Source organism: Kitasatospora sp. NPDC056184, assembly GCF_042268405.1.
Taxonomy (GTDB): domain Bacteria; phylum Actinomycetota; class Actinomycetes; order Streptomycetales; family Streptomycetaceae; genus Kitasatospora.
The window spans coordinates 583,572-639,902 of record NZ_JBHJUI010000001.1; the positions used below are offsets into that span (position 1 = coordinate 583,572).

Consider the following 56,331-nt stretch of genomic DNA (forward strand, 5'->3'; position numbering starts at 1 on the left):
GGAGCTCGGCGTCCGGGTCCGGAACCACCACTGGCTCTCCGAGCGCAAGCTCCGCGTGCACCTCGCCCACCTGCGCGCGAAGCTGGGCCCGGCGTGGGTCGAGAGCACCGCCCGGGGCCACCGCCTGGGCCGCCCCCGGCCTCCGCTCCCGGGGGCAGCGGAGGCAGCGGAGGCAGCGGGAACGGCGGAACGGCGGAAACATCCTGGTCGTACGAGGCCATGACGCCTGGAGATCACGGGCGGCGGTGACCGGCGGCTGCTGACCATGCCGGCCGACCCCTCACCCGGACTGCCCGCCGTCACCGGCCGGCGGTGCTGGCGCAAGGACACCGACAAGCCCTGACCCGCGCCGCCCTACAGCGTGCCGAAGCTCGCCGAGCCCGTCGGGTGGTAGGTGTGGGCGGTGACGCCGGACGGGGTGGTGCGGGTGCCCGCGAGGCGGAAGGCGGTGGGCGGGCCCGCCTCCGGGAAGAGGCGGTGGCCGGTGCCCAGCCGGACGGGGGCGGTGACCAGGTGGTACTCGTCGATGACGCCGTGCGGCATCAGGGCACGGGCGAGGGCGCCGCTGCCGTGGATCTGGATCTCGGTGTCGCCCAGCCGGTCCTTGAGCGCGGCCACCTCGGCGGGCAGGCCGCCGGGAGCGGCGCCGGTGAGCACGGCGGTGTTGTACCAGGCCGGGTCGCGCAGGGTGGTGGAGGCGACGTACTTGGGCAGCGCGTTGAGCGGGGCGGCGATCGGGTGCGCGGGGTCGGTCACCTTCGGCCAGTAGCCCGCGAAGATGTCGTAGGTGCGGCGGCCGAGCAGGAAGGCGCCGGCGCGGCCGAGCACGCCGTTCATCAGCGCGCCGAGCTCCTCGTCGGCGAACGGGTACAGCCAGCCGCCGTGGGCGAAGCCGTCCTCGCGGTCCTCGTCCGGCCCGCCGGGGGCCTGCATCACGCCGTCGAGGGTCAGGAAGGTGGTCAGGACGAGCGTGGCCATCAGGGGTCTCCCCGGTCGGACGGTCGGATGTCGCCCCCCGGGACCCAGGATCCCGGACGGGGCCCGCGCCGGCGCAGCGCCACGCCGGTGGGGCGGCGCGCGGGCGGGTCTGGAAGAGTGCGGGGCATGAGACTTCGCTGCGCCGTACTCGACGACTTCCAGGGTGTCGCCACCACGATGGCGGACTGGTCGCCGGTGGCCGACCGGGTGGAGGTCGTGGCGTTCCGCGAGCATCTCGGCTCGGAGGACGAACTCGTCGCGGCGATCGCGGACTTCGACATCGTCGTCACCCTGCGCGAGCGGATTCCCTTCCCGGCCGCCGTCCTCGCCCGGCTGCCCAGGCTGCGGCTGCTGGTCGCCTCGGGGATGCGGAACTCGGTGATCGACCACGCGGCGGCCCGCGCGCACGGGGTGACGGTCTGCGGGACGGCCAGTTCCTCGACGCCGCCCGTGGAGCTGACCTGGGCGCTGCTGCTCGGGCTGGCCCGGGGAGTGGTGGAGGAGAGCACGGCGCTGCGCACCGGCGGGCCGTGGCAGAGCACGGTGGGCGCCGACCTGGCGGGGCGCCGGCTGGGGCTGCTGGGCCTCGGGAAGATCGGTGCCCGGGTGGCCCGGGTGGGGCTCGCGTTCGAGATGGACGTGGTCGCGTGGAGCCCGAACCTCACCGACGAGCGGGCGGCCGGGGCGGGGGTACGGCGGGCCGGGTCGCTGGCGGAACTGCTGGGCGGGAGCGACTTCGTCTCCGTGCACCTGGCGCTCGGCGAGCGCAGCCGAGGCCTGCTGGGCGCGCCGGAGCTGGCGCTGATGAAGCCGGACGCGTACCTGGTCAACACCTCCCGGGCGGCGATCGTCGACCAGGAGGCGCTGCTGGCCGCGCTCGCGGAGGGCCGGATCGCGGGGGCGGCGGTGGACGTGTTCGACCAGGAGCCGCTGCCGTCCGGCCACCCGATGCGCAGCGCGCCCCGGCTGCTGGCCACACCGCACCTGGGGTACGTGTCGCGGGACAACTACCGCCGGTACTACGGCGAGGCGGTGGAGGACATCGCGGCGTTCCTGGCCGGGGCACCCGTCCGCGTCCTCGGCTGACGGCCGGCGGCCCGCCACCCCCCATGGCCGGGGGTGGCGGGCCGCCCGGGTCGTCAGGCGACCGACACCGCGCTCCAGGCGGCGGCGACGGCCTTGTACTCGGTGCTGTTGAGGCCGTACAGGTCCTTGGCGGCGTTCAGGGACGCGGCGCGCGCGCCCTTGTAGTCCGTGGTGGACGTCATGTAGACGGTCAGCGCGCGGTACCAGATCTTCGCGACCTTCTGGTTGCCGATGCCGGTGACCGTCGAGCCGTTGCAGGTCGGGCTGTTGTAGGCGACGCCGTTGACGGTCCTGGCCCCGCTGCCCTCGCTGGCCAGGTAGAACCAGTGGTTGCCGACGCCCGAGGAGTTGTGCACGTCGAGCTGGCCGACCTTGCGGCTCCAGCAGTCGGCGGAGCTGCCGTCCAGCGAGGGCTTGTCGAAGCGGCGCAGCCACGGCGGGGTGGACTGGTCGCTGAACAGGTAGTCGCCCTTGTCCACCGCGTTGTTGGCGTACCACTCGACCATGGTGCCGAAGATGTCGGAGGTGGCCTCGTTGAGGCCGCCGGACTCGCCGCTGTAGCGGAGGTTGGCGGTGGCGCTGGTGACGCCGTGGGTCATCTCGTGGCCCATGGTGTCGAGGTCGACCTGCTCGGGGTCGGTGACGCCGTCGCCGTCGCCGGTCATCATGCAGAAGCAGCTGTCGGACCACTGGGCGTTGTCCCACTTGGTGCCGACGTGCACGAAGACGGTGGCGCCCTTGCCGTCGTTCTTGATGCCGCTGCGGTTGAAGGTGTTCTTGTAGTAGTCGTACGTCCAGGCGGTGTTGGCGTGGGCGTCGACGGCCGCGGTGGCGCGGTCGGTGGAGAACTTCTTCCCGTCGCCCCAGACGTTGTCGGCGTCGGTGTAGAGGGTGCCGGAGTTCGCGTTGATCGCGCCGGCGGAGACGTTGTGCGCGTCCTTGGTGGTGTGGCCGCGCAGCGGGTCGATCAGCGCGTAGCCGCCGCCGCTCTGGGCGGTGGTGTCGATGGTGATGTCACCGGTGTACTCGGAGTGGCCGGTGCCGCTCGCCCGGTGCTCGGAGTCGTAGGCCTCGATCTGCTCGCCGGTGGTGGCGTCGGTGACGATGACGCGGCCGGCGGGCTGGCCGTGGTCTCCGTTGCCCTGGACGGTGGTGCGCCAGGCGAGGCGCGGGGTGCCGTCGGCGGCCCAGACGACGAGTTCGGGGGTGCTGCTGGCGTCGCCGATCCCGGGGGCGGCCGCCAGTGCGCGGCCGGCGGTGAGCTGGGCGGGGACCTTGGGGACGATCGTGCGGACGGCGGCGTCGTGGGCGGCCGCGCGGGAGGAGTCCTTGAGCCGGCCGCGGGCGTCCTGGTGGACCACCAGGTCGCCGCCGACCACGGGCAGGCCGAGGTAGGTGCGGTCGAAGCGGACGTGCTGGGTGCCGTCGGCGTCGAGCACGACGTCCTTGACGACCAGGTCCTGGCCGTCGGCGAAGCCGAAGACCGCGGCGTTGCGGGCGACGTTGGCCCGGGCCTGGGCGATCGCGGCGTCCCGGCCGGTGGGGGCGGCCGAGGCGGTGCCGGCGGTGACGGTGGCGGCGACCAGCGCGGCGGTGGCGGCTATGGCTCCGGCCGTGAGGCGGCGGCGAGAAGAGGAGGAGGGGCTCACTCTGACTCCAGTCGGGGATGCTGCGTGGCGCAGTGATGAGGGATGCGAAGAGATTGACGGTGATCAGTCATGAAGAGCTAGAGTCAGCGTCAGTTCTTTGCCAAATCTTGTCCCGTACTGATCAAAAGTGATCGATCGTGAGCAGTCCGTTTACGCTCCTGCCATGACGACCCCCCAGCTCCCGGCCCTCGACCTCCTCTGGCGCGGCGAGTTCACCGACCACGAAGTCGACGCCCTGCACCGCACCGCCTTCGGTGGTGCGGACGCTCCCGACGGCGCCCCCACGCCCTGGCGCGCCCGGCTGGAGCGCCACAGTCTCGGCTGGGTCTGCGCCCGCCCGGCTCCGGACGGCCCGCTGCTCGGCTTCGTCAACGTCCTCTGGGACGGCGGCGTCCACGCCTTCCTCCTCGACACCGCCGTCGCCCCGGCCGCCGGGCGCTGCGGCCTCGGCACCCGGCTGGTTGCCGCGGCCGCCGACAACGCCCGCGCGGCCGGCTGCGACTGGCTGCACGCCGACTTCGAACCCCATCTGCGCGCCTTCTACCTCGACGCCTGCGGCCTCCGCCCCACCGACGCCGGCCTGCTCCGGCTCTGACCTCCGTTCCGGCCCCGGCTCAGGCCTCCACGCCGGCCTCCACGCCGGCCTCCACGCCGGCCTCCACGCCGGCCTCCACGCCGGCCTCCACGCCGGCCTCCACGCCGGCCTCCGCTCCGGCCTCCGTTCCGACCCCGACCCCGACCCCGGCTCCGACCCCGCCCAGGCCCCAAGTGGTCGGCTTCGTAAGTCCTTCGGGGGCTGACGCTGTGGGAGCTCCCGTGCCAGGTGGTGGCGTAGAACCCGGGCGAAGGGGCGAGTTGACCTTCAAGTTGGATGAACGTCGACAATCGGTGCCATGGACGGCACCACGGAACTACTCAGCATCAGCGCATTCGCGCGGCGGGTCGGTCTCGCTCCGAGCGCCCTGCGTTTCTACGACGACTGCCGCGTTCTGCGGCCGGCGTGGGTTGATGGGGCGACGGGATACCGCTTCTACAGTCCTGCGCAGGAGGCCCGTGCCGCTCTCCTGCGCGGTCTGCGGGTAGCGGGACTTCCGCTGGCTGAAGTTACCGTGGTGCTCGACGGGCCCGAGCGCGAGGGTCGAGAGGTGCTGGAGCGGCACTTGGAGAGGATGCGGGACCAGACGCAGACGGCCGAGGCCGCCATCGCCGCGGTTCTGCGTTCCCTCTCGACTGCCGCCAGCATGACGGAAGCGCGAATCGGCGGCGTGGAGTTGGCCAGTGCGGTACGCCAGGTGGTGCCGGCCGCGACTTCCGACGTGGAATTCCCTGCGCTGGGTTGCGTCCTCATCGAGATCGATGACGGCGAGGTGCGTCTGGTGGCTACCGATCGCTATCGCCTGTCGATGCGCGTCCTGAGGCCGGCGGCACTCGACGGAGGGCCTTGCCGTCTGCTGGTGCGCGCGGCTGACCTGATCGAGTTCGGGCAATGGGCGGCGCGAGTCCACGAGGTCACCATCCAGGTCGGACCTGACGGCGCCCGCGTACGCAGTACGGCAGAGTCCCGTGCCCTGGTGACGGTCGATGACCTGTTCCCCGCCTACCGCGAGATGCTCTCGGCTCTGGCCCCGCCCGAGTACCGCGTGATCGTGGATCGCCTGGCCCTGCGTGAGGCGGTCAACAGCCGCGCAGACGCTGCTCGTATCGCTCTGCGCTTCGCCGACGACGAGCTGGTCGTCTCGCTTGCCGATCACTCCAACGCCGCCACCCTGCCTGCGGTCTGCCATGAAGACCTGTCCCAGCGGATCGGGTTCGACCCCGCCGTCCTGGGCCCCGCGCTGGAGGCCAGTGTCGGGCCCGACGTTCTGTTGGAGATCTCCGCCGTAGATCGGCCTGTCGTGGTGCGTTCCGCAGACCAGGGCAGCTTCACCACGCTGATCATGCCCGTCGCCCTCGACGCCTCCAGCTGATTCTTCCTCAACACCGCATCCCCATCACCTCAGGAGAACCGTGATCGACCCCGAGAACCCCGTCGTGCAGTTGTGCGCGCAGGGTATGCAAGCCGAGACCGAAGGACGAGACGTCCGAGCACGGGACCTGTTCCTTCGAGCCTGGGAAGCGGCCGAGGACGACTACGACGCCTGCATCGCCGCGCACTACCTCGCCCGGCACCAGCCGACCCCGCAGGAGACTCTGCGCTGGAACCAGGAGTGCCTGACCCGGGCCGACAAAGTCGGCGACGACCGTGTCCGCGGCTTCTACGCCTCAGTTCACGGCAACATGGCCCGGGCCCACCGGGACCTGGGCCAGATCGAGCAGGCCCGCGAACACTTCGAGTCCGCCGCCGAGCACATCGACGACGTCCCCGCCGGCCCTCACCAGCAATGGCTCCGCTACCGCATCGCCGCAGGACTGCGTGCCACCGCCCGGCCCGCACCACAGCAGCACGAAGACCCGGTCGGCGAACTCCTCACCACGCTCTGCGCACGCACGGACCTCGAAGCCCTGAGTCTGCTGCTGCCCCCGTACATGGGCAGCCTCGGCACACCCGAGGACGAGGAACGCGTCACCACCGCCCTGCGCATGCTCCATGCCGAGCGTCGCCTTCCCGACGAAGAACAGGCCGCCCTCGGCCACGCGATCAAGGTCCGGTCCGCCGCGTGAGCACCCGCGATCCCCGGTGACAAGCGCGTAGACCACCGGCCGCCGTCCTGGGCGCCGACAAACCTTCAACAATCACGATGGCCCGCCGACCTGACGGTCGGCGGGCCATCAACATGCCGGTCACTACCGCTATTCCGCCTCCTTGAAGGCCGTCAACCGTCTGACCAAGGCGTTTCCGAACGCGGTCATGGTCCACACCTCCGTGCACGCCTCCTGGACCCATCAGATCGAGATCTTCTTCTCGATCGTCCAGCGCAAGGTCGTCCACCCCAACGACTTCACGGACCTGACCCAGGTCTGGGACCGGCTCCGAGCATTCGAAGACCGCTACAACGCCCACAACGCCACGGCACAGCCGTTCCAGTGGAGGTTCACCACCTCCGACCTGGACGATCTGCTGGCCGGACTCGACCGGCACACCGCCGATCACCAGGAAGAATCCTCGTTCCGCCCCGCCGCATGATCAACCCCCGAAGGACTTCCGGAGCTGACCACTAAGCTCGCGGGATGGACGGATGGGTGGGGGCCTGGACCGGCGGGCGGCGCGCCGTGCACATCGGCAACGTCGCCGACTTCAACGAGCAGTTCATCGACCAGGACGGGCGCCGGCCGCAGGACGCCGACCGGCGCGCACGCCGCCTGCGCCAGGCGCACCACTACGCGGGTCTGGCCGTCGCCTACGGACCCGACCCCGCCGCCCTGGTGCTGCCCGCCGAGGTCGACCGGGCCTGGATCGACCTGCTCGCCCGCGAACTCGACTGGGGCCCGGTCGAGTCGTACACCGGCATCGCCCCCGGCGGTACGGTGGCCCGCGCGCTCGCCGACCGCCCCGCGCTGGCCGAACGGCTCGCCGGCGCCCCCGGCCCCGTGCTGCACTGGGGCCGCACCGCCGACCTCGGCGACGGGCCGGAACTGGCCGCCGTGCGCCGCTACGAGTCCAAGGCCGCCGCGCACGAGCTGTTCACCGCGCTCGCCCCCGGCCACCCCGAGGTCCGGGTGCCCCGGCAGGAGCACGCCGACACCCCGCGCCGCGCCGCCCGGCGGCTGGCCGCCAGAGCCGCCCGGGGACTCACCACCGTGCTCAAGTCCCCGTACGGCGTGGGCGGTTACGGCACCGCCGTGATCACCCCGCAGCACCTCCTCGCGGCCGGCGGCGCCCGGGCCCTGCTGCGCCGCCTGGTCCGCGAGGACGTGCTGCCGCCCGGCGGCGACCTGCTGCTGGAGGAGTACGTGGACGGCGGCCCGGCCGGCTCGGACCGGCTGCGCGACCTCACCTTCGACGCGGTGATCGGCGCCGACGGGCGGGTGCACCCGGTCGGGGTCGGCGAGATGGCCGTCGACGGCACCCGCTACCAGGGGGTGACGATCGGCCCGGGCGTGGTGCCGCCCGGCGCCGCGGCCGCCGCGGAACGGTTCGGGCTCGCGGTGGGGGAGCGGCTGGCCGCCGCCGGCCACCGCGGCTGGTACGACGTCGACTTCGTCACCGACCGGGACCGCAGGCTCGCCCCGACCGAGGCCAATCTGCGGCTCACCGGCCCGGCGGTCGCCTTCGTGCTGCGCCACCGCCTGGACGAGGTGCGCGGCCCCGGCCACCTGGTCCGCACCCTGGACGCCATGCCGCTGGGCGCCCGCCTCTCCCAGGAGGCGCTGTTCGGGCACCTGGAGGGGCTGCGCCCGCGGTGCGCGCGGCTCGGCGTGACCGTCCTGCCGCTGATCGTGACGGCCTGCTACGAGCCGGAGCCCGCCGTGGGCCTGGCGCTGGCGGCGCGCGGCGAGCGCGCCGCCGAGGCGCTGGACGCGGCGCAGTCCCTGCTCGGGGCGGCCCACCACGCGCTGGGGCGGATGTTCGAGGCCTTGCGCTGACGGACCGGAGCGCCGTCGGCGGGCCCGAACGGCGGCCCCGGAGGGCGGCCCGAACGGCGGCCCCGGGTCAGCGGAGCTGCTTCGGCTGCCAGGTGAGGAAGCGCACCACGACCGCCGCCGCGACCATCAGCGCGATGTTGAACACGTAGACCAGCCACACCTCGGTGGACAGGACCGAGCGGTCGGCGGTCCGGTACAGGTTGTCCTGCGGCCACCACGAGGCCAGCAGCCAGAACACCGAGACGTGCGCGGCGACCGAGAGCCCGGTCGGCCGCCCGAACCGGGCGGTCACCGCGGCCCCGAAGAGCAGCCAGGTCACGCCGAGCCCGAACGAGGCCCACTCGAAGAGGTAGAGCACGCGGAAGAAGTCGTCGTACGGACCCGGCACCGCCGAGACGTCCGTCGACCCCGGCCAGAGCTTCCGGGTGAGCAGCCAGGCGGCGAACGTGACGGACACCCCGACGAAGAGCGCGCCGCAGCCGAGGAAGGGCTCCGCCCCCGCGGCGTCCCCGGACCGGCCGCCGCCGCCCTTCCCGCGGTACCCCTTGCCGCCGCCCGCCCGGCGCGGCGCCGTGTGGTCGGCCGGGGCGGGCAGCGGCAGCGCGTCCCGGTCGAGCTTGCCCGCCCGGGTGCGCGGCAGGTCGGGCACGGGCACCACGGCGGCGGGCGCCCCGCCCTTCGGCAGCCGGGCGCCCAGGTAGGCCGAGAGCGACCAGCCGTCGGTGTCCGGCGCCCCGGGCTCGGTCACCGCGTACCCGACCAGCTCGCGCCGGCCGCGGGCCACCTCCAGCTCGGCGACGGCCGCCTCCCGCACCCCGGGGTGCCCGCGCAGCTCGGCCTCGGCGCGGGCCGCGAGGCGCACCCGGGCGACCACGGCGGTGGACGCCGCCGGGTCGGCCGGCCCGACCACGCCCGCCGCCCGGGCGACGAAGTGCAGGGTGCCGTCCTCGGCGAGGCGGCCGAGGTCGCCGGTGCGCAGCACCCGCCCGTCCGGGTCGAAGTCCGCCCGGACGAACCGCCGCGCGGTCTCCTCGGGCCGGCCGAGGTAGCCCCGACCGAGGCCGGGCCCGGCGAGGGCGATCTCACCGACCGCCCCGGCCCCGACCGGGCGGCCGTCCGGGCCGAGCACATGGACCCGGGCGCCGGGGAACGGCACGCCCACCACCGACAGCGCACCGCTGCCCGGCACCTCGTCGACGCCCCGTACCTCGAAGTACGTGCTGTCCACCGCGGCCTCGGCCAGCCCGTAGACGTTCACCACCCGGGTGCGGTGGCCGAGCAGCCGCCGCATGGCCAGGTGCTCGTCCAGCCACCACTTCTCGGCGCCGACGGTGAGCAGCCGCAGCCCGGGCAGCCCTCCCTCGCCGCCGGCCGGGCCCGCCCCGGCGAGGTGCTCGGCGAGGCGGCGCGCGGTGCGCACGTTCAGTTCCAGCAGGGTGATCCGCTCGGCGGCCACCAGCGCGGGCAGGTCGGCGATGTCGGCGCCGCGGTCCAGGGTGAGGTTGCGCGGGGCGACCACCAGGGTGGCGCCCGAGCACAGCGCGCGCACCCAGTCGGCCGTGAAGACGTCGAACTCCAGGCTCGCGGCGCTCAGGATCCGGTCGGCGGGCGTGAGGCCGTAGACCCGGCGCCAGCCGTGGTGCACGGCCAGCAGGTTGCGGTGCTCGACCACCGCGCAGCGGGGCGCGCCGGTGGTGCCGGAGGTGGTGAACACCACCGCCGCGTTCTCCGGCCCGATCGCCACCGGCGGCGGCCCGGAGGGCGGTCCACCGGGTCCACCGGATCCACCGGGTCCGTCGAGGCCGGCGGCCGAGTCCACGCAGACCAGCGCCCTGGCACCCGCGTCGGCCAGCCGGATCCGGTGGCTCTCCTCGGTGACCACCAGGACCGGGGAGGCCTCGTCGAGCACGTGCCGCAGCAGCGCGTCCGGCGCGCCCGGCTCCACCGGCACGTACGCGGCACCCGCCTTCAGCACGGCGAGCAGGGCGACGTACACCTCGGTGCCCCGGCCGAGCGCCACGGCGGCCCGGTCGCCCGGGCCGAGGCCGAGGGCGGTCAGGTGGCGGGCCAGCCGGTCGGCCCGCTCGTCCAGCTCACCGTAGGTCAGCTCCCGCCCGGCCCACCGGACGGCGACCGCGCCGGGGGCTCGCCGCGCGTGCTCCTCGAACCGACCGGGAAGCGTCCCGGCCCGTCCGGTGCCCACCTCGACCGGCTCGTACGGTCCCGCCATGCCCACCGCCCCCTCCGACCCGTCCGCGGCCCGCCCGCGACCCGACCCGGCCCTGCGCGCGCACCCGCACCCGCGCCGAGCCCGTTCCGCACCGCTTCCACGCCGCCGCGCCCCGCCCCGGTTCCGCGACCGGTCCTCCCGATCCTTCCGCCAACTCCCGCTCGGGGAAAGGGGCGTGCACCGGCGGTCCGGAGCGGCGGCGGTGTCCACCGCTCGGACACCCGGACCGCCGTCCGGGCGAACGGTTGTACTCTGCACGCGGACGGTCGGCGCCGGGCCCGTCCGGTGCGGCGCCGTGTCCGTGACGCTGCCCGTGACCCCGCCCGGCACCGGACCTGTAGGAGGCCCGCCCGCATGAGCACGCCCGACCCGCGCGCCACCGAGCCCCCCGCCGGCGGGCCCGCCGGGGAACCGCTGCCGCTGCTGCGCGCCCGGGCCGTCGACGTCGTCCGCGACGGGCGCCACCTGCTGCGCGGGATCGATCTCGCCATCCACCCCGGCGAGCACTGGGCGCTGCTCGGTCCCAACGGCGCCGGCAAGTCCACCCTGCTCGCCCTGCTCGGCGCCGTCTCCCACCCCACCCGCGGCGAGGTGGACGTGCTCGGCCGCCGGCTCGGCCGGGTCGACATCCGCGAGCTGCGCGCCCACCTCGGCCACGTCAACCCGCGCCACCCGCTGCGCTCGCCGCTGACCGTGCGCGAGGTGGTGCTCACCGGGATGACCGGCACGATCGAGCCGGACCTGCACCGCAAGCCCTCCCCGGAGGAGCTGGACCGGGCCGAGCAGCTGATCGACACCCTCGGCATGGCGGCTTCCGCGGAGTCCGCGTGGACCACCCTCTCGCAGGGGGAGCGGGGCCGGGCGCTGATCGCCCGCGCGCTGATGCCCAGTCCGCGGCTGCTGCTTCTCGACGAGCCCGCCACCGGGCTCGACCTGACCGCCCGGGAGCTGCTGCTGGACAGCCTGGACCTGCTGCGCCACCAGCACCCGGAGCTGGCCAGCGTGCTGGTCACGCACCATCTGGAGGAGCTGCCGGAGTCCACCACGCACGCGCTGCTGCTGCGCGGCGGGGAGACGGTCGCGGCCGGGCCGGTGGACGCGGTGATGACCACCGAGCTGGTGAGCGCCACCTTCGGGCACCCCATCCGGATCACCCGGCACGAGGGCCGCTGGACCGCCCGGGCCGCCGCCCGGCGCACCCCGGAGGCCTGACCGGGGATCGGCTCTCGAAAGGGGCGCGCACCGCCGGTGCGCGCCCCTTTACCACTTCTTTGCCTTCTTTGCCACGCCCTCCCGCGCCCCCGGTGGCCGGAAATCGTCGGTGGACCGACCGTTGGGACGCCCGGGGCCCGCTCCCACCTGCACCGTTTCGTGACCGACCCCGGTGTAGACGGCAAAATACGATATCCCTAAGGTATGCCTTAGCTAAGTGGGTGGCGGGTCGCCGACGGTGTCATCGCCCCCACCCGCGCTGAGCCCTGCCCTGATTCGCCCTGCCCACCGCTGGAGCCCGCATGTCCGCCCGTCGTTCCACCGCAGCCACGCTGCTCACCCTCGCCGTGGCGACCGCCGCACTGGCCGGCTGCTCGAAGAAGGACGACAAGGCCGCGGCCGACGCCGTCAAGGTGAACGCCACCGACACCGCCTGCGAGATCTCGAAGACCAGCTTCCCGGCCGGTCACGTCGCGTTCGACATCTCCAACAAGGGCTCGAAGGTCACCGAGGTCTACGTCTACGCCGCCGGCGACAAGATCGTCACCGAGCGCGAGAACATCGGCCCGGGCACCAAGACGACCATCAACGCCGAGATCAAGGCCGGCTCCTACGAGATCGCCTGCAAGCCGGGCATGGTCGGCGACGGCATCCGCCAGAAGATCACCGTCACCGGTGACGGCGGCTCGGCCGCCCCGGCCGACCCGCGGCTGACCGCCGCCGTCGACGCCTACCGGAAGTACGCCCAGGAGCAGGCCGACGCCACCATCCCGGCCGTCGAGGCCTTCGCCGCCGCGATCAAGTCCGGCGACCTGGAGAAGGCCAAGGCCCTCTACGCGCCGTCGCGCACCGGCTGGGAGCGCACCGAGCCGGTCGCCGAGAGCTTCGGTGACGTCGACCCGAAGACCGACACCCGCGAGGACGGTCTGGAGCCGGGCCAGGAGTGGACCGGCTGGCACAAGCTGGAGAAGTCGCTCTGGGCCGACGCCACCATCGGTGACGCCGAGAAGAAGCTCGCCGACCAGCTGGTCGCCGACCTGAAGGACTGGCAGAAGAAGATCCCCGAGGCGGAGATCACTGCGACCAGCATGGCCAACGGCGCCAAGGAGCTGCTGGACGAGGTCGCCACCGGCAAGGTCACCGGCGAGGAGGAGCGCTACAGCCACACCGACCTGGCCGACTTCGTCGCCAACGTCGAGGGCGCCAAGAAGGCCTACGAGCTGCTGAAGCCGGTCGCCGCCGAGAAGGACGCCGAGCTGGCCAAGACGCTGGACGCCGAGTTCGCGGGCATCGAGACCCTGCTCGCCAAGTACAAGCAGGCCGACGGCACCTACACCACCTACGACAAGGTCGCCGAGACCGAGCGCAAGAGCCTGTCCGACGCCGTCAACTCGCTGGCCGAGCCGCTGTCGAAGCTGGCCGCCGCGGTGGTCGTGAAGTAACGACCACCGCCCGGTGCGCCCGCCCTCGGCGCGCGCACCGGGCACCGCGCCACCGCGCACCGCACCCGACCTCCGCCGTGGCGGCCCCCGTGGCCGCCACGGCATCCGCGAGTCCAGCACAGAGAAGGGTCCACCCGCCCATGGACGCCGAGAACCAGCAGCAGAGCGGGACGCCGGCCGACACCGCCGCCACCGCGGACACCGCCGCCGCCCGCACGTCGGTCAGCCGCCGCGCCGTGATCGGCTGGGCCGGTGCCGGGGTCGCCCTGGGCGCGGCCGGCGTCGGCTCGGTCGCCGCCGCCACCCGCCAGGACGACGACGCCCCGGCCGCCCCGGCCGCGGCCACCGCCGACATCGCCTTCTACGGTGACCACCAGTCCGGCATCGCCACCCCCGTCCAGGACCGGCTGCACTTCGCCGCCTTCGACGTCTCCGCGAGCGCCACCCGCGAGTCGCTGGTCAAGATGCTGAAGGAGTGGACCAAGGCCGCCGCCGCGATGACCGGCGGCCGCGAGGTCGGCAGCGGCGCCGCCAGCGGCCTGCCGGAGGCACCGCCGGACGACACCGGCGAGGCCCTGGGCCTGCCGGCCTCCCGGCTCACCCTCACCATCGGCTTCGGCCCGAGCCTGTTCGAGAAGGACGGCGTGGACCGCTTCGGCCTCGGGGCCAAGCGGCCCGAGGCCCTGATCGACCTGCCCAGGTTCAAGGGCGACAACCTCGACCCGCAGCGCAGCGGCGGCGACCTGTGCGTCCAGGCCTGCGCCGACGACCCGCAGGTCGCCGTGCACGCGATCCGCAACCTGGCCCGGATCGGCATGGGCACCGTCAACATCCGGTGGTCGCAGCTGGGGTTCGGCAAGACCTCCTCCACCACCCCGGACGCCCAGACCCCGCGCAACATGATGGGGTTCAAGGACGGCACCCACAACATCGCCGGGACCGACACCGCCAAGCTGGCCGACCACGTCTGGGTCGCCCCCGGCGAGGGCCCGGAGTGGATGACCGGCGGCTCCTACCTGGTCGCCCGCCGGATCCGGATGCACATCGAGACCTGGGACCGCGCCCCGCTCAAGGAGCAGGAGGACGTCTTCGGCCGCACCAAGGGCGAGGGCGCGCCGTACGGGCGGACCAAGGAGCACGACGACCCGGACCTCAAGGCGATGCCCGTGGACGCGCACGTGCGCCTGGCCCACCCGGACTCCAACGGCGGCCAGATGATCCTGCGCCGCGGCTTCTCCTTCACCGACGGCACGGACGGCCTCGGCCGGCTCGACGCGGGCCTGTTCTTCCTCGCCTACCAGCGCGACAGCCGCAAGGCCTTCGTCCCGCTCCAGCAGCGGCTCGCGGCCTCCGACGCGCTGAACGAGTACATCCAGCACGTGGGTTCGGCCCACTTCGCCTGCCCCGCGGGCGTCCGCAAGCCCGGCGAGTGGTGGGGCCAGGCCCTGTTCGGCTGAGTCCGACCCCGCACCCGTCTCGCCCGTACCACCTCTTCACCCCCCAGGAGCCAGCGTGTTCGCCAACTACCTGATCGGCCTGCGCGAAGGACTCGAAGCCAGCCTGGTCGTCTGCATCCTCATCGCCTATCTGGTCAAGACCGGCCGCAAGGACCGGCTGCCCCCGGTCTGGGCCGGCGTCGGCGTGGCCGTGGCGCTCAGCCTGGCCTTCGGCGCCGTGCTGCAGTTCGGCTCGACCCAGCTCAGCTTCGAGGCCCAGGAGGCGCTCGGCGGCACGCTGTCGGTCATCGCGGTCGGCCTGGTCACCTGGATGGTGTTCTGGATGCGCCGCACGGCCCGGCACCTGAAGACCGAGCTGCACGGCAAGCTGGACGCCGCCCTCGCCATGGGCACCGGTGCCCTGGTGGTCACCGCCTTCCTGGCGGTGGGCCGGGAGGGCCTGGAGACCGCGCTGTTCATCTGGACCGCGGTGCAGGCCACCTCGGACGGCTACAACCCGATCATCGGCGCGGCGCTCGGCCTGCTGACCTCGATGGTGCTGGGCTGGCTGTTCTACCGCGGCGCGCTCAAGATCAACCTGGCCAAGTTCTTCACCTGGACCGGCGCGATGCTGGTCGTGGTCGCCGCCGGCGTGCTCGCCTACGGCGTGCACGACCTCCAGGAGGCCGGCTGGCTGGGCGGCCTGCACGACCTCGCCTTCGACATCTCCTCCACCATTCCCAAGGACAGCTGGTACGGCACCCTGCTCAAGGGCGTGTTCAACTTCCAGCCGGACCCGACGGTCCTCCAGCTGGTGGTCTGGCTGGTCTACCTGGTGCCGACCCTGGCCTTCTTCTTCGGGGTGTTCGGCGGCGGCACCGCCAAGCCGGTCGCCCCGAAGCCGGACGCCGCCGAGTCGGCCGCCTGAGCGAACACTTCGCGCCGTCCGCGCACCCGCGCGACACCCCGCAACGCCCCGTTCGGCCACCCGCCGAGCGGGGCGTTCGGCGTTCCCGGCGCGCCGGCCGACGCTGAACCTGACGGCCGGTCAAAAAGTTCACCTCCTGGATCTACCCGCGTAAACCCCCGGGCCCCCATCCTGGTTGGCAGCCCGGGCCGGTTCCCGCCCGGGGGCTTTCCCCTGCCCTCCTCGACCCAGGAGTCCCCCGCATGTCCGCGATGTCCGCCATATCCGCGCCCCGCCGCGCCGTGGCCGCCGCCCTCGGCGCCCTGCTGCTCGCCCTCGCCACCCTGCTGACCGGCGCCGGCACGGCGCAGGCCGCCCTGCCGACCCCGGTCTCCGCCGCCACCGCCCGGGGCTACCTCGCCTCGATCGCGGTGGCCGCCGAGTCGCACACCACCACCTACGACCGCGCGCTCTTCCCGCACTGGATCACCGTCTCCGGCACCTGCAACACCCGCGAGACGGTCCTCAAGCGGGACGGCAGCAACGTCGTCACCGACGCCAACTGCGCGTCCGTCGGCGGCAGCTGGTTCTCGGTCTACGACAACGTGACCACCACCAGCGCCTCGACCTTCGACATCGACCACCTGGTGCCGCTCGCCGAGGCCTGGCGCTCCGGCGCCTGGGCCTGGACCACCGCCCAGCGCCAGGCCTTCGCCAACGACCTGACCCGTCCGCAGCTGGTCGCCGTCTCCGCGAGCTCCAACCGCTCCAAGGGCGACCAGGACCCGGCCAACTGGCTGCCGCAGGCCTCCTACCGCTGCACCTACGCCCGCGCCTGGGTCCAGGTGAAGTACTACTACGGCCTCTCCGTCGACAGCACCGAGAAGAGCGCCCTCTCCTCGATCCTCAACGGCTGCTGAGGAAACGTTCGCTCTCGGTGATGCACCGGCGCCCCACCGTCACCACCGGGGCGCCGGTGCCCCGTTGACCCTCCGCACTCCCTGCGTGCCCGAACGAATCGGCGGCGGATTTCCCTGTCTGCGCGGCGCGAATGGACCTACCGTGGAGGAAGAGAACGTCTCGACGTGGGAGTGTGGTCGAGATGGGGACCCCGGCGGACGAGCGGTCCGAGCGGTTACCGGCGGAGCAGCGGCGACAGAGGTCCGCGTGGCGCGAGCGCGTCCTCGCCCGGGTCGCCTATCTCTCGGCGCAGCTCGACCGGCAGGAGTGCGAAGCCGACGGGGACGAATGCCGGCGGCTGGAGCTGATCGAGGGCGCCCGCCGGTGTCTGGAGAAGGCCGCCGGGGCGGCGACCGAGAAGCACGGCTGGCGCAAGCTCTGGTCCGGGGCCACCGCGCTGGAGGGCGGCTGGTCGAACGTCCGCTCCGCCGACGTGCTGCTCCTGGAACTCGTCCGGGCCGAGTCGCTGTCGGCCCGTGCCGTCGACATCCTGGCCATGGCGCGGCTGCACCTGGGCATGAACGACCTGCGCACCGTCGAGCTGGCGAAGCGGGTCGGAAGCAAGGACGAGCCCGTCGGCGAGGCGGACCGCAGCCTTCTGGTGCACACCCTCGACGCGGCGTACGCGGCGCTCGACGCGGAGTACGCGCGGGTGCGCAGCCTGCGGAACATCCTCTGGGCCGCCAGCGCCTGCGTCCTGCTCGGTGTGATCTCCCTGGCCGTCTTCGGCGCGTTCTTCCCCAAGTCGCTGAGCCTCTGCTTCAGCCCGTTGCCCACGCCGGCCTCCGGTTTCAACGTGCCCGGACCGTCGAGCGCCAGGCTGGTGGTCTGCCCGGCCGGGGAGTACCCCTGGGTTCCGGCCAAACCGATACCCGGTGACTACGCCTCGCGGCTGGACATCATCACCGTCGAGGTCGCGGGGCTGGCCGGCGCCGCGCTCACGGTGATCGGCTCGCTGCGCCGGATCCAGGGCACCAGCGCGCCGTTCATGCTGCCGCTCGCGGCGGCGGCGCTGAAGTTCCCGACCGGCGCGCTGACCGCCGTCATCGGCCTGCTGCTGATCAGGGGCGCGTTCGTCCCGGGCCTGAGCGATCTCGACAGTCGGGCCCAGGTGCTCGCCTGGGGCGTCGCCTTCGGTGCCGCACAGCACCTGGTGACCAGGTTCGTGGACCTCCGGGCCCAGAGCACGCTGGACGACGTCGGGAGGCCGCCGGGTGAGGCCGACCCGCAGGATCCCCGGGGCGGGCCGCGCGCCCCGTCCGACCAGAAGACCTGAGCCACAGCGCCCGACAGCACGGCGCCCGCCGGGAGTGGTCCCGGCGGGCGCCGCGTGTTCGGGGCGGTGGGCGGTGGCTGCTCGCCCTGGTGGCTACTCGCCCTTGATCGCGCCGAGGATGTCCATCCGGGCCGCGCGGCGGGCCGGCCAGAGGGCGGCGAGCAGGCCGATCACGGCGGCGGCGGCCAGGAAGAAGGCGGTCTTCCCGGGCGGGACCACCAGGGTGATGTTCTTGAACGAGTCCGCCAGGGTGCGGGTGCCGGCCCAGGCGGTGACGATGCCGAGCAGGACGCCGACCACGCCGCCGAACAGCGCGATCATCAGCGACTCCAGCCGGACCATCCGGCCGATGCCGCGGCGGTCCAGGCCGATCGCCCGCAGCATGCCGATCTCCCGGCGGCGCTCGAACACCGACATCGCCATGGTGTTGATGACGCCCAGCACCGCGACCACCACGGACATGCCCAGCAGGCCGTACATGATGTTCAGCAGGGCGGTCACCAGCTGGCTGTTCTCCGCCTTGATGTCCTTCTCGCCCTTGACGCTGATCAGCGGGTTGCCGCCGGTGGCGTCGCGCAGCGCCTGCTTGAGCTCGGGGGTCGCGCCGTCGGCGCCCTTGACCAGGACCTTCTGCAGGCCGGAGCCGGCGGCGGCGTGCGAGCCGACCACCTGCTCGGGGGCGATGATCCCGGCGACCTCGGTGTTCTGCTCGACCAGGCCGCCGACGGTCAGGGTGCCGCGGCTGCCGTCGGGGTAGGTGATGTCGAGCGTCGAGCCGACCGCCAGGCCGTTGCGCTCGGCGTAGCCGGTGGTGGCGAGCAGCTTGCCCTGCTTGAGGGAGTCGGCGGCGCCGGCGGTGACCTTGAGGTCGATCAGCTGGTCGAAGGTGGTGGCGTCCACGGCGGTCAGCCGGGTGGTGTCGCCGTCGGCCACGGCCTTCACCGGCACCTCGCGCACCGCGCTGATCATGGTGACCCCGGCCGTCTTGGCGATCTGGCCGGAGACCTCGGGGGAGAGCATGGAGAAGTTCTCCATGGCGACGGCGTAGTCGGCCTTCAGGTCGACCTCGGTGGCCTCGTCGACGGCCTTGTTCACCGAGGCGCCGACCACGGTCAGCGCGGTGATCAGGGTGACGCCGATGGTGAGCGCGGAGGCGGTGGCGGCGGTGCGGCGCGGGTTGCGCACGGCGTTCTCGCGGGCCAGCTTGCCGGGCGTGCCGAACAGCTTGCGCAGCACCGGGGCGAACAGCGCGATCATCGGGCGGGACAGCAGCGGGGTGAGCACGAAGACGCCGATCATCAGCGCGCCCGCGCCGAGGGCCACCAGGTTGACCTCCTTGGCGGCCGCGCCGCCGAGCAGGGCGGCGACGCCGGCCGCGGCGAAGAACAGTCCGATGACGTTCCGCACCAGCAGGGACTTCTGGGTGGCCGGCTGCTCGGCCGAGCTCATCGCGGCGACCGGGGCGATCCGGGAGGCGCGCAGCGAGGGCAGCCAGGCGGCGAGCACGGTGACGACGGTGCCGACGAGGATCGAGGCGATCACCGTGGACGGGGCGATCACCAGCGGGCCGGTGGGCATGCCGGTGTCCAGCGAGCCGATCACGGACTGCAGCCCGGCGGCGATGCCGATGCCGGCGACCAGGCCGCCGATCGAGGCGGTCAGGCCGACCAGCACGGCCTCGGCCAGCACGGAGAGGGTGATCTGCTTGCGGCTGGCGCCGACGGCGCGCAGCAGGGCCAGTTCCTTGGTGCGCTGGGCGACCAGCATGGTGAAGGTGTTGGCGATGATGAAGACACCGACGAAGAGCGCGATGGCGGCGAACATCAGCAGGGCGGTGGACATGCCCTTGGTGCCGGCCTCGATCATCCGGTCCTGCTCGTCGGCGAGTTCGCGGCCGGTGCGGGCCTCCAGGTCGTCGGAGGCGGGCAGGGTCTGCTTGACGGCGGCGAGCAGCGCGGTGTCGTCGGCGCCGGGCTTGCCCTTGACGTCGATCTCGGCGAACCGGCCCGGGGCCAGGTAGAGCTGCTGGGCGGTGGCGGTGTCGAAGGCGGCGAGCGAGCCGCCGGAGAGCACCCGCGGGTCGTTGGTGGTCACGGTGCCGGTGAGCTTGAGCTCCATGACCGGCCCGTTGATGGCGACGCGCACGGTGTCGCCGACCTTGTAGCCGCCCTTCTCGGCGGTCTTGGCGTCCAGGGCCACCTCGTCGGAGGTCCGCGGGCCGCGGCCGTCGACCAGCGGGTAGCGCGGGTCGGTGCCGTCGGCGCCCGGCACGTAGTTGGTGCCGGTGGTGGAGAAGCCGTTGCCGATCAGCGCGCCCTTGCGGTCGGCGATGCCGGCGAAGCCGCTGACCACGCCGCGGGCCTCGGCGGCGCCGGGCAGCCCGGCGATCGCCTTGCGGGTGTCCTCGGTGAGGGAGGGACCGCCGGAGGTCCGGTCGCCGTTGTCGTACCCCTTGCTGACGGCGGCGCCGTCGCTGACGGTGACGGCGATGTCGGTGTAGCTCTTGGCGCTCTGGGAGCGCATGGCGTTGCCGAAGGTGTCGGTGAAGACGAGGGTGCCGGCCACGAAGGCGGTGCCGAGGAGGACGGCGAGCGCCGTCATCAGCAGCCGGGCCTTGTGGGCCAGCACGTTGCGCAGTGCGGTGCGGTACATGGGAGGGAGTCAGTCCTGGGGGTCGTGGGGACGGCGGCCGGTTCGGGGCCGGGGCGGTCGGCCGGCGCGGGGCGTCAGCTGGTGCGGCCCTTGGCGTCGAAGCGGCGCATGCGGTCCAGGACGGCGTCGGCGGTCGGCTGGGCCAGTTCGTCGACGATGCGGCCGTCGGCGAGGAAGACGACGCGGTCGGCGTAGGAGGCGGCGACGGGGTCGTGGGTGACCATGACGACGGTCTGGCCGAGTTCGCGCACGGAGTTGCGCAGGAAGGAGAGGATCTCGGCTCCGGAGCGGGAGTCCAGGTTGCCGGTCGGTTCGTCGGCGAAGACGATGTCGGGCTTGCTCGCGAGGGCGCGGGCGCAGGCGACGCGCTGCTGCTGGCCGCCGGAGAGCTGGCTGGGGCGGTGGGAGAGCCGGCCGGAGAGGCCGACGGTCTCGACGACCCGGTCGAGCCACTGCTTGTTGGCCTTGCGGCCGGCGATGTCCATCGGGAGGGTGATGTTCTCCAGGGCCGTGAGGGTGGGCAGCAGGTTGAAGGCCTGGAAGATGAAGCCGATGTGGTCGCGGCGCAGCTGGGTGAGCTGCTTGTCCTTGAGGCCGACGAGCTCGGTCTCGCCGATGGTGGAGGAGCCGGAGGTGACGGTGTCGAGGCCGGCCATGCAGTGCATGAGGGTGGACTTGCCGGAGCCGGAGGGGCCCATGATGGCGGTGAACTCGCCCTGCGGGAAGGTGACGCTGACGTTGTCGAGGGCGACGACGCGGGTGTCGCCCTCCCCGTAGACCTTGTTCAGGCCGGTGGCGCGGGCGGCCGCCCGGCCGGTGCGGACGGCGGTTGCGGACATCGTCACGAGGAGGCTCCCTGGGGCGCGAGGTCGAGGTGGGGGAAGGAAAACGGAAGATCGTCTTCCCTTCCATTCTCGCAACCGCTCCGTGTCCGGATTGTCGCTCCCGGGTAGGGGCTCCCCCCGCCGTCCCGGCGGTCCGGCGGGGGTGCTTCTCCTCCTCAGGTATGACATCCGCCCCCGAGGCGCCGCAGGGCGGCGGCTACTCGACCGCGACGCCCCAGCGCACCGCGAGCCCGGCCAGCCCGTCTTGCACCGGCGTCCCGCTCGGCGTGAACCGCCAGCCGCCGCCGCGCCGCTGGAAGGAGCCGAGGACCATCGCGCTCTGCGACACCCCGCCGGTCTCGGCCGCCCACTCGGCGGGGCCCTCCGCGTCCGGGCCGAAGACGCCCGTCAGCGCGAGGCCGTGCACATAGCCGAGCGGCAGCACCGGCGGCTCCTCCTCCTCGGTGGACACCGCCACCACCACCTCGTCCACACCCGGCGCCAGCCGGCCCGGCTCCAGGGTGAGCTCGGCGCGGCGCACCGGCTCGCCCGGCACCGAGCGGGTGGGGTGCAGCCGCACCGCGCCATCCGGGTCCTGCGGGTTGTTGAAGAACACGAAGTGCTCGTCGTCCAGCACCCGGCCGTTCGCGCACAGGAACGCCGAGACGTCCAGCTCGACCGGGTCCCCGCCGGCCGTGCGGCTGCGCCAGGAGAGCGCCAGGGTGGTGGTCGCGCGCTCCGCCGGGGCGTCGTCCGCCGGGGCGGCAGCCGGGGCGCGGCGGTCGCCGCCGTTCGCGTGGCCGGCGCCGTTCGTCCGCTCGCCCAGCCGCCCGCGCAGGCCCTGCTCCGCCAGCAGCTCCACCAGCTCCGGCCCGCTCACCAGGGTGAGCGGCTTGTTGCGGATGTAGTCGTACGAGCCCGGCCCGAAGCCCGCGGTGGTCACCAGGATGCCCTTGATCGCGCCGTGGTGGCGCACCGTCGAGTCCAGGTCGCGCACGGCGGTGGGGGAGACCGTCGAGCGGTAGCGCTTGGCCTGGATCACGATCCGCCCGCCGGTCACCGGATCGAGGTCCTCGGCGACCACGTCCACCCCGGCGTCGCCGCTGCGCGCCGTGGTCATCACCCGGAACCCGCGCAGCCGGAACAGCTCGGCGATCAGCTCCTCGAACTCGATCGGGTCCATCTCGAAGAGGTCCGGGTCGTCCTCGCCGCCCTGCCCGGCCACACTGCCGCCGACCGTCTCCGGCAGCCGGTCGGGCCGCACCTCGTCCAGCCGCTCGGGGCGCGCCGACAGCACCCCGCCGAGGCCCTGGAAGCACTCCACGGCCGCCACCCGGTCCAGCGCCAGCCCGGCGAACTCGCCCCGGTCGACGGTCACCGTGGTGAGGAACCGCTCCGCCTCCCGGCCGGTCGCCGGGTCGATGCCGCGCACGAAGCCGTTCAGCACCACCGAGGCCAGCATGCCGTCCCCGTCCGCCCGGTACAGCTCGGCCACCACCCGCAGCGCGGTCTGCGCCAGCACCTCCCGGTACAGCGCCTTGCGCTCGGTCGCCGGGCGGGCCACCTCGGCCTCGCGGTCGTCCGACTTCACGTACCGCACCCGGGCGGTCGCCGGGACGACGTCCGCGCCCGGCAGCTCCCAGTTCACCACCAGCTGGCGGCTCGACGCCTCCCAGGCCGCCACCAGCCGGTGCGGGAAGCCCTCCGGCCAGCCCGCCGAGGCGTACAGCACGGCGGTGAAGTACTCCTGCACGGCCTCCGCCTCGCCGGACCGCAGCCGGCGCAGCAGGTCCTCGGTCCGGGCGGCCCGCTGCTCGTCCTCCCGGCGGAACCGGGCCACCCACTCCAGGTACTGCCCGTGGTACTCGGCCAGCCGGCGCTGCCGGTCCGCCTCGGCGGCCTGCGCCGCGTACCAGTCCTGCTCGAACCGGGCCCGGGCCTGCGCCACGTACTGCTCGTACTGCTGCCACACCCCGGGGTTGCGGGCCTGCACCGGGTCCGGCGGCGGCACCTGGTAGCGGGACTGGTCCGGCATCGGCACCGCCTCGCCGAGCCGTCCCGGCTCGAACGGCGGCACCGGGCGCGGGGCCAGCAGGCTCTGTGCCCGGAACGCCGCGCCGCCCGCCCCGGCCGCCAGCAGGCCGCGCAACTCCTCCACCCGGCCGTCCAGTTCGGCCGTCTGCCGGGCCGCCTCGGCCTCCCGGGCCTGCTGGTACGCCTTCTGCGCCTCGCGCTCCGTGCGGGCCGCCGCTTTCTGCGCCTCGCGCTGCTCCCGCTCCCGCCGGCGCTGCTCGGCGGCCTGGGCGCGCCACCGGGCCTCCTCCCGGCGCTGCTCCTGCCGCTGCGACTCCGCCCAGACCGCCAGCACCCCGTCGTTCCGCCGCCCCGCCACGTCCACCCCTTCGCTCCCACACCGGTCCGCCGCGGCGCCCGCCTCCCGGCCGCGCCGCCGCCGCGCCCGCCACAATAGAACGTGCACCGGGGGCGTGCGCAAAGCGCCCGCGACCTGCGGCGTCGGCCGGGGGTGAAAGGGCGTCAGGCCGGGGGAGCGGAGACGGCCGGCTCCGGGGCGTCCGCGTACCAGCGCCACCCGGTGCGGCGCGGGCGGCCGGGCAGCGCGACGCGGCCGGTGGCCCAGAGCAGGGTCGGCCAGGGGCCGGCGGGGTCGAGGGAGACGTCGGGGAAGAGCCGGGCGAGGGTGCGGCGGCAGACGCCGGCGGGCGGCTCCCAGGGCAGTCCGAGCCCCTCGGCGACGTCGTGCACGTGCACCAGCGTCTCCACCAGGCTCATCGCGACGAACCCCGCCGGGTCGGCGAGCCCCCAGGGGTGGAAGGCGCGGACCTCGGGGGTCCTGGCCCGGGCGATCGCGATCATCAGGCCGCCGCTCGCCTCCAGGACCTCCAGCAGTCCCCGCGGGCCGTCCTCGCGGCGGGCGTGGACGAAGCCGTTCGGCCCGCCGGGGAAGGGCCGCCGGGAGACGAAGGGCACGTAGCGGTCGCGAGGCGGCTGGGCCGGGCCGAGCTGGGCGGCGTAGGCGAGCAGGTCGTCCGCGAGGTGCTCGACGGTGGTCCAGCAGTCCCAGTCGACGCCGCCGGCCCGGCGGGTCCAGTCGGTGTCGGCGGGTGCGGCGCGCAGGGTGTCCGCGGCGAGCCGGAGGACGGCGGCCAGGTCGTCGGGCGTGGGGTCGTCGGGCGTCGGGTCGTCGTCGGCCGGGGGCCCGGGCGGGGCGGCGAGGTCGGTGGTGATCATGCGCGGGACGGTATCCGATCGGACGGTCCTCGCCCAGAAATGCCCCTGGGGGTATCTCTGCTACAGTCGAACGTGCCGGGTGGATACCCCCGGGGGTAAAATGCTCACGGAAGGAGAGGCACGTGTTCTTCGTCGACACCCTGGAGATCGAGGGCCTCGGCAACCGCAGCTACCTCGCCGGCGGACCGGGCGGGGCGATCGCCGTCGACCCGCCGCGCGACATCGACCAGGTCATCGCCGCGGCCGCCCGCCGCGGCGTGCGCATCACCTACGTCGCCGAGACCCACGTCCACAACGACTACGTCACCGGCGGCCTCGAACTCGCCCGGGTCACCGGCGCGCACTACCTCGTCCCCGCCGACGCCGCCGTCTCCTACCGGCGGGTGCTCGTCCACGACGGCGACGAGTTCGACGTCGACCCCGCCGCCCGCCTCACCTTCCGGGCCGTCGCCACCCCCGGCCACACCCCGCACCACACCTCCTACGTGCTCGCCGAGGCCGGCCGCCCGGTCGCCGCGTTCACCGGCGGCTCGCTGCTCATCGGCACCGTCGGCCGCCCCGACCTGGTCGAACCCCGGCTCACCGAGGACCTCGCCCGCGCCCAGCACGCCTCCGCCCACCGGCTCGCCGACGGCCTCGCCGACGACGTGGCCGTGCTGCCCACCCACGGCTTCGGCAGCTTCTGCTCCGCCGGGCAGGCGGCCGGCACCGCCACCACCGTCGGCGCCGAGCGGCGGCGCAACGAGGCCCTGGTCAAGGACGTCGACACCTTCGTCGCCGACCTGCTCGCCGGACTCGACGACATCCCCGCCTACTACGCCCACATGGGCCCGCTGAACGCGGCCGGCCCGGCCCCCGTCGACCTCACCCCGCCCGCGCCCGCCGACCCGGCGGAACTCGCCCGCCGCCTCGCCGCCGGCGAGTGGGTCGTCGACCTGCGCGCCCGCACCGCCTTCGCGGCCGGCCACCTCGCGGGGTCCTTCAACATCGAGGCCGACGGGCAGGTGGCGACCTACCTGGCCTGGCTGATCCCCTGGGGCAAGCCGGTGACGCTGCTCGCGGAGAGCACCGAGCAGCTCGCCGCCGCCCAGCGCGAACTCGTCCGGGTCGGCATCGACCGCCCCGCCGCGGCCGCCACCGGCGGTCCCGAGGACTGGCTGCTGCCCGGCGAGCAGCCGCGCGCCTTCCGCCGCGCCACCTTCGCCGACCTCGCCGCCGAACTCGCGGCCACCGCCCGCGACGGCGGCCCGGCCCCGGTCGTCCTCGACGTCCGCCGCGCCACCGAGCGCGCCGCCGCCCACCTCGACGGCACCCACCACATCCCGCTGCACCAGCTCCACCGGCGCGGCGCCGAACTGCCGGACGGCCCCGTCTGGGTGCACTGCGCCGGCGGCATGCGGGCCGGGATCGCCGCCTCCCTGCTGGACGCGGCCGGACGCGAGGTCACCGCCGTCGACGACACCTTCGCCTCCGCCGCCGAGGCCGGCCTCACCGTCGTCACCGCCTGACCGCCCCTCCCGGCACCCGCACCACCCCCGCAGGAGCACCACCATGCACCACCCCGCCCCCTGTCCGACCCCGCACCTCCCCACCGCCCCCTCGCCCACCGCCGGAACCCCGGGGGTGGGCCGATGACCACCCTGCTGCTGGCGCTCGCCGCCGGCGCCGTGGTCGGACTGGTCCTCGGCGGGCTCGGCGGCGGTGGCGGCATCCTGGCCGTCCCCGCGCTGATCTACCTGCTCGGGCTCTCCCCGGCCGCCGCCACCACCGCCGCCCTGCTGATCGTCCTCGCCACCTCGATCTCCGCGATCGTCGCCCACACGCGGGCGGGCACCATCCGCTGGCGCACCGCCCTCGCCTTCGCCGCCGCCGGGCTGATCCCCGCCGCCCTCACCGGCGCGGCCGCCGCCCGGCTGCCGCAGAGCGTGCTCACCGCCGCCTTCGCGCTGGTCGCCGCGCTCGCCGCGGTCCGGATGCTGCGCCCGCCCCGCCCGGTTCCGGCCGACGCGGCGGCACCCGTGGGCGCCCGCCCCGGCCGGGCGGCGGCCTCGGGGGCCGGGCTCGGCGCCCTGACCGGCCTGCTCGGCGTCGGCGGCGGCTTCCTGGCCGTGCCGGCCCTGGTCGGCGCGGTCGGGCTGTCGATGGAGGCCGCCGTCGGCACCAGCCTCCCGGTGATCGCCGTCAACGCCTCCGCCTCGCTCGCCACCCGCGGCGGCGGCGCGGCCGGACTCGACTGGGCGGTGATCGCCCCGTTCACCGCCGCCGCCGTGCTCGGCGCCTGGGACGGCAAGCGGCTCGCCGCCCGCCTCTCCGGGGCCGTCCTCCAGCGGGTCTTCGCCGTCCTGCTGCTCGGCGTCGCCGCCGTCATGGGCGCCGACGCCCTGCTCTGACCCCGTACCACCGTTCCCCTTCCGACAGGAGCCCCATGACCACCCCCACCGAACTCACCCCGGCCCAGGCGCACCCGCGCCTCGCCGCCCTCACCGTCGTCGACGTCCGCACCCCGGGCGAGTACGCGGCCGGACACGTCCCCGGCGCCCTGAACGTCCCGCTCGACCAGCTCGACCGCGCCCTCCCGGCCCTGCGGGCCGCCGCCGCGCGGGGCGAACTCCTCGTCGTCTGCGCCTCCGGCAACCGCTCGGGCCGGGCCTGCGCGTCGCTGGCCGCGGCCGGCATCCCCGCCGCGACCCTGGTCGGGGGCACCAGCGCCTGGGCGGCCGCCGGGCACGAGGTGCGGCGGCCCGAGGGCGCCCCGGCGCGGGCGCCGTGGGCGATGGACCGCCAGGTCCGCTTCGCGGCCGGCGGCCTGGTCGCGGCCGGCGTGGTCGTCGACCTCGTGCTGCCCGGCGCCCGCTGGGTCTCGGCGGCGGTCGGCGCGGGCCTGGTCTTCTCGGCGGCGACCAACACCTGCGCGATGGGCGCCCTGCTCGCCCGCCTCCCGTACAACCGCCCCCGTCCCGGCCAGGGCCCCGACCTCGACGCCACCCTCGTCGCCCTCGCCGGGGCCCGCTGAGCCCGGACCGCCTGCCGCCCCGCCACCGGACGAGTGCTCGCTCCGGTGGCGGGGCCGTTCCGTGCCGGGAACCGCGGTCCGCCGTCAGATCGCGAACCGCCACCGCTGGGTGTCGTCGCCGAAGCAGTACCAGATGTTCAGCTCCACCCCGGCCGCGCCCAGCGGCACGTTGAGGCAGCGGCCGGACTGCGGGTTGTAGAACGTGGCGTTGCCCAGGAACTGCCACTGCTGGGCGGCGGTGCCGTTGCAGTCGTGGATGCCGACCGGGGTGCCGGGCCGGGTGCCGCCGTGCCGGACGTCCAGGCACTTGCCGAGGGCCTGGAGGGTGCCGTCGACGCCCAGCCGCCACCGCTGGGCGGCGCTGCCGTTGCAGTCCCAGGCCTGGACCGGTGTGGAGTCGGCGGTGCTGCCGTCGCGGACCTCCAGGCACCAGCCCCGGACGCCGACGAGCGGAGCGGTGATGGTCGGCCCCGGGAGGTCGTCGGCCGAGGCGGCCGTGTGCGGGGCCAGGGCTGCTGCCCCGGCCAGGAGGAGGGTGGCGAGTGTGGCGGCGGTACGACGCACGGGGGTGTCCCTTTCGAAGTCGTGGGGCCGGGCGGCCCGCCGCCGCGCTCCACGCCGATCGGTCCGTCGAGTCGGTCCGTCGAGTCGGTCCGTCGATCGGGCGGTGGGAGGATCGGCCGGCGCCGCGGGCCGCCGCCAGACTCCCGGCACCGTTCGCGCGCCGTCAACGCCGAGCCCCGGAGATCCCCCCACGGGGGTACCGGCGAGCGGTCCGGCCCCCACGAGAGGGGGAGGACCGGGCCGCGCCACCGCCCGCCCGGGGTGTCCGGCGCCCGGCCCCCGGCGGGCTCCCGCCCGCGGTTCGCCGGTCGGCGGCGGCCTGTCGGCGGAGGCCGGTAGCCTCGGGGACTCGGACGGTGTGCGGTGAGGTGGCGGGTGAGCGTGGCGGGCGGGTGGGTGTCCACCGGGTTGGGGTGGCGGGACGGGCGGGCGGTGCTGAGCGCGGTGCACGGGCGGCGGGTGCACGAGCGCGAGGTGGTGCCGGGGGTGGAGGTCGGCTGGCGGCTCGGGGGGCCCCGGCGGTGCATCGGCGCCTGGCTGGAGGGGCAGGACGAGCGCACGCCGTGCCCGCACCACGCCGTGGTCGCGCCGGACGGCGCCGCCGTGCAGTGCGCGTCCTGCCAGAGCGTGGACCGCGGGCTGGCGCTGGCCCGGGACCAGATCCTCGACGACGGCCGCACCTACCGGCTCTACCTCGCCTGGTTCGGCGAGGGGCTGCTCAAGGTCGGGCTGACCGCCGAGCAGCGCGGCACCAGCCGACTGCTCGAACAGGGCGCGCTCGCCTGGACGTTCGCCGCCCGGGGCGCGCTTCCCGCCGTCCGCCGGGCCGAACTGACCGTCGCGGCCTCCGGACTGGCCCGGGAGCGGTTCAAGAGCCGGGTGAAACTGGACCACTGGTGGGAGCACGGCGACGCGGACCACCGCCGCGCGCTGCTCACCGACGCCCGGGGCCGGGTGCACGAGCTGCTGCGCGGGCACGATGTGGAACTGCTGGCGGACCACCCGGTCACCGACCACGTCGGCGTCTTCGGGCTGACCGGCGGCGCCCCCGACGTCTACCGGGCGGTGGAGGCGCTGGCGGACGGCGCGGTGCTGGCCGGGCGGCTGCGCCCGCCGATCGGCCGGCACCTGCTGCTCGACCAGCCGGACGGCGGCGCGCCGCTGCTCCTGGACACCCGGCTGCTGACCGGCTGGACGCTCGCCCCGGCGGCCGGGCGGCCGTCCTCGGGGCTGACACTGAGCGAGCGGGTCCGTCCGGCCGAGCCGGACACCCAGGAGGCGCTGTTCTGACCCGGCGGGCCCTCGACCTCGGCGGTTGCCTATAAAAACCGGTACCCCTAGGCTCGGGCGTGCCCGGTTTCACTTTGCTACCACCCGGCTTGCCGCCACCTGGTTCGCCACCACCCGGTTTGCTGCCGCCCCGCGCGAGAGGCCCGCCATGATCGCCGCCCACGAGACCTTCGACGGCACGTTCCCCTACCGCCCGCACTTCAGCTCCGCCCCCGGCTTCCCGATGCACTACGTCGACGAGGGCGCCGGCCCGGTCGTCCTCTGCCTGCACGGCGAGCCCACCTGGGGCTACCTCTTCCGCGACGTCGTGCGCCGGCTCGCGCCCACCCACCGGGTCGTCGTGCCCGACCACATGGGGTTCGGCAAGAGCGCCACGCCCGCCGGTCGCGACTACCGGCTGCAGGACCACGTCGACAACCTGGAGGCGCTCGTCCTGGACCTCGGCCTGCGCGGGATCACCCTCGTCGGGCACGACTTCGGCGGGCCGGTCGGCATGGGCCTCGCGGCCCGCCGGCCCGAGCTGATCGCCCGGGTGGTCGGCGTCAACGGGCCGACGCCGTTCGGGCAGCCCGGCCTCGGCGACGCGCTGGCCGCCAACGCCGCGGACTCCCCGTGGTTCGGCTGGATCGCCCGGGCGCACGCCGACGGCACCCTGGACCCGGTGCTCGGCTCCCTCGGCGTCACCGTCCTCAGCGTGCTCAGGCTCAACGGCTTCGAGAACCCCGCCCTCGCCACCGACACCTGGCTGCGCGCGTACGGCGCGCCCTTCCCGACCGCCGCCGAGAGCGCCGGCGCTCTCGGCTGGGCGAAGGGCTTCGCCACCGGTGCGCACCGCTTCGAGGAGCCGGACGGGGCGGCCCGCGCCGCGCTGGCGGCCGTCCCGGCACTGGCCCTGTGGGGCACTGCCGACCGGACGCTGAACGCCCGGCACTTCCTGCCGCTGTTCCGGGAGGCCTTCCCGGGCGGCCGGGTGGTCGAACTTCCCGGCGTCGGCCACTACAGCCCGGAGGACGCCCCGGAAGCCGTCGCCGACCACCTGCTCCGCTTCCTCGCCGACACCGCCGACACCGCCGATATCGCGGACACCGCCGGCACCGCGGCCGGCTGAGCCCCGGCTACGCCAGCTTGCCGCGCAGCACGCCCGGCCCGGAGCGGGCCCGCCGCGACACCGGCGGCCGCGAGGGCCGGACGTCCGTGCGGGCGGCGGGCGGCTCCTCGGCGGCCGTCCTGGCGCTCGCCGCCCGGGCGGCCGCCAGCGCGATCCGCGCCAGCAGCGGATCCTCCCGGACCCCGGCCGCGCGCTTCGCCGTCTGGCACCCCGTGCACCAGATCGGCGAGGCGGGCCCGTCGGGGTACGCCATCGCCTCCGGCGGCAGGTAGTGGCTGCCGCACTCGACACATTCGAAGACCAGCCTCATCCGACGATCACCGTTCCGGATCCGTGGCACCGACCGCATGGCGACCAGTAGACGTGGATCTTGGGCACCATGCTTCCTTCCTCGTCCCGTTCGACCGTGGCTTCGGTCTTCTGGGTCCCCCCGGACCCGCCGCACCCGGAGCAGGCCTGAACCTCGGGCATATGCACACTCCTTCTCGGCGGGGACCACGGTAGCGCGAAACCCGGCGCGTCAGTACCGATCCTGACGAACGGTCGAAGAAGCGGGGCGTGTGTGGCGAACACGCGCGCTGGGTGCGAACGTTCGAGGCGGACCCGGCTCAGGCCGCCGCCGTGCCGGCCGCCGGGTCCGCCACCGTGCGGAAGCCGCAGTTGCCACTGGTGGAGTCGGCGGTGTTGCCGGTGCGCGCGGCCACCCGGTAGCGGTTGCAGTAGGAGTCGTGGCACAGGTAGGAGCCGCCCCGCAGCACCCGGCGATCCCCGCCCGCGCGGTACCCGTCCCCGTCGCCGCCGGGGCCGGCGGGCCCGCGCGGGTCGAAGCGCGGGGAGCGGGCGTAGTAGCCGGGGTCGAAGCGGTCGGCGCACCACTCCCAGACGTTCCCGGCCACGTCCGCCAGTCCGAAGCCGTTCGGCGGGTAGCTGCCGACCGGCGCGGTCGCGAACCAGCCGTCCTCACCGGTCGGCAGGTCGGGGAAGCGGCCCTGCCAGATCCGGCAGCGGTGCGCGCCGTCCGGGCGCAGCTCGTCGCCCCAGGGGTAGCGTCGGCCGGCCAGCGGGCCGCGGGCGGCGTACTCCCACTCCGCCTCGGTGGGCAGCCGGCGCCCGGCCCAGTGGCAGTAGGCGAGCGCGTCCCGGTGGCTGACGTGCACCACGGGGTGGTCCCGGAGGTCCTCGGCGTCGCCGAGCGGGCCGTAGGGGCGGCGCCAGTCGGCGCCGCGCACCTCGATCCACCAGGGTGCGGCGGGGGAGCGGCCGAGCACGTCGGCGGGGTCGGCGAGGACGAACAGGTGGAAGACGGCGGAGGAGCCGGCCCGTTCGGCGTCGGTGCGGTGGCCGGTGGCCTCCACGAAGGCGGCGAAGCGGGCGGTGGTCACCGGTTCGGTGTCGATGCTGAACGGCGCCAGCTCCACCTCGTGCACGGGCGTCTCGCCGTCCGCCGGATACCCCTCGTCGAAGGCGTCCCCCATCGCGAACACCCCTCCGGGCAGCGCCACCTCGGGGTGCTCCGGGCGCCCGGCCGCAGGGCGCGGCGGGGGCGGCGGGAGCGGCAGCGCGGCGGGTCCGGGGCCGGCCGGGGCGGACGGCAGGCAGCAGGCGCGCTCGGCGGGGGGTTGACTCATGGGCCCAAGCTATAGCACTTTGCACCTAGGTGAGAATGCACCTAGGTCGTTCGAGGAACACCTCCGGCGAACACCTTCGAGGAACACCTTCGAGGAACACCGGCGACGGCCGGGGAAGGGCAACGCGTGAAGTTCGACCACGTCCTGCTGGGCCTGCTGAGCCTCCACCCGCGCAGCGGCTGGGACCTCAAGCAGTGGCTGGCGGGGGAGGGGCAGTTCGTCCGCTCCAACGCCCACCCGAGCCAGATCTACCGGCTGCTCAAGCGGATGGCCGAGCAGGGTTGGGTGGTCTACGAGACCGACCCGCGCGACGGCCGGCCGGACGCCAAGGTCTACCGGCTGACCGACGCCGGCCGGGCCGAGCTGGTCCGCGAGGCCCGCTCGCCGTACGAACCGACCAGCCGCTTCCAGGACCCGGACTTCATGGCCCGGTTCTACTTCTCCGCCCAGCTCGCCCCGGAGCGGCTGCTCCCGCTGGTCGACACCGAGCTCGCCTACCGCCGCCGCCAGGTGGCGGTCATGCGCCCCCGGGACCGCTCGCTGTCCCTCCCCGAGGAGACGCCGGACACGGACGTCCGGCGGCTCCGGATGATCCGCGAACTCACCCACGAGTACGGCACCTCCGCCGTCGACGCCTGGCTCGACTGGCTGGAGCGCGTCCGCCGCCTGCTCGCCGACGGAACCATCCCCACCCCCGGCCCCACGACCGACTCCACCACCAGCCCCACCACCAGCCCCACCGCCGCCCCCGAGGAGACGCCCCGGTGAAAGCCGTCCTGGTCATGTTCGACAGCCTCAACCGGCGGTTCCTGCCGCCCTACGGCTGCGACTGGACCGTCGCGCCGAACTTCGCCCGCCTCGCCGCCCGCGCCGCGACCTTCGACAACTGCTACGGCGGCTCCATGCCCTGCATGCCGGCCCGCCGTGAGATGCACACCGGCCGCTACAACTTCCTGCACCGCTCCTGGGGTCCGCTGGAGCCCTTCGACGACTCCGTCCCCGACCTGCTGAGCAAGGCCGGCGTCTACACCCACCTGGTCACCGACCACCAGCACTACTGGGAGGACGGCGGCGCCACCTACCACAACCGCTACGACAGCTACGAGTTCTTCCGCGGCCAGGAGGGCGACAAGTGGAAGGGCCACGTCGCCGACCCGGAGATCCCCGAGACGCTCTCCTGGCGCGCGGGCCCGATGTGGCGCCAGGACTGGGTCAACCGCCAGTACCTGGCGGACGTCGCCGACCACCCGCAGACCCGCACCTTCGACGCCGGCCTGGAGTTCATCGCCACCAACCGCGAGCAGGACCGCTGGTTCCTGCAGATCGAGTGCTTCGACCCGCACGAGCCGTTCTACTCCTACGCCGAGCACAAGAAGCACTACCCGCACGACTGGGACGGCCCGCACTTCGACTGGCCCGACTACAAGCGCGTCACCGAGAGCCCGGAGGCCGTCGAGCACGCCCGCAACGAGTACGCCGCGCTGCTCACCATGTGCGACGACTCGCTCGGCCGCGTCCTGGACGCCTTCGACGAGCACGGCCTGTGGGACGACACCCTGCTGATCGTCTGCACCGACCACGGCCTGCTGCTCGGCGAGCGCGGCTGGTGGGGAAAGAACGTCCAGCCCTGGTACGACGAGAACATCCACACCCCGCTGTTCGTCTGGGACCCGCGCAGCCGGGCCACCGGCCGGCGCGCCTCCCTCGTCCAGACCGTCGACCTCGGCCCGACCCTGCTGGAGTACTTCGACGTCCCGCGCACCCCCGACATGCAGGGCCGCCCGCTCGTCGGCACGGTCGCCCAGGACGCCCCGGTCCGGCCGCACGGCCTGTTCGGCGTCTTCGGCGGGCACGTCAACATCACCGACGGCCGCCACGTCTACATGCGCGCGAGCAAGGACCCGTCCAACCGGCCGCTGTTCGAGCACACCCTGATGCCCACCCACATGCGCGGCCACTTCAGCCCGGAGGAGCTGGCCGGCGCCACCCTGGCCGGTCCGCTGCCGTTCACCAAGGGCGTGCCCGTGCTGCGGATGCCGGCCACCTCATGGGGCAACCCGTACGCCTTCGGCACCCTGCTGTTCGACCTGGAGACGGACCCGGAGCAGGAGCACCCGCTGGTCGACGACGAGCTGGAGCTGCGGATGGCCGCGCTGCTCACCGAGGCGCTGCGCGAGGGCGACGCGCCCGCCGACCAGTTCGAACGGCTCGGCCTGCCCGCCGAGGGGCCGGTCACCGCCGAACACCTGCTGGTCCGCGCCCAGCGTCCGCAGGCGCTCGAAGCCGCCGAGCCGCTGCCGGCGCCGGAGGAGTTCCCGGACGCCCCGCTCTCGGTGCACACCCCGCTGCGCGTGCTGCTGGCGGACGACGCGGCGCGCGAGGCCGTCCTGGGGCGGCTGCCGGTGCTGGCCAACCCGGGCCTGCGGGCGATGCTGGGCGGGATCTCCCCGTACCGGCTCGCCTCGATGGGCCCGTCCGTCCGCCCGGCGGACCTGCACGCCCTCGCCGGCGCCCTGGCCGCGCTGCCGGGCGCGGAATAGACCGGTGCGGAGCCCGGTGCGGCGCCCCTCCGCCGACGGCGGGGCGCCGCACCGCGGTCCGGGCCGTCAGCCCAGCGAGCTGCGCAGGAACTCGCGGTTCATCGCCGCGATGCTCGGCAGCGGGATGCCCTTGGGGCAGGCCGTCGCGCACTCGCCGGTGTTGGTGCAGCCGCCGAAGCCCTCGTCGTCCATCGCCGCCACCATGTCGCGCACCCGGGCCCTGCGCTCCGGCGCGCCCTGCGGCAGCACGTTGAGGTGGACCACCTTGGCGGAGGTGAAGAGCATCGCCGACCCGTTCGGGCAGGCCGCCACGCAGGCCCCGCAGCCGATGCACTCGGCGTGCTCGAACGCGGTGTCGGCGGCCTCCTTGGGGACGGGCGTGGCGTGCGCCTCGGGCGCGCTGCCGGTCGGCGCGGTGATGTAGCCGCCGGCGCCGATGATCCGGTCGAAGGCGGAGCGGTCCACCACCAGGTCCTTGACCACCGGGAAGGCCGCCGCCCGCCACGGCTCGACGTCGATGGTGTCGCCGTCCCGGAAGTGCCGCATGTGCAGCTGGCAGGTGGTGGTCCGCTCGGGGCCGTGCGCCCGGCCGTTGATGACCATGCCGCAGGCGCCGCAGATGCCCTCGCGGCAGTCGTGGTCGAAGGCGACGGGCGTGTCGCCCCGGGTGATCAGCTCCTCGTTGAGGGTGTCCAGCATCTCCAGGAAGGACATGTCCGGACTGATCCCGCTGACCTGGTAGGTGGTCATCGAGCCGGGCGTGTCGGGGCCCGCCTGGCGCCAGATCCGAAGGGTGAGGTTCACGCGTAGCTCCGCTGGGTGGGGTGGACGTACTCGAAGTCGAGGTGCTCGCGGTGCAGGACGGGCGCCTGCCCGGTGGCGGTGAACTCCCAGGCGGCGGCGTAGGAGAACTCCTCGTCCCGCCGGGCGGCCTCGCCCTCGGCGGTCTGGCTCTCGGTGCGGAAGTGCCCGCCGCAGGACTCGGCGCGGTGCAGCGCGTCCAGGCACATCAGCTCGGCCAGCTCGAAGTAGTCGACCAGCCGGTTGGCCTTCTCCAGCGACTGGTTGAGCTCCTGGCCGGTGCCGGGCACCTTGATCCGGCGCCAGAACTCGTCCCGCAGCTTCGGGATCCGCTCCAGCGCGCGGCGCAGCCCGGCCGCGTCGCGGGCCATCCCGCACTCGTCCCAGAGCAGCTCGCCGAGCTCGCGGTGGAAGGAGTCGGGGGTGCGGTCGCCGTTCACCGCGAGGATGAGGTTGAGGCGGTCGGCGACCTCGGCCTCCACCGAGGCGACCTCCTCGTGGCCGGCCGGGACGGCGGGCAGCGCCTCCCTGGCCAGGTAGTCGTTGAGCACCGGCGGCAGCACGAAGTAGCCGTCCGCCAGGCCCTGCATCAGCGCGCTCGCGCCGAGCCGGTTGGCGCCGTGGTCGGAGAAGTTGGCCTCGCCGATCGCGAACAGGCCCGGCACCGTCGTCTGCAGGTCGTAGTCGACCCAGAGCCCGCCCATCGTGTAGTGGATCGCCGGGTAGATCCGCATCGGCACCCGGTAGGGGTCCTCGGCGGTGATCCGCTCGTACATCTCGAACAGGTTGCCGTACTTGGCCTCCACCGCGTCCCGCCCCAGCCGGCGGATGGCATCGGCGAAGTCCAGGTAGACGCCCTGCCCGCCGGGGCCGACGCCGCGACCCTCGTCGCAGACGTTCTTGGCGGCCCGGGAGGCGATGTCGCGCGGCACCAGGTTGCCGAAGGCCGGGTAGATCCGCTCCAGGTAGTAGTCCCGCTCCTCCTCGGGGATCTCGGCCGGCGGCCGGGTGTCGCCCTGGGCCCTGGGCACCCAGATCCGGCCGTCGTTGCGCAGCGACTCGCTCATCAGGGTGAGCTTGGACTGGTGCTCGCCGGAGCGGGGGATGCAGGTCGGGTGGATCTGGGTGAAGCACGGGTTGGCGAAGTACGCGCCGCGCCGGTGCGCCCGCCAGATCGCGGTGGCGTTGGAGTTCTTGGCGTTGGTGGAGAGGTAGAAGACGTTGCCGTAGCCGCCGGAGGCCAGCACCACGGCGTCCGCGGTGTAGCTGGTGATCTCGCCGGTGACCAGGTCGCGGGCGACGATGCCGCGCGCCCGGCCGTCGATCACCAGCAGGTCGAGCATCTCGGTGCGGGCGTGCATCTCCACGTTCCCGGCGGCGATCTGCCGCGACAGCGCCTGGTAGGCGCCGAGCAGCAGCTGCTGGCCGGTCTGGCCGCGGGCGTAGAACGTCCGGGAGACCTGCACGCCGCCGAACGAGCGGGTGTCCAGCAGGCCGCCGTACTCCCGGGCGAACGGCACGCCCTGCGCCACGCACTGGTCGATGATCTCCACCGACACCTGCGCCAGCCGGTGGACGTTGGACTCGCGGGCGCGGAAGTCGCCGCCCTTGACCGTGTCGTAGAACAGCCGGCGGATCGAGTCGCCGTCGTTGCGGTAGTTCTTGGCGGCGTTGATGCCGCCCTGGGCGGCGATCGAGTGGGCCCGCCGGGGGGAGTCCTGGAAGCAGAACTGGACGACGTGGTAGCCCTGTTCGGCGAGCGTGGCGCCGGCCGCGCCGCCCGCCAGGCCGGTGCCGACCACGATCACCGTGTGCTTGCGCCGGTTCGCCGGGTTGACCAGCTTGGCCTCGAACCGCCGCTGGTCCCAGCGCTGCTCGATCGGGCCCCCGGGGGCCCGGGTGTCGGCGATCGGCGCGCCGACGGTGTAGTCCGGGTACTCGCTCAACTCACCACTCCGGTCATCACGGCCACGGGGACGGACAGGAAGCCCGCGGTCAGCACCAGCGCCAGGCCGTTGGCGGTGAGCTTCAACGCGCGGTCCCGGCGGGCGTTGTTGGCGCCGAGGGTCTGCGCCGCGCTCCAGAAGCCGTGCCGGACGTGCAGGCCGACGGCGAGCATCGCGACGATGTAGATCACGCCGGAGTACCACGTCCCGAAGGACGCCACGATGTTCTGGTACGGCCTGCCGTGCTCGGCGTTGGGGTTCACCGTCAGCGTGGTGAGGTCCAGGACGTGCCAGACGATGAACAGCGCCAGGATCACCCCGCCCCAGCGCATGGTCCGGGTCGCGTAGCTCGCCCGCCGCCGCTGGTGCGCGTACTTGCTCGGCCGGGCGGCGAGGTCGCGCCGGCTCAGCTGGTACGCGGCGACGCCGTGCAGCAGGACGGCGGCCAGCAGGCCCACCCGGGCGATCCACAGGAACCACTCGTGGCCGAGGAACGGCTGCCCGATGGTGCGCAGCCAGGCGGCGTAGCCGTTGAGGTCGTCGGGCCCGAAGAAGACCTTGAGGTTCCCGAGCATGTGGGCGACCAGGTACAGCAGCATGGCCAGCCCGCTGACGGCCATGACCGCCTTCTTGCCGACGGTCGACCGCCAGAGGGTCGCCAGGGTGGACGGGTGCCGGGCCGTCCGAGTCGGGGTTGTCATGGCGACAACGGTAGGGAGCCGGGCCGCGGTGCGTCCAAGACATGATGCGGCTGGTCACCATAGGCACTGCCTATCGATGCGGCCTATCCTGGTCGGGTGCAGCTTCAGCAACTCCGCTACTTCGTGGCCGTCGCCGAGACCCGCCATTTCACCCGCGCGGCCGAGGCGGCACACGTCGCCCAGCCGTCACTGTCGCAGCAGATCCGTTCGCTGGAACGGGAGTTGGGTGCGGAGCTGTTCCACCGCACGCGCGGCAACATCGCGCTGACCGACGCCGGGGACGCCCTGCTGCCGCTCGCCCGGCGCATCCTCGCGGACACCGAGAGTGCCCGCCTCGCCGTCCAGGAGACCGTCCAGCTGCGCCGCGGCCGGGTGCGGCTCGGCGCGCCGCCGAGCCTGTGCACCAGCCTGGTGCCGGACGTGCTGCGGGTGTTCCGGGACCGCTACCCGGGCGTGGCGCTGGTGGTGCGCGAGGGCGGTTCGCGGGACCTGGTGCGCTCGCTGGCGGAGGGGGAGCTGGACCTCGCGCTGATCATCACGCCGCGCGGGGAGGCGGCGCCGGCGCTGGCCGTCACCGGGCTGCTGCACGAGGAGCTGGTGCTGGTCTCGGCGAAGCCGCCGGCCCGGCGCCGGGTGCGGGTGGCGGAGCTGCGCGGATGGCCGCTGGTGATGTTCCGCGAGGGCTACGACGTGCGGGAGGCCACCCTGGCGGCCTGCCGGGCGGCAGGGTTCGAACCGGAGTTCGCCGTCGAGGGCGGGGAGATGGACGCGGTGCTCGGCTTCGTCCGGGCCGGGCTCGGGCCGGCCGTGCTGCCCGGCATGGTCGCCCACCGCTCGGGCCTCGCGGTCACCCCCTTCGCCGGCCAGGGCCTGGGCCGCACCATCGCCGTCGCGCACGGCCACGAGGTGCCGCCGACCCGGGCGGCCGAGGCGCTGCGGGAGACCCTGCTGGCCCATCTGCGCGACGCCGCCCGGGACGGCGAACTCCCACCGGGCACCCGGCTGCTGCTGTAGGCCGGGGCCGCGGACGCGCGGGCCCGGGGCGCGCGGTGTGCGCCCCGGGCCCCGTCACGCGCCTGCTCAGTTGGGCAGCACGGCCTCGATCGCGGCGGTCACCTCGGCCGACTCCGGTTCGGTGCGCGGCCGGATCCGGGCGGCCACGGTGCCGTCCGGCGCGATCAGGAACTTCTCGAAGTTCCAGGAGACGTCCCCGGCCCGGCCTTCGGCGTCGGCCGTCTCGGTCAGCCGCGCGTACAGCGGGTGGCGGTCCTCGCCGTTCACGTCGGTCTTCTCGAACAGCGGGAAGGTCACCCCGTAGGTGGTGGAGCAGAAGGTCAGGATCTCCTCGGCGCTGCCCGGCTCCTGCCCGGCGAACTGGTTCGAGGGGAAGCCCAGCACGGTGAAGCCGCGCCCGGCGTACCGCTCCTGGAGCCGCTCCAGGCCGGCGTACTGCGGGGTCAGGCCGCACTTGGAGGCGACGTTGACGATCAGCAGCGCCTTGCCCTTGTGGTCGGCGAGCGAGGCGGCCTCGCCGGACAGCGTGCGCAGCGGGATGTCGTACAGGCTCACGGTGGGTCCCCTTCGGAGGAGGTCACAGGTCGTAGGTCGTCGGTGGTGCGCCGGCGGGCGGGCCCGCGCCGGTACGGTATCCCGCCGGGCACGCCCACCCGGTCAACCGCACCCGGCCGGCGGGTGTTCCAGCCCGGGCCGTTCCGCCGCGGCCGGGCGCTCCAGGACGGCCATCCGCTCGGTGACGGCGGCGAAGTCGGCGCTCAGCCACCGCTCGGGCCGCATCCGGACGGTGATGTCCGCCGTCAACTGCTCGGCGGTGGCCACCAGGTAGGCGGCGGCGGTGGCGGGCGGCAGGTAGCGGCGGGCCAGCGCGGCGCGCTCGTCCGGGTCGACCCGGTCCTCGATCGCCACCACCGGACCGGCCACGGACACGTACCGGCACGGCGGCTCCTCCTGCTGGGCGCAGAGCGTGAACCGGCCGGCCGTCCGGATCCGGCGCGCCTTGGCGGAGGCCCGCCCGGTCAGTACGGTGATCAGCCCGCCGGGCCGGTAGGAGTACCAGATCGGCACGGCGAGCGGGGCCGCGCCGGGCTCCGCCCCGCCGACGGACAGCACGCCGACGTGCACGCCGGCCAGGAAGCGCTCGCACTCGGCGCGGGTCATCGCGAAGGACACGGTGGGGCCTCCCGGGCAGGAAGGCCCGCGCGCGCACGTCGCGCGCGGGCGGTCCTCGGTACGTACCCGCACTGCCCGGGGGCGGAACGCCGGGGGCGGTCGGGGCAGGGGCGGGCGGATCGCCGTCGGGGCGTACGCGAGGGCGGTGGGTGGGCGCGGGTCGTCCGTGCGCTCGACGGGCGAACGTACGTACCCGTCCGAGGCCGGGATCCCGGCCCGGACGTGTCCTCCACGTGATGCTCGTGCGAAGGGACGGTGTGCGAGGTTGGCCCGCGCCGGGCGCCTGGGTACCGTCGGTGGCACGCCGGGCCCGTCATGGTTGCCATGTTCAACAGGGGGTCACGGCAAGGGGGTTCGGGACCGTCCGGGGAGTGGGGGAGCTCCGGCCGTCGGATCCCGTGCAGCACGTCCGCCGCGCCGGCCGACCCGTCCCGCGCGCGTCCCAGCCGCCACCGCAGCACCGCAGCCACCAAGCAGCACCGCACCCGCAGCAACGCACCCGCAGCGATGCGCCGCCCGCGGCGCGCCGCCGTGCCGGGTGCGCGGAAGGAACCTCCCGATGCCTCGACGCCGTGCCCTGCCCGCCTGCCCCGCCGCTCCCGCGTCCGCCGCCGTCGCCTCCCCGCTCGCCGATCCCTCGCCTGTTGCCGTCGCTCCCTCGCCCGTCGTTTCCGCGCCCGTCGCCGCCGCTCCCTCGTCCGCCGTCGCCCCCGTGCCCGCCGTCCGCAGCGCTTCACCGGCGGTGCGCCGGTGAACGGCCGGCCCCGCCCGCGCAAGCGCCCGCCCGCGGCCCCGCACCGCAACCCCCCGCCCGGGCGCGCCCGCCCCCGCCGTGTGCTGTGCCACCGCAGCCCGGCCGCCGTCCTGCGCGCCGTGCCCTGGCGCCACGACCTGCCCGCCTCCCTGGTGGTCTTCCTCGTCGCCCTCCCGCTCTGCGTCGGCGTCGCCGTCGCCTCCGGCGTGCCCGCCGAACTCGGCCTGGTCACCGGCATCGTCGGCGGCCTGGTGGTCGGCGCCCTGCCCGGCAGCAGCCTCCAGGTCAGCGGCCCGGCCGCCGGACTCACCGTCCTCGTCCACGAAGCCGTCCAGGAGTACGGCGCGGGCGCCCTCGGTGTGCTGGTCCTGCTCACCGGTCTCCTTCAACTCGCCATGGGAGCCCTGCGGTTGGGGCGCTGGTTCCGCGCCATGTCGGCCTCCGTGGTGCACGGCATGCTGGCCGGCATCGGCCTGACCCTGGTGCTCGGCCAGCTGTACGCGCTCGCCGACCGCCGTGGCCCCGGGACCGGGCCGGAGAAGATCGCCGGCCTGCCCGCGCTGCTGCGCGACGCCGTCACCGGAGCCGCCAATCCGAGCGCGGTGGCGCTCGGCACGGCCACCCTGCTGGTGCTGATCGCCTGGAAGTACCTGCCGTCCCGCCTCGCCGGCGCGCTGCCCGGCCCGCTCGGTGCCGTCGGCCTGGCCGCCGCCGTCACCGCCCTCGCCGACCTGCCGGTGGCCCGGGTCGAGGTGGCCGGCCTGCTCGACGTCGTCCAGCTGCCCGACCGCGCCGCGCTCGGTGCCCTGGCCACCACCGCCGGGGTCGGCACCATCCTCGCCTTCACCCTGATCGCCTCGGCCGAAACCCTGTTCAGCGCCGCCGCCGTGGACCGGATGCACCACGGCCCGCGCACCGACTACGACCGCGAACTCACCGCCCAGGGCGTCGGCAACGCCCTCTGCGGCCTGCTCGGCGCGCTCCCGATGACGGCCGTCATCGTCCGCAGCGCGACCAACGTCCAGGCCGGCGCCCGCACCAAGGCCTCCCGCGTCCTGCACGGCGGCTGGCTGCTGCTCTTCACCGCCCTGCTGCCGGGCGTGCTCGGCCTCGTCCCGCTGACCGCGCTGGCCGCCGTCCTGGTCCACGCGGGCGCCAAGCTGATCCCGGTGCGGCGGATCGCCGCGCTCTGCCGCGATCACCGGGGCGAGGCGGCGGTGCTCGCCGTCACCACCGCCTCGGTCGTCACCACCGACCTGTTCGAGGGGGTGCTGATCGGCGTCGGCCTCGCCGTGGCCAAGTCCGCCTGGCAGACCTCCCACCTGCAGATCGTGGTGGAGGAGCCGCCGCCCGTCCCCGCCTCCGTCCCCGTCCCCGACGCCGTCCCCGCTCCCGGCGTCCCCGGCGCCGAGCAGCCGCCGCTGCGGGTCAGGCTGAGCGGCAACGCCACCTTCCTGCGGCTGCCCCGGCTGCTGGACACCCTCGAACGCCTCCCGGCGGACCGCCCGGTCGAACTCGACTGGTCCGGGCTGCGCCACCTCGACCACGCCTGCACGGTCGCCCTAGCCGCCTGGGCCGCGCAGCACCGCGCCCGCAGCTCCGCCCCGCTGGCGGTCGACCCGCCGCTGCCGACGGTGGTCTGAACGGCTCGCTAGCCTGGTGGCCCGATCATCCCGGTGGCCCGGTGGCCGGCCGGGCCGCACTGGGAGGAGACGCAGCCGTGATCGCAGCCTTTTCGGTCACCCCGCTCGGGGTCGGCGAGGACGTCGGGGAGGCGGTCGCCGCGGCCGTCAAGGTGGTCCGCGCGAGCGGGCTGCCCAACCGCACGGACGCGATGTTCACCAGCATCGAGGGGGAGTGGGACGAGGTGATGCCGGTGATCCGGGAGGCGATCGAGGCGGTCAAGGCCTACAGCAGCCGGGTCAGTACCGTCATCAAGATCGACGACCGCGCCGGGGTCACCGACGGCCTGACCCGCAAGGTCGCCTCGGTGGAACGCCACCTCGCCGGAGGCTGAGCCGCCGGGTCGGCCCGCCCCTGCCCCGGGGCGGGCCGACCGCTGCTTCTCTTTCTTGACCGATCGATCTGGAATCGACTACCTTTCAGGCATGGCGCGAACCAAGGAATTCGACCCGGACGCGGTGCTCCAGGCGGCCCTGGAGCTGTTCTGGCGGCGGGGCTACGAGGCCACCTCGATGGCCGACCTGGTCGAGCACCTCGGGATCGCCCGGGCCAGCGTCTACGCCACCTTCGGCAGCAAGCGGGAGCTGTACCTGCGCGCGCTGGAGCGGTACGGACAGCAGCAGCAGCCGGTGCTGCTGGCCGAGCTGTCGCAGCCGGGCCCGGTGCTCCCGGCCGTCCGTGCCCTGGTCCTCCGCTTCGCCGGCGAATCCGCCACCGACGGCGAGGACGGTCCGCGGCGCGGCTGTTTCGTCACCAACACGGCGGTGGAGCTGGCGCCGCACGACCGGGACGCCGCCCGCCGGGTGGAGGCCAACCTGCTCCACCTGGAGACGGTCCTGACTGCCGCGCTGGTCCGGGCGAAGGCCCAGGGCGAACTGCCCGAGGGGCGTGACCCGCAGGCCCTCGCCCGGATGCTGCTGGTGCTGTTCCAGGGCATGCGGGTGATCGGCAAGGCCGGCGACGGCTCGGCGCGCCTGCGCGACGCCGCCGACCAGGCACTCGCCCTGCTGGACTGACCGACCCGCTCCACCGTTCGCCCGCCCATGCGTTTTCTGTGCCTGTCCGTCTTTTGCTGTCTCCATTCTGAACCGAACGGTCAATATAGACCCCGCATTGAGGAGCACACGCATGACCCGCAGCACCACCCGCTTCACCGGCAAGTCCGTCCTGGTCACCGGCGGCGGCAGCGGCATCGGCCGAGCCATCGCCCTCGCCTTCGCCCGGGAGGGCGCCCGTGTCGCCGTCGCCGGCCGCACCGCGAGCGCCCTCGCCGAGACCGTCGCCCTGATCGAGCTGTCCGGCGGCACCGCCGTCGCCCTGACCGGCTCGGTGTCCGACGCCGCCGACGCCGCCCGCCTGGTCCGCGAGACCGTCGAGCGGCTCGGGGGCCTGGACATCGCGGTCAACAACGCCGGGGTCTTCGGCGGCCTGGGCCCGATCGCCGACGTCGCCGACGAGGAGTGGCAGCGGCTGATCGACATCAACCTCACCGGCACCTGGTATGCCATGAAGCACCAGATCGCCCACCTGCGCGCCAACGGCGGCGGGGCGATCGTCAACATCTCCTCGAACCTCGGCACCCATCTGCGGGTCGGGAACCTCGGTGCCTACGCCGTCTCCAAGGCCGCCGTCGCCACCCTCACCCGCAGCGCCGCCCGCGACCACATCGCCGAGGGGGTGCGGATCAACCTGGTCAGCCCCGGTCCGATCGACACCACGATGTCCTCGCGGCCCGGCGAGAGCGCCTCCGACAAGGCGGACCGGATGAAGGGGGAGGTCCCGGTCGGCCGTGCCGGTGCCGTCGAGGAGGTCGCCGCCGCGGTCCTCCACCTCGCCTCCGAGGAGTCGGCCTTCACCGTCGGCGCCGACCTCGTCCTCGACGGCGGCGTCACCGCCTGAGCCGCCCCGTCGGCCGTCGGCCGGTGGCCTCCCGATCCGGGGGCCGCCGGCCGCCGCCGTCCCGGGCTCAGGCCGACAGCGCCTCGCCCTCGTCCTCGGCCGGCGCCGCGCAGGCGGTGGCCAGCTCGTCCAGCGAGAGCCCCAGCGCGTACGCCAGCGCCGCGACGGTGAAGAAGGACGGCGTCGGCGCCCGCCCGGTCTCGATCTTGCGCAGCGTCTCGGCCGACACCCCGGCCGCCGCCGCCACCTCGACCATGCTGCGCCCGCCCCGCGCCTCGCGCAGCAGCACACCGAAGCGCTCGCCGCGCTCGCGTTCCCCGGGGGTCAGCGGAGTCCTCACCATGCCCCCGATGGTAGGCCACGCCGCCCGCCGACGACACCATCCCGACCGTGATACAAATACCGGTATAAGAATTGGATCGAACCGGTCGGAGGACCTCGTGGTGGAGCTCAAGTCGGAGGCGGCGCTGGCCGCGATGCGGGAGTCCGGGCGGGTCGTCGCCACGGCGCTGGCCGCGGTGGAACGGGCGGCCGGCGTCGGCGTGAGCCTGCTGGAGCTCGACGGGGCGGCCCGCGAGGTGCTGCGCGAGGCGGGCGCGACCTCCCCTTTCCTCGGCTACCGCCCGTCCTTCGCCCCGGTGCCCTTCCCGGCCGTCATCTGCGCCTCCGTCAACGACGCCGTCGTGCACGGCATCCCGACCCGCTACCGGCTGCGCGACGGCGACCTGGTGAGCATCGACTGCGGCGCCGTCCTCGACGGCTGGACAGGCGACGCCGCCGTCAGCTTCACCGTCGGCACCCCCCGCCCCGAGGACCTCCGCCTCATCGACACCACCCGCCGCGCCCTGGAGGCGGGCATCGCGGCCGCCGTGGCCGGCCACCGCACCGGCGACATCGCCCACGCCGTCGGCACCGTCGCCCGCACCGCCCGCTACGGCCTCCTCGAAGGCTTCGGCGGCCACGGCATCGGCCGCCGCATGCACGAGGACCCGCACCTCCCCAACGAGGGCCGCCCCGGCCGCGGCTTCCCCCTCAAGCCCGGCCTGGTCCTCGCCATCGAACCCATGCTCATCGCCGGCGGCACCGACACCCACACCACCGACCCCGACGGCTGGACCCTCCGCACCACCGACGGCACGCGAGCTGCCCACATCGAACACACCGTCGCCATCACTCCCGACGGCCCTCGCATCGTCACCCTGCCGTGAGGTGGCGGGATCGTTCCTGATCGTGCACGTTTGATTCCGTTTGTGACGTGATGTGGATCACTTCATATCCAATAGATCTTTATCGACCTGTTGACAGTCGGATATATCTGCGCATGCTCTGCTTGCGTTCCCTTGACTGCCTGGTGGGTTCGCGCAGGGGGCGGCGGCCGCCGGGGAGGGTGCCGCCCGGGCCAGGGAGTTGATCGTAGAGATGGTTTCAGGATTGAGCTGGACCGAGCGTCTTCGAGCCGGAATCGGCTGGGACCGGCCGCGAGGGAACGTCGACTGGCCTGTGGTCGAGTCGTTGCTCGGCGTGGTACTGCCGGGATCCTGCAAGGAGTATGCCGAGGCGTTCGGGTGGGGTGAGTTCAATGGCGCGATTGAGGTTTTCGCGGCGGTCGGAGACCTCTCGCACGGCAGTATCGTGGGGGAATCGAGGAAGCGGTCGGAACTGGCCGAGCTGGACGAGGAATTCAAATCGATGTATGCGCCGTACTCGGTCTTCCCGAATCCTGGAGGGTTGCTGATCTGGGGCGTCACGGGGCGCGGAGACACACTCTTCTGGGAGACTCGCGGAGAAGATCCGGAGCGTTGGCCGATTGTGGCTTTCGCGGAGGACGGGCGTTCATTCGCCTGTGGAATGGAGGTCTCCGAGTTCCTCTACGGCTGTGTTGTGAGCGGGGAAATCCGGCCCTTCTCCGCCGTTTCTCGGGGCTGTGCACGCGGGTTCATGCCCATTGAATCCTACGAGTGAGCCGAGGATGTGGATGGGCTTCGGGGAGTTCCTCATCGGCGCCCTCGACGGTACGCTGTCCAATCCATTCGGCGGCGGCGCCTGGAGCATACCCCCGCACGAGTACCGGAACCGGCGGGAGCGCGCGCAGCCTCGGACCTGAGTGGTAGGACACCGTAAATGATTGACCGCCTGGTATTGCAGCTTCCGGATCTGTCGGCGCGCCATGGCGCGCGTCGGATCGACTGGAGTGCTCTCTCCGACGGGCTGGGTATCGATTTCCCGTCGGACTACAAAGTTCTCGCCGAGCGATATGCAACCTTTTCTGTGGATGAATTTATTCTGGTTTCCACTCCGGCGTCGGGGGCGGAGGTGGATTTCATTTCCGACATCAAGTTCGCATGGGAAATCATGGAGGACGATGTCGCCGAAGGGGATGTTCCTGCGGACTACCTGATCCGCAACTCGGAGGGCCTTGAGAGGGCCGCTCTGCTGCAGTGGGGTGGAACGCCCGATGGGGATCAGATCCTGTGGGGGACGGCCTCGCCCGATCCGAATGAATGGCCGGTGGTGTTCCGCTCGCGTTCGGGTGGGTGGTGGTCTTATTCTGAAGGTCTGGTCGCTTTCCTTGAGGGCTTCTATTCCGGCCGAATTTCAGTTCCCGGCCTCCCGCAGTCCCTGCGCCGGGGGCCACGGAAGGTGTCGTTCCATAGCTTCTGAGAATTTTCCCGCACCTGCCAGTCGGCAGGGACGGCCGGGGCGGGACCGTCGGCCGGGTGGCGGGGACCTTGGACTCTGGGTGGACTGGGAGGGGGCGGGAAAGGTGGTGGTTGCGGCCGGGCTTCCACCCCGCCCGGCCGCATCCTGTTCGCAACTGCCGGAGGTCGTCATGCCAAGGTCCGTCGTCGTCGGTGTCGATGGTTCGCCCGAGAGCCTTGCCGCGCTGGACTGGGCGGCGGAGGAGGCGGCGCGGCGGGAGTTGCCGTTGAAGGTGGTGCTCGCGTGGCCGACGGTGGTGACGCCGTTGGCGGTGCTGGGCACGGTGGATCTGGCGCGGCGGCAGGCGGACGTCACCCTGCGGGATGCCGAGCTGAGGGTGCAGGAGCGGTGGCCGGAGCTGACGGTCCAGGCCGTCCAGGTGCCGACCGAGCCGGTGCGGGCGCTGGTCGACGAGGTGACCGGGGCGCAGGAGCCGGACGGGGCGCCGGCGGAGCTGCTGGTGCTGGGCTCGCGCGGGTTCGGCGCGGTGGCCGGGTTCCTGGTCGGGTCGGTGAGCCAGCGGGTGCTGGCCCGGACGGACTGCCCGGTGGTGCTGGTGCGCCGGGGCGAGGACGAGGAGGAAGCGGCGGCCGGGCCGCGCGAGGTCGTGGTGGGCGTCGACCCGTTCGAGGGCGCCGACGCGGTGCTCGCCCACGCCTTCGAGGTGGCGGAGCGGCGCGGACTGCCGCTGCGGGCCGTGTACTCCTGGACGCTGCCGGCGACGTACCAGTACGCGGGTATCGCGGCCAGTGTCGACGTGACCGGCGAGATGCTGGTGTACGCCAAGGGCGAGCTGGCCCGGGTGGTGCAGCCCTGGCGGGAGAAGCACCCGGGGGTCACCGTGGTCGAGGAGGCCGTGAACGCCCGCCCGGCCAAGGTGCTGGCCGACCGCGCCGCGAACGCGGAGCTGGTGGTGATCGGGCGGCGGGTCCGCCGGTCGCCGCTGGGCGCGCACATCGGTGCCGTCGCGCACGCCGTCCTGCACCACGTGCCCTGCCCGGTCGCCGTCGTCCCCTACGAGCGGGACGAGAAGCAGCAGCAGGAGGCCGGCGATGAGTGACCAGGTGCTGGTGGGCGTCGACGGCTCGGAGGCGAGCCTGGCCGCCGTGGACGTCGCCGTCCGCGAGGCGCGGCTGCGCGGCACTCGGCTGCGGATCGTGCACGCGTTCATCTGGCCGCTGATGCACGTCCCGCTCGGGCCCGCGCAGGACGGTCCGCCCGAGGGCGGGCTGCGGCACCAGGCGGAGGGCATCCTGGCGGACGCCCGGGCCCGCGCCGAGGCGCTGGACCCGCAGCTGGAGATCGAGACCGAGCTGGTCACCGGCGAGCCGCTGACCGTGCTCTCCCGCTGGTCGCGGGAGGTCGGGCTGGTGGTGGTCGGCAGCCGGGGGCTCGGCCGGTTCGGCGCCCTGCTGATCGGCTCGGTGGCCGTCCACCTGGCCGCGCACGCCGACTGCCCGGTGCTGATCGTGCGCGGCCGGCCGGACCCGGACGGGCCCGTGCTGGCGGCGGTGGACGGGAGCGGCGTGGGCGCCGAGGCGCTCGGCTTCGCCTTCGCCGAGGCCTCCGCCCGGCGCGCCCCGCTGACCGCCCTGCACATCGCCCACCCGAGCACCAGTTGGCCCGACCAGGAGGAGCGGGTGCTCTCCGAGGCGCTGGCCGGCTGGCGGGAGAAGTACCCGGACGTCGAGCTGCGCTCCGAGGTCGTCGAGGCGCACACCCGGCCGGCGCTGATCGAGGCGAGCCGGGAGGCGCAGCTGCTGGTGGTCGGCGCCCGCGGCCGCGGCGGCTTCGGGGGCCTGCTGCTGGGCTCCACCAGCCAGGCGATGATCCAGCACGCGCACTGCCCGGTGGTCGTGGTCCGCCACCCGTCGGAGCGGACCGCGGAAAGCTGATCCGCCGGACCTCCCGGGCGCCGCCGGCCCCCGGGAGGTTTGGCGTGCGCCGCGCCGTGCAGAACAGGAGGCATGCGGGAGCGGCGGCACGGGCGGCTGATGGTGATCGTGGTGTGCCTGGGCGCCCTGACGGGGGCCCCGGCGGTGGTCCTCGCCCTCGGGATCACCGGGCCGTGGACGGTGGCGGCGGTGAGCGCGGCGGCCGCCGGCGCGGTGGCCCTGCTGGGGCTGTGGCAGGAGCGGTACCGGCAGGCGTTCAAGGTGGCCGACGACGACCGCGCCCGGGTCCTGAACGGCGCCCTGGTCCGCGCGGACGGCTCACTGCTCCGGGTCCGGGACGTGGCCGACCCCGTCCTGCTCGGCGTCCATCCGGCGCTCGCCCTCCAGCCCGAGGAGGGGGCGATCGACCGGGTCCCCGCCTATGTGCCCCGCGACGCCGACGGGGAGCTGCGCGAGTCGCTGGCCCGGGGCGGCTTCGTCCTGCTGGTGGGGGACTCGACGGCCGGCAAGTCCCGGTCGGCCTGGGAGGCGATGCGGGCCACGCTCGGCGACCACCTGCTGCTCGCGCCGAAGGACCGCGAGGCCCTGCCGGCGATCGTCGCCCTGGCCGCCCGCGAGCGCCGCTGCGTCCTGTGGCTGAACGACCTCGAAGGCTATCTGGGGGCCGGCGGGCTGAGACGCGAGGACCTCGGGCGGCTGTTCGGGGAGGGCGGCCACCACCGCGTCGTGCTGGCCACCCTGCGCACGGCCGAGGAGGCCCTGCTGACCGGTGAGGACGACGACCGCGGTACCCCCAAGCAGGCCGCGGAGGTGATCCGCCAGGCCCACCGGGTCTACCTGCCCCGGCTGTTCAGCGCCGCCGAGACCGACCGGGCCCGGCTGCGGGCCTGGGACCGCCGCATCGAGAGCGCGCTCACCCTGGGCGGCGGGTACGGTCTCGCCGAGTACCTCGCGGCCGGTCCCGAACTGCTGCGGCTCTGGCAGGACGGGTGGAGCCCGAACACCAGCGCGCACGCTCCCGGGCACCCGCGGGCCGCGGCGCTGGTGGCGGCGGCGGTGGACATCCGGCGGGCGGGGCACTCGGCCTCGATGCCCCGCGCGCTGGTCGAGGCGGCGCACACGTACTACCTGGAGAAGCACGGCGGCGACCGGCTGCGGCCGGAACCCCCGGACGAGGCGTGGGAGTGGGCGACGCGGCCGCGCCGGGCGACCACCGCGCTGCTCCAGCAGTCCGGGGACCGGGTGGGGGTGTTCGACTACCTGCTGGACGTCACCCAGCGCGCCGCCGGTCCGGCCGATCCCGTGCCGGAGTCCGTGGTGCGGCTGATCGTGACCGGTGCCGACCCCGCCGATGCCGAACGGGTCGCCGCCACCGCCTACGCCCAGGGGCGGTACGAGCCGGCCGTCGTGGGCTGGCGGCGGGCCGCCGCCGTGCCGGGGCCGGAGGCCTTGAACAGCCGCAACAACGCCGCGCGCGCCCTGCGGCGGCTCGGTCGGCTGTCCGAGGCGCTGGCCGAGCACCGGGCGGTGGCCGCCGCCCGTACCGACGCGCTCGGACCCACCCACCCCGACACCCTCATCGTCCGCGACAACCTCGCCAACGTGCTGCGCGACCTGGGCCGGGTCGAGGAGGCGGAGGCCGAGCACCGGGCGGTCCTGGCGCTGCTGACCGAGGTCCGCGGCCCGGACGACGCGTTCACGCTGTTCAGCAGGGACAACCACGCCGTCGCGCTGCGGGAGATGGGGCGGGCGGCCGAGGCGGAGTCCGAGCACCGCGCGGTCCTGGACATCCGCGAGCGCGTCCTGGAGGCCGATCACCCCGACACGCTGCGCACCCGTCACCACCTGGCGCTGGCGCTCCGCTCCCTGGGGCGGTCGCCCGAGGCGGGCGCGCTCCTGGCGTCCGTCGTGGCGGCCCGCACCAGGGTGCTCGGCCCCGGCCACCCGGACACCGCCGCCGCGGCGGCCGACCTGGCGGCGAGCTCCTGAACGGCGCCCGGGGCGGGACAGAACCAGGGCGGGACAGAACCGGTGCGGGACACAACCAGTACGCGAGAGAAGCCCCCGCGCGCGACGGGCCCGGCCCGGGGTCAGCCCAGCAGCCGCAGCCGGGTGGCGGCCACGCCCACCCGGACGGTCTGGCCCCGGGCGAGGTCCAGCGCGTCGCCCTCCACGCCGTCGCCGAAGGCCACCAGCCGGTCCGACTCCACCGTCAGGACCAGCCGCCGGCCGGCGTCGAGCAGGCCGTGCACCCGGCCGGTGCCGGTGGCGGGGGAGGGCCAGGCCTCGCGGACGAACCAGGCGAGCGCGGGGGCGGCCGGCTCGGGCAGGGCGAGCGGGCCGCCGCGCTCCAGCCAGACGGAGCGGCACCAGCCGGTGCCGCCCGTCCCGGTGCCGATCAGGACGCCGGACGAGGCCTGCGGCTCGCCCTCGTCGGCCCCGCCCGGCCGGTCCTCGACGGCCAGCCGGTAGCGGGCCGTCTGGTGGCCGGGCTGGCCGACGTACACCTCGTTGAGCGCGAGCAGGCGCTGGGTGTCGTCGGCGACCGCCTCGACCATGGTCCGCTCCTCGGCGCGCCGGTCGGCGCCCGGGCCGACGGCGGCCGGCAGCAGCCGCGCCAGGTCCTCGGCGCGGTGCCGGACCAGCACGCCCGGGTTGCGGCCGGGCTCCGCGTCCACACCGATCACCGGCTGGTCGGCCAGGTACTTGGCGACGTTGGCGACCAGGCCGTCCTGGCCGACCACGACCACCACGTCCTCCGGTTCGAACAGGAACCGCGACAGGTCGGCGCGCTCGACCCGGGTGCGCCGCCAGTCGAGCGGCACGGCGCCGGCCGCCAGGGCGAGCGCCGCGCCCTGCCGCCGGTGGCGCAGCTCGATCTCCTCGACCGACCGGCCCCGGCTGCTCAGGAAGTACGCGGCCTGGCCGGGCGTGCCGTGGTGGGCGAGCAGTTCCTCGTACTCGGTGCGGCGGTGGACCAGCACCGCCCGGGGCGCGAGCGTCACCGCCCGGCCCCCTCGCCGCTGGTCGAGCCGGCCGTCGCGCCGCTGGTCGCGCCGCTGGTCGCGCCGGTGGTCGCGCCGAGCTTGGCGAGCAGGCCGGTGAGCACGTCCGGGGTGAGGGTCAGGCTGTCGATCCGCGGCAGGTGCTCGGCGAGGCGCATCAGCGCGAGCGCCCGCAGCACGGCCGGGTCGGCCTGCTGGTGGGCGGCCAGCCAGGCCGCCTCGGCGGCGGCCCTGGCCTCGCCGAGGGCGCGGGCGGCGTCGGCCTCGGCACCGGCCAGCCGGGTGCGGCGCTGCGCCTCGGCGTCGGTGCGGATCCGGTCGGAGACCGCCTCGTCCTCGGCCTGGAGCCGGCTGTTGGCGCCCTGCTGGGTGATCAGCTGCTCCTGTCGCCGGGCGAGTTCGATCCGGTTGGCGAGCTCGTTCTCGGCGATGCCGCGCTCGTGCTCGACGGCGACGGCGCGCCGTTCGAAGGTGGCCCGGTCGGCCTCCTGCTGGACCAGCTCGCGGGCGGGGGTGCGCAGCGCGCGTTCCACCTCCGGTTCGGGGCGCAGCGCGACCACCCGGACGGCGATGACGGCGAGGCCGGTCTCGGCGAGCCGCGGTTCGGCGGCGAGCCCGGCGGCCATCCGTTCGCGGACGGCGGTGACGCCGTCGGCGAGGGCGGTGGCGAGCGGGGTGCGGGCGAGCAGGCCGAGCGCGTGCTGCTGGGCGGTCTCGGTGAGCAGGGTGGCGAGCTGGTCGAGCGGGGCGGAGCGCCAGGTGCCGGTGTCGGGGTCGATGCCGAAGTCGACGCGGGCGGCGGCGGTGGCCGGGTCGGTGATCCGGTAGGTGAGGGTGCCTTGGACGGTGACGTCCTGGAAGTCGGCGGTGCGGGCGTGGAAGAGCATGGCCAGCTCGCGGTCGTCGACCGGGACTTCGGAGAGCACGGCGCTGAGCGGGCGGAACCAGAAGGCGAGGCCGGTGCCGTCGTGGGCGAGGCGGCCGCGTCGGACGTGGCGGATGTGGGCGGTGGGCAGGGCGCGCAGGTGGCGCAGCCCGAAGCGCTTGGTGATGTCGGCCATGATCAGCTCCTTGTCGTCATGGTGACGATATTGGCTGGGTCCTTTTCTCGTCAAGATGACGAAAAAGGGTCGGCCGGTTCCGCCGCCGCGGTCGTGGGAGGATCGAGCGATGCTGAGGACGCGAACGACGAGGCTCCCCGCCGCCCTGGCGGTGGCCTGCGCGACCGCCGTGGTCGCCGCCACCGCCGCGGTCGGCGCCGTGCCGGCCCGCGCCGCGGACCGGGACGGCCAGGTGTTCACCATCGGCGATGCGCGGATCACCGAGTCCAGCGGCCTCGCGGCCAGCCAGCGGCACCCCGGCGTCTACTGGACCCACAACGACAGCGACGACGGCCCCTACGTCTACGCCGTCGACTCCCAGGGCCGCACCGTCGCCACCGTCACCCTGCGCGGCGTGGAGCCGCGCGACGTCGAGGCGATCTCGCTCGGCCCGGACGGCCGGCTCTACGTCGGCGACCTCGGCGACAACCTCGGCGGCAAGTGGCCCGAGGTCTGGATCTACGCCTTCGCGGAGCCCGCGGAACTCCACGACCAGACCGTGCAGGTGACCCGCTACAAGGTCCGCTACGAGGACGGCCCCCGCGACGCCGAGGCCCTGATGGTCCACCCGGTGACCGGCCGTGCCTACATCGCCAGCAAGAAGCAGGGCGGCGGCGGCCTCTACCAGGGCCCGGAGCAGCTCTCCCCGAGCGGCGTCAACACCTTCCGCCGGATCGCCGACGCCCCGTGGACCACCGACGGCGCCTTCTCGCCGGACGGCACCCGGCTGGTGCTGCGCGGCTACTTCTCGGCCACGCTCTACCGCTGGAAGGACGGTGCGCCGAGCGGCGGCGAGTCGCTCTCCGCGCCCTTCCAGCGCCAGGGCGAGTCGGTGACCTTCACCGCCGACGGCCGGGCGCTGCTGTACGGCAGCGAGGGCAAGGACAGCCCGGTCTGGCGGTCGGCGCTGGACGGCGACCGGCTCCCCGACTCGGTCAAGCCCCTGCCGAGCCCCACGCCGACCCCGACCGCGGGACCGGACGGGTCCGCGCCGTCGTCCTCCGGGGCGGGGGCCCCGCCCTCGAAGAAGGCGGAGGACGACTCGTCCTCGGCCGGTGCGGGGGACCAGACGCTGGGGGTGCTGTTCCTGCTCGCGGTGGCGGGCGTGATGTTCGGACTGCGGCGCAAGAAGCGCGACGGCTGACACCCGGGCTGCCCGAAAGGGCCGGAAACGGCCGCCGGGCACGGCCGCCGGACGTGACCGGGGGACGCGGCGACGGCGCCGCCCGGACCGCCCGGGCCGGCCGGAACGTGCCTGGTCACAGCCGCACCGTCCGGAGTCGGACGTCGGCGAACGACCCCCCTCGTACCCGGCCGGAACCCCGGCCGTTCGTCATGCCACGCCCAACAGCGCCGATCTGTCGCCGATTTGTGACACAGCTTGGCCAACACCGGCCCCACAGGCGGTTTTCGTGGACGTAGTGTTCCGACTATGTCACGGAGAAGCCGCCGCACGCCCTCCCCGGAGCCCCTCGACACCTGGGTGCCGCGCCCCCGGCGCCGGGAGACCCCGCTCGGCCTGCTCGGCCACGGCGTGAGGTTCCTCGGCTACAGCACCCTCGCCGGAGTGCTGCTGGCGGGCCTCGTGCTGCCGGCCGCGGGCGCGCTCGGGCTCGGGATGAAGGGCGGCGTGGAGGAGTTCGACACCATCCCCGACGACCTGAAGACCCCGCCGCTGACCCAGGCCAGCTGGATATTCGACGCCAAGGGCCAGCAGATAGCCAAGGTGTACGAGCGCGACCGCCGGGTGATCACCGCCGAGGAGATGGGCCCGCTGATACGCCAGGCCCAGGTGGACATCGAGGACGCGCGCTTCTACGAGCACGGCGCCGTCGACCTCAAGGGCGTCCTGCGGGCGATCACCAAGAACGCGGAGAGCGGCACCGCCATGCAGGGCGCCTCGACGCTGACGCAGCAGTACGTGAAGAACGTCAACGTCGAGAAGGCCGGCGACGACGCGGCGGCCGTCCGCGAGGCGCAGCGCAAGACCCTGGGCCGCAAGGTGCAGGAGCTCAAGTACGCCATCAAGCTGGAGGAGGAGCTGACCAAGGACCAGATCCTCACCAACTACCTGAACATCACCTACTACGGCCAGCAGGCGTACGGCATCCAGGCGGCGGCCCAGCGCTACTTCAGCAAGAACACCAAGGACCTCACGGTCGCCGAGGCGGCCACCCTGGCCGGGCTGGTGCAGAACCCCTCCCAGTTCGACCCCAAGGCCCACCCCGAGGCCTCGCGCAAGCGCCGCGACGTCGTGATCGACAAGATGGTGGAGAACAAGCACCTCACCGCCGAGCAGGCCAAGGAGGCCAAGACCGGGCCGGTCGTGCTGCACTACCAGGCGCCGCAGAACGGCTGCATCACCGCCGACGCGGGCATGGGCTTCTTCTGCGACTACGTCAAGCACGTGATCAAGCAGGACCCGGTCTTCGGCAAGACCGCCGCCGAGCGCAAGAAGCTGTGGGACATGGGCGGACTCTCGATCCACACCACGCTCGACCCGGTCAAGCAGGCGGCCGCGCTCAAGGCGGTGACCACGAAGGTCAAGGTCACCGATGAGGTGTCGGCGGCGATCACCATGGTTGAGCCGGGCACCGGCAAGATCCTGGCGATGGCCCAGACCCGCCCGTACGGGATCGACCCGAACAAGAAGCAGACCGTCGTCAACTACAACGTGGACGCGGCGATGGGCGGCGGCAACGGCTTCCAGCCGGGCTCCAACTTCAAGCCGATCGTGGCCGCCGCCGGGCTGGAGGCGGGGCTCACGTCCACCCAGTCCTACTCGTCGCCGAACAAGATGGACTGGCCGACGATGAGCACCTGCGAGGGCACCTGGAAGAACCTGGAGAAGGGCAAGAAGGGCGGTACCATCCCCAACGAGTCGGCGGGCGAGGTCGGCCCGTACGAGCTCAAGGAGGCGATGGCGCTCTCGGTCAACACCTACTTCGTGCAGATGGAGCAGGAGATCGGCCTCTGCGCGGTCAAGCAGATGGCCAACAAGCTCGGCGTGCTGACCAAGGCGAGCGGCAAGCCGCTGGAGGAGCTGCCCGCCCTGGGCCTGGGCACCCAGGAGGTGAGCCCGCTGGTGATGG

General features: G+C 74.1%; 52 protein-coding genes (2 of these 52 running past the window's edge). 34 read left to right on the forward strand and 18 right to left on the reverse strand.

All coding sequences use genetic code 11. The features are described 5' to 3' along the window. Nucleotides 1-223: the 3' portion of a hypothetical protein gene (locus ACFC0B_RS02010; RefSeq protein WP_376080801.1), read on the forward strand. Its footprint begins 161 nt before the window's first position; the window shows 223 of its 384 coding nt (coding positions 162-384); its start codon lies off the left edge, out of view; its stop codon occupies nt 221-223. 131 nt (nt 224-354) lie between these two features. Here ACFC0B_RS02010 and ACFC0B_RS02015 read toward each other — a convergent pair whose 3' ends face one another. Then, a complete protein-coding gene (locus tag ACFC0B_RS02015) occupies nt 355-978 on the reverse strand; it encodes a dihydrofolate reductase family protein (RefSeq protein WP_376080804.1) in 624 nt (207 codons plus the stop codon). 126 nt (nt 979-1,104) lie between these two features. Here ACFC0B_RS02015 and ACFC0B_RS02020 point away from each other — a divergent pair, with 126 nt between their 5' ends. After that, nucleotides 1,105-2,064 carry a D-2-hydroxyacid dehydrogenase family protein gene (locus ACFC0B_RS02020; protein WP_376080807.1) on the forward strand — a complete coding sequence of 320 codons (960 nt, stop codon included), beginning with the start codon at nt 1,105-1,107 and terminating at the stop codon, nt 2,062-2,064. Between the two features lie 53 nt (nt 2,065-2,117). On the opposite strand, the gene ACFC0B_RS02025 is transcribed toward ACFC0B_RS02020, so the two are convergent. Further along, nucleotides 2,118-3,713: a M4 family metallopeptidase gene (locus tag ACFC0B_RS02025; RefSeq protein WP_376080810.1), complete on the reverse strand. Its 1,596-nt coding sequence runs from the start codon at nt 3,711-3,713 to the stop codon at nt 2,118-2,120. Between the two features lie 163 nt (nt 3,714-3,876). Between ACFC0B_RS02025 and ACFC0B_RS02030 the strand changes: the two genes are divergently transcribed. From ACFC0B_RS02030 to ACFC0B_RS02050, 5 genes are all read left to right on the forward strand, one after another. Next, a complete protein-coding gene (locus ACFC0B_RS02030; RefSeq protein WP_376080813.1) occupies nt 3,877-4,308 on the forward strand; it encodes a GNAT family N-acetyltransferase in 432 nt (143 codons plus the stop codon). A gap of 298 nt (nt 4,309-4,606) precedes the next feature. Then, nucleotides 4,607-5,680 (forward strand): MerR family transcriptional regulator, encoded by a 1,074-nt coding sequence (locus ACFC0B_RS02035; protein ID WP_376080815.1) that lies wholly within the window; start codon nt 4,607-4,609, stop codon nt 5,678-5,680. A gap of 40 nt (nt 5,681-5,720) precedes the next feature. Further along, nucleotides 5,721-6,374 (forward strand): hypothetical protein, encoded by a 654-nt coding sequence (locus tag ACFC0B_RS02040; RefSeq protein WP_376080818.1) that lies wholly within the window; start codon nt 5,721-5,723, stop codon nt 6,372-6,374. 142 nt (nt 6,375-6,516) lie between these two features. Further along, nucleotides 6,517-6,837 carry a hypothetical protein gene (locus ACFC0B_RS02045; RefSeq protein ID WP_376080821.1) on the forward strand — a complete coding sequence of 107 codons (321 nt, stop codon included), beginning with the start codon at nt 6,517-6,519 and terminating at the stop codon, nt 6,835-6,837. 44 nt (nt 6,838-6,881) lie between these two features. Continuing rightward, on the forward strand, nt 6,882-8,237 hold the full coding sequence (locus tag ACFC0B_RS02050; protein ID WP_376080824.1) for a hypothetical protein: 1,356 nt from the start codon (nt 6,882-6,884) through the stop codon (nt 8,235-8,237). Between the two features lie 67 nt (nt 8,238-8,304). Here the strand turns inward: ACFC0B_RS02050 and ACFC0B_RS02055 are convergent, their stop codons facing one another. Continuing rightward, nucleotides 8,305-10,467 (reverse strand): amino acid adenylation domain-containing protein, encoded by a 2,163-nt coding sequence (locus tag ACFC0B_RS02055; protein WP_376080826.1) that lies wholly within the window; start codon nt 10,465-10,467, stop codon nt 8,305-8,307. 354 nt (nt 10,468-10,821) lie between these two features. Between ACFC0B_RS02055 and ACFC0B_RS02060 the strand changes: the two genes are divergently transcribed. The 6 genes from ACFC0B_RS02060 to ACFC0B_RS02085 all read left to right on the forward strand — a co-directional run bounded on the left by ACFC0B_RS02060 (nt 10,822) and on the right by ACFC0B_RS02085 (nt 17,700). After that, the gene (locus ACFC0B_RS02060; RefSeq protein WP_376080829.1) at nt 10,822-11,679 is read left to right on the forward strand and encodes an ABC transporter ATP-binding protein; all 858 of its coding nucleotides are present in this window, start codon (nt 10,822-10,824) and stop codon (nt 11,677-11,679) included. Between the two features lie 302 nt (nt 11,680-11,981). Continuing rightward, entirely contained in the window at nt 11,982-13,121 is a 1,140-nt protein-coding gene (gene efeO, locus ACFC0B_RS02065; protein ID WP_376080831.1) for an iron uptake system protein EfeO, read from the forward strand. A 140-nt stretch (nt 13,122-13,261) separates the two neighbouring features. Continuing rightward, entirely contained in the window at nt 13,262-14,578 is a 1,317-nt protein-coding gene (gene efeB / locus ACFC0B_RS02070; protein ID WP_376080833.1) for an iron uptake transporter deferrochelatase/peroxidase subunit, read from the forward strand. Between the two features lie 55 nt (nt 14,579-14,633). Next, entirely contained in the window at nt 14,634-15,485 is an 852-nt protein-coding gene (gene efeU / locus ACFC0B_RS02075) for an iron uptake transporter permease EfeU (RefSeq protein ID WP_376080836.1), read from the forward strand. 251 nt (nt 15,486-15,736) lie between these two features. Then, on the forward strand, nt 15,737-16,384 hold the full coding sequence (locus ACFC0B_RS02080; protein WP_376082363.1) for an HNH endonuclease family protein: 648 nt from the start codon (nt 15,737-15,739) through the stop codon (nt 16,382-16,384). A 182-nt stretch (nt 16,385-16,566) separates the two neighbouring features. After that, on the forward strand, nt 16,567-17,700 hold the full coding sequence (locus ACFC0B_RS02085) for a hypothetical protein (RefSeq protein ID WP_376080839.1): 1,134 nt from the start codon (nt 16,567-16,569) through the stop codon (nt 17,698-17,700). A gap of 93 nt (nt 17,701-17,793) precedes the next feature. Here the strand turns inward: ACFC0B_RS02085 and ACFC0B_RS02090 are convergent, their stop codons facing one another. The 4 genes from ACFC0B_RS02090 to ACFC0B_RS02105 form a co-directional block, all read right to left on the reverse strand. Beyond that, nucleotides 17,794-20,352: an ABC transporter permease gene (locus ACFC0B_RS02090; protein ID WP_376080842.1), complete on the reverse strand. Its 2,559-nt coding sequence runs from the start codon at nt 20,350-20,352 to the stop codon at nt 17,794-17,796. Nucleotides 20,353-20,426: 74 nt separating this feature from the next. Then, nucleotides 20,427-21,191, reverse strand: coding sequence for an ABC transporter ATP-binding protein (locus ACFC0B_RS02095; protein WP_376082365.1), 765 nt, complete (start codon nt 21,189-21,191; stop codon nt 20,427-20,429). Nucleotides 21,192-21,393: 202 nt separating this feature from the next. Next, nucleotides 21,394-23,568 (reverse strand): restriction endonuclease, encoded by a 2,175-nt coding sequence (locus ACFC0B_RS02100; RefSeq protein ID WP_376080845.1) that lies wholly within the window; start codon nt 23,566-23,568, stop codon nt 21,394-21,396. A 143-nt stretch (nt 23,569-23,711) separates the two neighbouring features. Next, complete coding sequence (locus tag ACFC0B_RS02105) at nt 23,712-24,425, reverse strand: hypothetical protein (RefSeq protein ID WP_376080847.1); 714 nt, start codon at nt 24,423-24,425, stop codon at nt 23,712-23,714. Nucleotides 24,426-24,547: 122 nt separating this feature from the next. On the opposite strand from ACFC0B_RS02105, the gene ACFC0B_RS02110 reads away from it, so the two are divergent. From ACFC0B_RS02110 to ACFC0B_RS02120, 3 genes are all read left to right on the forward strand, one after another. Then, a complete protein-coding gene (locus ACFC0B_RS02110; protein WP_376080850.1) occupies nt 24,548-25,933 on the forward strand; it encodes a rhodanese-like domain-containing protein in 1,386 nt (461 codons plus the stop codon). Nucleotides 25,934-26,056: 123 nt separating this feature from the next. After that, nucleotides 26,057-26,815: a sulfite exporter TauE/SafE family protein gene (locus tag ACFC0B_RS02115; RefSeq protein WP_376080851.1), complete on the forward strand. Its 759-nt coding sequence runs from the start codon at nt 26,057-26,059 to the stop codon at nt 26,813-26,815. A 35-nt stretch (nt 26,816-26,850) separates the two neighbouring features. Beyond that, nucleotides 26,851-27,438, forward strand: a complete 588-nt coding sequence (locus ACFC0B_RS02120) for a rhodanese-like domain-containing protein (protein ID WP_376080854.1) — start codon at nt 26,851-26,853, stop codon at nt 27,436-27,438. Nucleotides 27,439-27,522: 84 nt separating this feature from the next. Here ACFC0B_RS02120 and ACFC0B_RS02125 read toward each other — a convergent pair whose 3' ends face one another. Next, nucleotides 27,523-28,002: a ricin-type beta-trefoil lectin domain protein gene (locus ACFC0B_RS02125; protein ID WP_376080856.1), complete on the reverse strand. Its 480-nt coding sequence runs from the start codon at nt 28,000-28,002 to the stop codon at nt 27,523-27,525. A gap of 375 nt (nt 28,003-28,377) precedes the next feature. Here ACFC0B_RS02125 and ACFC0B_RS02130 point away from each other — a divergent pair, with 375 nt between their 5' ends. Continuing rightward, complete coding sequence (locus tag ACFC0B_RS02130; RefSeq protein ID WP_376080858.1) at nt 28,378-29,292, forward strand: DUF2797 domain-containing protein; 915 nt, start codon at nt 28,378-28,380, stop codon at nt 29,290-29,292. Nucleotides 29,293-29,440: 148 nt separating this feature from the next. Then, nucleotides 29,441-30,400, forward strand: coding sequence for an alpha/beta fold hydrolase (locus ACFC0B_RS02135; RefSeq protein WP_376080861.1), 960 nt, complete (start codon nt 29,441-29,443; stop codon nt 30,398-30,400). Between the two features lie 7 nt (nt 30,401-30,407). Here ACFC0B_RS02135 and ACFC0B_RS02140 read toward each other — a convergent pair whose 3' ends face one another. After that, nucleotides 30,408-30,710, reverse strand: coding sequence for a hypothetical protein (locus ACFC0B_RS02140; RefSeq protein WP_376080864.1), 303 nt, complete (start codon nt 30,708-30,710; stop codon nt 30,408-30,410). Between the two features lie 298 nt (nt 30,711-31,008). After that, a complete protein-coding gene (locus ACFC0B_RS02145; RefSeq protein WP_376080867.1) occupies nt 31,009-32,028 on the reverse strand; it encodes a formylglycine-generating enzyme family protein in 1,020 nt (339 codons plus the stop codon). 126 nt (nt 32,029-32,154) lie between these two features. On the opposite strand from ACFC0B_RS02145, the gene ACFC0B_RS02150 reads away from it, so the two are divergent. Then, entirely contained in the window at nt 32,155-32,796 is a 642-nt protein-coding gene (locus tag ACFC0B_RS02150; protein WP_376080870.1) for a PadR family transcriptional regulator, read from the forward strand. Further along, nucleotides 32,793-34,568, forward strand: coding sequence for a sulfatase (locus ACFC0B_RS02155; protein ID WP_376080873.1), 1,776 nt, complete (start codon nt 32,793-32,795; stop codon nt 34,566-34,568). The genes ACFC0B_RS02150 and ACFC0B_RS02155 overlap by 4 nt, the downstream gene beginning before the upstream one ends. 66 nt (nt 34,569-34,634) lie before the next feature. Here the strand turns inward: ACFC0B_RS02155 and ACFC0B_RS02160 are convergent, their stop codons facing one another. Genes ACFC0B_RS02160 through ACFC0B_RS02170 form a run of 3 tightly spaced genes read right to left on the reverse strand, consistent with a single transcriptional unit; the run spans nt 34,635 to nt 38,016 of the window. Then, on the reverse strand, nt 34,635-35,372 hold the full coding sequence (locus ACFC0B_RS02160) for a succinate dehydrogenase/fumarate reductase iron-sulfur subunit (RefSeq protein ID WP_376080875.1): 738 nt from the start codon (nt 35,370-35,372) through the stop codon (nt 34,635-34,637). Beyond that, on the reverse strand, nt 35,369-37,315 hold the full coding sequence (locus ACFC0B_RS02165) for a fumarate reductase/succinate dehydrogenase flavoprotein subunit (protein WP_376080878.1): 1,947 nt from the start codon (nt 37,313-37,315) through the stop codon (nt 35,369-35,371). Before ACFC0B_RS02165 ends, ACFC0B_RS02160 begins: the two co-directional genes overlap by 4 nt. Beyond that, nucleotides 37,312-38,016, reverse strand: a complete 705-nt coding sequence (locus tag ACFC0B_RS02170) for a succinate dehydrogenase cytochrome b subunit (protein WP_376080880.1) — start codon at nt 38,014-38,016, stop codon at nt 37,312-37,314. Before ACFC0B_RS02170 ends, ACFC0B_RS02165 begins: the two co-directional genes overlap by 4 nt. Nucleotides 38,017-38,112: 96 nt before the next feature. Here ACFC0B_RS02170 and ACFC0B_RS02175 point away from each other — a divergent pair, with 96 nt between their 5' ends. Next, the gene (locus ACFC0B_RS02175; RefSeq protein ID WP_376080883.1) at nt 38,113-39,030 is read left to right on the forward strand and encodes a LysR family transcriptional regulator; all 918 of its coding nucleotides are present in this window, start codon (nt 38,113-38,115) and stop codon (nt 39,028-39,030) included. A gap of 66 nt (nt 39,031-39,096) precedes the next feature. On the opposite strand, the gene ACFC0B_RS02180 is transcribed toward ACFC0B_RS02175, so the two are convergent. Together ACFC0B_RS02180 and ACFC0B_RS02185 are read right to left on the reverse strand one after the other, a co-directional pair. Beyond that, nucleotides 39,097-39,585 (reverse strand): glutathione peroxidase, encoded by a 489-nt coding sequence (locus tag ACFC0B_RS02180; protein ID WP_376080886.1) that lies wholly within the window; start codon nt 39,583-39,585, stop codon nt 39,097-39,099. A gap of 102 nt (nt 39,586-39,687) precedes the next feature. After that, nucleotides 39,688-40,203: a pyridoxamine 5'-phosphate oxidase family protein gene (locus tag ACFC0B_RS02185; protein ID WP_376080888.1), complete on the reverse strand. Its 516-nt coding sequence runs from the start codon at nt 40,201-40,203 to the stop codon at nt 39,688-39,690. Nucleotides 40,204-40,762: 559 nt separating this feature from the next. Here ACFC0B_RS02185 and ACFC0B_RS02190 point away from each other — a divergent pair. From ACFC0B_RS02190 to ACFC0B_RS02210, 5 genes are all read left to right on the forward strand, one after another. Further along, nucleotides 40,763-40,957 carry a hypothetical protein gene (locus ACFC0B_RS02190; RefSeq protein WP_376080891.1) on the forward strand — a complete coding sequence of 65 codons (195 nt, stop codon included), beginning with the start codon at nt 40,763-40,765 and terminating at the stop codon, nt 40,955-40,957. Between the two features lie 80 nt (nt 40,958-41,037). Next, nucleotides 41,038-42,600 (forward strand): SulP family inorganic anion transporter, encoded by a 1,563-nt coding sequence (locus ACFC0B_RS02195; RefSeq protein WP_376082367.1) that lies wholly within the window; start codon nt 41,038-41,040, stop codon nt 42,598-42,600. 77 nt (nt 42,601-42,677) lie between these two features. Beyond that, the gene (locus ACFC0B_RS02200; RefSeq protein ID WP_376080894.1) at nt 42,678-42,974 is read left to right on the forward strand and encodes an MTH1187 family thiamine-binding protein; all 297 of its coding nucleotides are present in this window, start codon (nt 42,678-42,680) and stop codon (nt 42,972-42,974) included. Nucleotides 42,975-43,065: 91 nt separating this feature from the next. Beyond that, nucleotides 43,066-43,656, forward strand: coding sequence for a TetR/AcrR family transcriptional regulator (locus tag ACFC0B_RS02205; protein ID WP_376080896.1), 591 nt, complete (start codon nt 43,066-43,068; stop codon nt 43,654-43,656). Between the two features lie 112 nt (nt 43,657-43,768). After that, nucleotides 43,769-44,539 (forward strand): SDR family NAD(P)-dependent oxidoreductase, encoded by a 771-nt coding sequence (locus tag ACFC0B_RS02210; RefSeq protein WP_376080898.1) that lies wholly within the window; start codon nt 43,769-43,771, stop codon nt 44,537-44,539. 67 nt (nt 44,540-44,606) lie between these two features. Here ACFC0B_RS02210 and ACFC0B_RS02215 read toward each other — a convergent pair whose 3' ends face one another. Next, entirely contained in the window at nt 44,607-44,882 is a 276-nt protein-coding gene (locus tag ACFC0B_RS02215) for a helix-turn-helix domain-containing protein (RefSeq protein ID WP_376080901.1), read from the reverse strand. 97 nt (nt 44,883-44,979) lie between these two features. Between ACFC0B_RS02215 and map the strand changes: the two genes are divergently transcribed. From map to ACFC0B_RS02245, 6 genes are all read left to right on the forward strand, one after another. Further along, nucleotides 44,980-45,747 carry a type I methionyl aminopeptidase gene (map, locus tag ACFC0B_RS02220; protein ID WP_376082369.1) on the forward strand — a complete coding sequence of 256 codons (768 nt, stop codon included), beginning with the start codon at nt 44,980-44,982 and terminating at the stop codon, nt 45,745-45,747. Between the two features lie 223 nt (nt 45,748-45,970). Beyond that, nucleotides 45,971-46,501: a hypothetical protein gene (locus ACFC0B_RS02225; protein WP_376080903.1), complete on the forward strand. Its 531-nt coding sequence runs from the start codon at nt 45,971-45,973 to the stop codon at nt 46,499-46,501. A gap of 159 nt (nt 46,502-46,660) precedes the next feature. Next, complete coding sequence (locus tag ACFC0B_RS02230) at nt 46,661-47,200, forward strand: hypothetical protein (RefSeq protein WP_376080906.1); 540 nt, start codon at nt 46,661-46,663, stop codon at nt 47,198-47,200. 169 nt (nt 47,201-47,369) lie between these two features. Further along, nucleotides 47,370-48,299 (forward strand): universal stress protein, encoded by a 930-nt coding sequence (locus tag ACFC0B_RS02235; RefSeq protein ID WP_376080909.1) that lies wholly within the window; start codon nt 47,370-47,372, stop codon nt 48,297-48,299. Next, complete coding sequence (locus ACFC0B_RS02240) at nt 48,292-49,134, forward strand: universal stress protein (protein ID WP_376080911.1); 843 nt, start codon at nt 48,292-48,294, stop codon at nt 49,132-49,134. Before ACFC0B_RS02235 ends, ACFC0B_RS02240 begins: the two co-directional genes overlap by 8 nt. 72 nt (nt 49,135-49,206) lie before the next feature. After that, the gene (locus tag ACFC0B_RS02245) at nt 49,207-51,123 is read left to right on the forward strand and encodes a tetratricopeptide repeat protein (protein WP_376080913.1); all 1,917 of its coding nucleotides are present in this window, start codon (nt 49,207-49,209) and stop codon (nt 51,121-51,123) included. 101 nt (nt 51,124-51,224) lie between these two features. On the opposite strand, the gene ACFC0B_RS02250 is transcribed toward ACFC0B_RS02245, so the two are convergent. Both ACFC0B_RS02250 and ACFC0B_RS02255 read right to left on the reverse strand, forming a co-directional pair. Next, complete coding sequence (locus tag ACFC0B_RS02250; RefSeq protein WP_376080916.1) at nt 51,225-52,139, reverse strand: hypothetical protein; 915 nt, start codon at nt 52,137-52,139, stop codon at nt 51,225-51,227. Further along, nucleotides 52,136-53,200, reverse strand: coding sequence for an SPFH domain-containing protein (locus ACFC0B_RS02255; RefSeq protein ID WP_376080919.1), 1,065 nt, complete (start codon nt 53,198-53,200; stop codon nt 52,136-52,138). The genes ACFC0B_RS02250 and ACFC0B_RS02255 overlap by 4 nt, the downstream gene beginning before the upstream one ends. A gap of 109 nt (nt 53,201-53,309) precedes the next feature. Between ACFC0B_RS02255 and ACFC0B_RS02260 the strand changes: the two genes are divergently transcribed. Beyond that, nucleotides 53,310-54,383 carry a hypothetical protein gene (locus tag ACFC0B_RS02260; protein WP_376080922.1) on the forward strand — a complete coding sequence of 358 codons (1,074 nt, stop codon included), beginning with the start codon at nt 53,310-53,312 and terminating at the stop codon, nt 54,381-54,383. A 288-nt stretch (nt 54,384-54,671) separates the two neighbouring features. Beyond that, on the forward strand, nt 54,672-56,331 hold the 5' portion of the coding sequence (locus tag ACFC0B_RS02265) for a transglycosylase domain-containing protein (protein ID WP_376080925.1). 698 nt of this gene lie beyond the right edge of the window; 1,660 of the gene's 2,358 nt are visible here — the first part of the coding sequence; the start codon lies at nt 54,672-54,674; its stop codon lies off the right edge, out of view.

Coding starts and splice junctions, on each gene's coding strand:
- ACFC0B_RS02015 (WP_376080804.1), bottom strand. CDS start 978: ATGGCCACGCTCGTCCTGACCACCTTCCTGACCCTCGACGGCGTGATG.
- ACFC0B_RS02020 (WP_376080807.1), top strand. CDS start 1,105: ATGAGACTTCGCTGCGCCGTACTCGACGACTTCCAGGGTGTCGCCACC.
- ACFC0B_RS02030 (WP_376080813.1), top strand. CDS start 3,877: ATGACGACCCCCCAGCTCCCGGCCCTCGACCTCCTCTGGCGCGGCGAG.
- ACFC0B_RS02035 (WP_376080815.1), top strand. CDS start 4,607: ATGGACGGCACCACGGAACTACTCAGCATCAGCGCATTCGCGCGGCGG.
- ACFC0B_RS02050 (WP_376080824.1), top strand. CDS start 6,882: ATGGACGGATGGGTGGGGGCCTGGACCGGCGGGCGGCGCGCCGTGCAC.
- ACFC0B_RS02055 (WP_376080826.1), bottom strand. CDS start 10,467: ATGGCGGGACCGTACGAGCCGGTCGAGGTGGGCACCGGACGGGCCGGG.
- ACFC0B_RS02060 (WP_376080829.1), top strand. CDS start 10,822: ATGAGCACGCCCGACCCGCGCGCCACCGAGCCCCCCGCCGGCGGGCCC.
- efeO (WP_376080831.1), top strand. CDS start 11,982: ATGTCCGCCCGTCGTTCCACCGCAGCCACGCTGCTCACCCTCGCCGTG.
- efeB (WP_376080833.1), top strand. CDS start 13,262: ATGGACGCCGAGAACCAGCAGCAGAGCGGGACGCCGGCCGACACCGCC.
- ACFC0B_RS02080 (WP_376082363.1), top strand. CDS start 15,737: ATGTCCGCCATATCCGCGCCCCGCCGCGCCGTGGCCGCCGCCCTCGGC.
- ACFC0B_RS02085 (WP_376080839.1), top strand. CDS start 16,567: ATGGGGACCCCGGCGGACGAGCGGTCCGAGCGGTTACCGGCGGAGCAG.
- ACFC0B_RS02090 (WP_376080842.1), bottom strand. CDS start 20,352: ATGTACCGCACCGCACTGCGCAACGTGCTGGCCCACAAGGCCCGGCTG.
- ACFC0B_RS02095 (WP_376082365.1), bottom strand. CDS start 21,191: ATGTCCGCAACCGCCGTCCGCACCGGCCGGGCGGCCGCCCGCGCCACC.
- ACFC0B_RS02105 (WP_376080847.1), bottom strand. CDS start 24,425: ATGATCACCACCGACCTCGCCGCCCCGCCCGGGCCCCCGGCCGACGAC.
- ACFC0B_RS02115 (WP_376080851.1), top strand. CDS start 26,057: ATGACCACCCTGCTGCTGGCGCTCGCCGCCGGCGCCGTGGTCGGACTG.
- ACFC0B_RS02120 (WP_376080854.1), top strand. CDS start 26,851: ATGACCACCCCCACCGAACTCACCCCGGCCCAGGCGCACCCGCGCCTC.
- ACFC0B_RS02135 (WP_376080861.1), top strand. CDS start 29,441: ATGATCGCCGCCCACGAGACCTTCGACGGCACGTTCCCCTACCGCCCG.
- ACFC0B_RS02140 (WP_376080864.1), bottom strand. CDS start 30,710: ATGAGGCTGGTCTTCGAATGTGTCGAGTGCGGCAGCCACTACCTGCCG.
- ACFC0B_RS02145 (WP_376080867.1), bottom strand. CDS start 32,028: ATGAGTCAACCCCCCGCCGAGCGCGCCTGCTGCCTGCCGTCCGCCCCG.
- ACFC0B_RS02170 (WP_376080880.1), bottom strand. CDS start 38,016: ATGACAACCCCGACTCGGACGGCCCGGCACCCGTCCACCCTGGCGACC.
- ACFC0B_RS02190 (WP_376080891.1), top strand. CDS start 40,763: ATGCCTCGACGCCGTGCCCTGCCCGCCTGCCCCGCCGCTCCCGCGTCC.
- ACFC0B_RS02205 (WP_376080896.1), top strand. CDS start 43,066: ATGGCGCGAACCAAGGAATTCGACCCGGACGCGGTGCTCCAGGCGGCC.
- ACFC0B_RS02210 (WP_376080898.1), top strand. CDS start 43,769: ATGACCCGCAGCACCACCCGCTTCACCGGCAAGTCCGTCCTGGTCACC.
- ACFC0B_RS02215 (WP_376080901.1), bottom strand. CDS start 44,882: ATGGTGAGGACTCCGCTGACCCCCGGGGAACGCGAGCGCGGCGAGCGC.
- ACFC0B_RS02230 (WP_376080906.1), top strand. CDS start 46,661: ATGATTGACCGCCTGGTATTGCAGCTTCCGGATCTGTCGGCGCGCCAT.
- ACFC0B_RS02235 (WP_376080909.1), top strand. CDS start 47,370: ATGCCAAGGTCCGTCGTCGTCGGTGTCGATGGTTCGCCCGAGAGCCTT.
- ACFC0B_RS02240 (WP_376080911.1), top strand. CDS start 48,292: ATGAGTGACCAGGTGCTGGTGGGCGTCGACGGCTCGGAGGCGAGCCTG.
- ACFC0B_RS02245 (WP_376080913.1), top strand. CDS start 49,207: ATGCGGGAGCGGCGGCACGGGCGGCTGATGGTGATCGTGGTGTGCCTG.
- ACFC0B_RS02255 (WP_376080919.1), bottom strand. CDS start 53,200: ATGGCCGACATCACCAAGCGCTTCGGGCTGCGCCACCTGCGCGCCCTG.
- ACFC0B_RS02260 (WP_376080922.1), top strand. CDS start 53,310: ATGCTGAGGACGCGAACGACGAGGCTCCCCGCCGCCCTGGCGGTGGCC.